The 57,671-nt window shown below is 41.2% G+C and carries 54 protein-coding genes and 3 pseudogenes (2 of these 57 running past the window's edge); 15 read left to right on the top strand and 42 right to left on the bottom strand.

All coding sequences use genetic code 11. The annotated features are described in order from the left end of the window. From ISX45_RS01215 to ISX45_RS01200, 4 genes are all read right to left on the bottom strand, one after another. A protein-coding gene (locus tag ISX45_RS01215; protein ID WP_194519793.1) for an alpha-amylase family glycosyl hydrolase crosses the window boundary here: on the bottom strand, positions 1 to 306 show its beginning. 1,227 nt of this gene lie to the left of the window's left edge; only the first 306 of its 1,533 coding nucleotides appear in the window; its start codon is at positions 304 to 306; its stop codon lies off the left edge, out of view. Between the two features lie 76 nt (positions 307 to 382). After that, positions 383 to 1,225, bottom strand: a complete 843-nt coding sequence (locus ISX45_RS01210; protein ID WP_181555728.1) for a sugar ABC transporter permease — start codon at positions 1,223 to 1,225, stop codon at positions 383 to 385. Beyond that, positions 1,225 to 2,505: a carbohydrate ABC transporter permease gene (locus tag ISX45_RS01205; RefSeq protein WP_194519792.1), complete on the bottom strand. Its 1,281-nt coding sequence runs from the start codon at positions 2,503 to 2,505 to the stop codon at positions 1,225 to 1,227. Before ISX45_RS01205 ends, ISX45_RS01210 begins: the two co-directional genes overlap by 1 nt. A gap of 65 nt (positions 2,506 to 2,570) precedes the next feature. Then, complete coding sequence (locus ISX45_RS01200; protein WP_181555726.1) at positions 2,571 to 3,845, bottom strand: sugar ABC transporter substrate-binding protein; 1,275 nt, start codon at positions 3,843 to 3,845, stop codon at positions 2,571 to 2,573. A gap of 260 nt (positions 3,846 to 4,105) precedes the next feature. On the opposite strand from ISX45_RS01200, the gene ISX45_RS01195 reads away from it, so the two are divergent. Then, positions 4,106 to 5,878, top strand: coding sequence for an alpha-glycosidase (locus tag ISX45_RS01195; protein ID WP_194519791.1), 1,773 nt, complete (start codon positions 4,106 to 4,108; stop codon positions 5,876 to 5,878). Positions 5,879 to 5,903: 25 nt separating this feature from the next. Here ISX45_RS01195 and ISX45_RS01190 read toward each other — a convergent pair. Continuing rightward, positions 5,904 to 6,745: pseudogene (locus tag ISX45_RS01190) on the bottom strand (helix-turn-helix transcriptional regulator). Between the two features lie 269 nt (positions 6,746 to 7,014). On the opposite strand from ISX45_RS01190, the pseudogene ISX45_RS01185 reads away from it, so the two are divergent. Then, positions 7,015 to 7,334, top strand: a pseudogene (locus tag ISX45_RS01185) (MATE family efflux transporter); the annotation flags it as partial. Between the two features lie 42 nt (positions 7,335 to 7,376). Here ISX45_RS01185 and asnB read toward each other — a convergent pair. Continuing rightward, a complete protein-coding gene (asnB, locus tag ISX45_RS01180; RefSeq protein WP_194519790.1) occupies positions 7,377 to 9,224 on the bottom strand; it encodes an asparagine synthase (glutamine-hydrolyzing) in 1,848 nt (615 codons plus the stop codon). A 201-nt stretch (positions 9,225 to 9,425) separates the two neighbouring features. Between asnB and ISX45_RS01175 the strand changes: the two genes are divergently transcribed. Continuing rightward, a complete protein-coding gene (locus ISX45_RS01175) occupies positions 9,426 to 9,974 on the top strand; it encodes a DUF2777 domain-containing protein (protein ID WP_194519789.1) in 549 nt (182 codons plus the stop codon). A gap of 48 nt (positions 9,975 to 10,022) precedes the next feature. Here ISX45_RS01175 and ISX45_RS01170 read toward each other — a convergent pair whose 3' ends face one another. After that, positions 10,023 to 12,893 carry an EAL domain-containing protein gene (locus ISX45_RS01170; protein ID WP_181555722.1) on the bottom strand — a complete coding sequence of 957 codons (2,871 nt, stop codon included), beginning with the start codon at positions 12,891 to 12,893 and terminating at the stop codon, positions 10,023 to 10,025. A 142-nt stretch (positions 12,894 to 13,035) separates the two neighbouring features. Continuing rightward, on the bottom strand, positions 13,036 to 13,389 hold the full coding sequence (locus ISX45_RS01165) for a YisL family protein (RefSeq protein WP_181555721.1): 354 nt from the start codon (positions 13,387 to 13,389) through the stop codon (positions 13,036 to 13,038). A gap of 220 nt (positions 13,390 to 13,609) precedes the next feature. On the opposite strand from ISX45_RS01165, the gene ISX45_RS01160 reads away from it, so the two are divergent. Further along, entirely contained in the window at positions 13,610 to 14,806 is a 1,197-nt protein-coding gene (locus ISX45_RS01160) for an ornithine--oxo-acid transaminase (RefSeq protein ID WP_194519788.1), read from the top strand. Positions 14,807 to 15,198: 392 nt separating this feature from the next. Here the strand turns inward: ISX45_RS01160 and ISX45_RS01155 are convergent, their stop codons facing one another. Next, the gene (locus ISX45_RS01155) at positions 15,199 to 16,101 is read right to left on the bottom strand and encodes a fumarylacetoacetate hydrolase family protein (RefSeq protein ID WP_194519787.1); all 903 of its coding nucleotides are present in this window, start codon (positions 16,099 to 16,101) and stop codon (positions 15,199 to 15,201) included. A gap of 217 nt (positions 16,102 to 16,318) precedes the next feature. Here ISX45_RS01155 and ISX45_RS01150 point away from each other — a divergent pair, with 217 nt between their 5' ends. Further along, complete coding sequence (locus tag ISX45_RS01150; protein WP_373367387.1) at positions 16,319 to 16,498, top strand: aspartyl-phosphate phosphatase Spo0E family protein; 180 nt, start codon at positions 16,319 to 16,321, stop codon at positions 16,496 to 16,498. Between the two features lie 7 nt (positions 16,499 to 16,505). Here ISX45_RS01150 and ISX45_RS01145 read toward each other — a convergent pair whose 3' ends face one another. The 3 genes from ISX45_RS01145 to ISX45_RS01135 form a co-directional block, all read right to left on the bottom strand. Further along, on the bottom strand, positions 16,506 to 17,705 hold the full coding sequence (locus ISX45_RS01145; protein ID WP_194519786.1) for a DUF418 domain-containing protein: 1,200 nt from the start codon (positions 17,703 to 17,705) through the stop codon (positions 16,506 to 16,508). Positions 17,706 to 17,807: 102 nt separating this feature from the next. Beyond that, a complete protein-coding gene (locus ISX45_RS01140; RefSeq protein WP_194519785.1) occupies positions 17,808 to 19,400 on the bottom strand; it encodes a long-chain-fatty-acid--CoA ligase in 1,593 nt (530 codons plus the stop codon). Between the two features lie 94 nt (positions 19,401 to 19,494). Continuing rightward, positions 19,495 to 19,719, bottom strand: coding sequence for a spore germination protein (locus tag ISX45_RS01135; protein ID WP_181555854.1), 225 nt, complete (start codon positions 19,717 to 19,719; stop codon positions 19,495 to 19,497). A gap of 155 nt (positions 19,720 to 19,874) precedes the next feature. On the opposite strand from ISX45_RS01135, the gene ISX45_RS01130 reads away from it, so the two are divergent. The 7 genes from ISX45_RS01130 (at position 19,875) to ISX45_RS01100 (ending at position 22,178) form a co-directional block, all read left to right on the top strand. Beyond that, positions 19,875 to 20,099, top strand: coding sequence for a spore germination protein (locus ISX45_RS01130; protein WP_181555715.1), 225 nt, complete (start codon positions 19,875 to 19,877; stop codon positions 20,097 to 20,099). A gap of 66 nt (positions 20,100 to 20,165) precedes the next feature. Next, positions 20,166 to 20,387 (top strand): spore germination protein, encoded by a 222-nt coding sequence (locus ISX45_RS01125; protein ID WP_194520590.1) that lies wholly within the window; start codon positions 20,166 to 20,168, stop codon positions 20,385 to 20,387. Between the two features lie 12 nt (positions 20,388 to 20,399). Beyond that, a complete protein-coding gene (locus ISX45_RS01120; protein ID WP_194519784.1) occupies positions 20,400 to 20,612 on the top strand; it encodes a spore germination protein GerPB in 213 nt (70 codons plus the stop codon). Positions 20,613 to 20,695: 83 nt separating this feature from the next. Beyond that, positions 20,696 to 21,304: a spore germination protein GerPC gene (gerPC, locus tag ISX45_RS01115; RefSeq protein ID WP_194519783.1), complete on the top strand. Its 609-nt coding sequence runs from the start codon at positions 20,696 to 20,698 to the stop codon at positions 21,302 to 21,304. Further along, on the top strand, positions 21,301 to 21,477 hold the full coding sequence (locus ISX45_RS01110) for a spore gernimation protein GerPD (RefSeq protein ID WP_194519782.1): 177 nt from the start codon (positions 21,301 to 21,303) through the stop codon (positions 21,475 to 21,477). Before gerPC ends, ISX45_RS01110 begins: the two co-directional genes overlap by 4 nt. A 48-nt stretch (positions 21,478 to 21,525) precedes the next feature. Further along, the gene (locus ISX45_RS01105; protein ID WP_181555711.1) at positions 21,526 to 21,954 is read left to right on the top strand and encodes a spore germination protein GerPE; all 429 of its coding nucleotides are present in this window, start codon (positions 21,526 to 21,528) and stop codon (positions 21,952 to 21,954) included. Positions 21,955 to 21,956: 2 nt separating this feature from the next. Next, positions 21,957 to 22,178, top strand: coding sequence for a spore germination protein (locus ISX45_RS01100; RefSeq protein WP_181555710.1), 222 nt, complete (start codon positions 21,957 to 21,959; stop codon positions 22,176 to 22,178). Between the two features lie 50 nt (positions 22,179 to 22,228). Here ISX45_RS01100 and ISX45_RS01095 read toward each other — a convergent pair whose 3' ends face one another. The 8 genes and pseudogenes from ISX45_RS01095 to ISX45_RS01060 form a co-directional block, all read right to left on the bottom strand. Continuing rightward, on the bottom strand, positions 22,229 to 25,591 hold the full coding sequence (locus tag ISX45_RS01095) for an AAA family ATPase (RefSeq protein ID WP_194519781.1): 3,363 nt from the start codon (positions 25,589 to 25,591) through the stop codon (positions 22,229 to 22,231). Continuing rightward, positions 25,591 to 26,766: an exonuclease SbcCD subunit D gene (locus ISX45_RS01090; RefSeq protein WP_181555708.1), complete on the bottom strand. Its 1,176-nt coding sequence runs from the start codon at positions 26,764 to 26,766 to the stop codon at positions 25,591 to 25,593. Before ISX45_RS01090 ends, ISX45_RS01095 begins: the two co-directional genes overlap by 1 nt. Positions 26,767 to 26,804: 38 nt before the next feature. Then, complete coding sequence (gene addA / locus ISX45_RS01085; protein ID WP_194519780.1) at positions 26,805 to 30,557, bottom strand: helicase-exonuclease AddAB subunit AddA; 3,753 nt, start codon at positions 30,555 to 30,557, stop codon at positions 26,805 to 26,807. Continuing rightward, entirely contained in the window at positions 30,550 to 34,059 is a 3,510-nt protein-coding gene (gene addB, locus ISX45_RS01080; RefSeq protein WP_194519779.1) for a helicase-exonuclease AddAB subunit AddB, read from the bottom strand. Before addB ends, addA begins: the two co-directional genes overlap by 8 nt. 211 nt (positions 34,060 to 34,270) lie before the next feature. Beyond that, a complete protein-coding gene (gene lepB / locus ISX45_RS01075) occupies positions 34,271 to 34,837 on the bottom strand; it encodes a signal peptidase I (RefSeq protein WP_407649687.1) in 567 nt (188 codons plus the stop codon). Continuing rightward, positions 34,838 to 35,458, bottom strand: coding sequence for a TVP38/TMEM64 family protein (locus ISX45_RS01070; RefSeq protein ID WP_194519778.1), 621 nt, complete (start codon positions 35,456 to 35,458; stop codon positions 34,838 to 34,840). A 90-nt stretch (positions 35,459 to 35,548) separates the two neighbouring features. After that, positions 35,549 to 35,911 (bottom strand): annotated as a pseudogene (locus ISX45_RS01065) (competence protein ComK); the annotation flags it as partial. A gap of 289 nt (positions 35,912 to 36,200) precedes the next feature. Next, on the bottom strand, positions 36,201 to 36,722 hold the full coding sequence (locus tag ISX45_RS01060) for a hypothetical protein (protein WP_194519777.1): 522 nt from the start codon (positions 36,720 to 36,722) through the stop codon (positions 36,201 to 36,203). A gap of 353 nt (positions 36,723 to 37,075) precedes the next feature. On the opposite strand from ISX45_RS01060, the gene ISX45_RS01055 reads away from it, so the two are divergent. Further along, a complete protein-coding gene (locus tag ISX45_RS01055) occupies positions 37,076 to 37,663 on the top strand; it encodes a hypothetical protein (protein ID WP_194519776.1) in 588 nt (195 codons plus the stop codon). Between the two features lie 169 nt (positions 37,664 to 37,832). Here the strand turns inward: ISX45_RS01055 and ISX45_RS01050 are convergent, their stop codons facing one another. Together ISX45_RS01050 and ISX45_RS01045 are read right to left on the bottom strand one after the other, a co-directional pair. Further along, positions 37,833 to 38,294: a hypothetical protein gene (locus ISX45_RS01050; RefSeq protein ID WP_194519775.1), complete on the bottom strand. Its 462-nt coding sequence runs from the start codon at positions 38,292 to 38,294 to the stop codon at positions 37,833 to 37,835. Continuing rightward, positions 38,291 to 38,974, bottom strand: a complete 684-nt coding sequence (locus ISX45_RS01045; RefSeq protein ID WP_194519774.1) for a DUF3800 domain-containing protein — start codon at positions 38,972 to 38,974, stop codon at positions 38,291 to 38,293. Before ISX45_RS01045 ends, ISX45_RS01050 begins: the two co-directional genes overlap by 4 nt. A 434-nt stretch (positions 38,975 to 39,408) precedes the next feature. Between ISX45_RS01045 and ISX45_RS01040 the strand changes: the two genes are divergently transcribed. Beyond that, positions 39,409 to 39,870, top strand: a complete 462-nt coding sequence (locus ISX45_RS01040) for a DUF4879 domain-containing protein (RefSeq protein ID WP_194519773.1) — start codon at positions 39,409 to 39,411, stop codon at positions 39,868 to 39,870. An 18-nt stretch (positions 39,871 to 39,888) separates the two neighbouring features. Beyond that, positions 39,889 to 40,233, top strand: a complete 345-nt coding sequence (locus tag ISX45_RS01035; RefSeq protein WP_011888040.1) for a hypothetical protein — start codon at positions 39,889 to 39,891, stop codon at positions 40,231 to 40,233. A gap of 276 nt (positions 40,234 to 40,509) precedes the next feature. Here ISX45_RS01035 and ISX45_RS01030 read toward each other — a convergent pair whose 3' ends face one another. The 20 genes from ISX45_RS01030 to ISX45_RS00935 all read right to left on the bottom strand — a co-directional run. Further along, positions 40,510 to 40,728 (bottom strand): hypothetical protein, encoded by a 219-nt coding sequence (locus ISX45_RS01030; protein WP_194519772.1) that lies wholly within the window; start codon positions 40,726 to 40,728, stop codon positions 40,510 to 40,512. A gap of 110 nt (positions 40,729 to 40,838) precedes the next feature. Then, positions 40,839 to 41,216, bottom strand: a complete 378-nt coding sequence (locus ISX45_RS01025) for a hypothetical protein (protein WP_194519771.1) — start codon at positions 41,214 to 41,216, stop codon at positions 40,839 to 40,841. A gap of 20 nt (positions 41,217 to 41,236) precedes the next feature. Then, positions 41,237 to 41,836, bottom strand: coding sequence for a DUF4879 domain-containing protein (locus ISX45_RS01020; RefSeq protein WP_194519770.1), 600 nt, complete (start codon positions 41,834 to 41,836; stop codon positions 41,237 to 41,239). Positions 41,837 to 42,031: 195 nt separating this feature from the next. Further along, a complete protein-coding gene (locus tag ISX45_RS01015; protein ID WP_407649686.1) occupies positions 42,032 to 42,682 on the bottom strand; it encodes a glucosaminidase domain-containing protein in 651 nt (216 codons plus the stop codon). Next, on the bottom strand, positions 42,679 to 43,104 hold the full coding sequence (locus ISX45_RS01010) for a phage holin family protein (RefSeq protein ID WP_194519769.1): 426 nt from the start codon (positions 43,102 to 43,104) through the stop codon (positions 42,679 to 42,681). Before ISX45_RS01010 ends, ISX45_RS01015 begins: the two co-directional genes overlap by 4 nt. A gap of 15 nt (positions 43,105 to 43,119) precedes the next feature. Then, a complete protein-coding gene (locus tag ISX45_RS01005; RefSeq protein ID WP_194519768.1) occupies positions 43,120 to 43,347 on the bottom strand; it encodes a hypothetical protein in 228 nt (75 codons plus the stop codon). Continuing rightward, on the bottom strand, positions 43,344 to 44,453 hold the full coding sequence (locus ISX45_RS01000) for a hypothetical protein (protein WP_194519767.1): 1,110 nt from the start codon (positions 44,451 to 44,453) through the stop codon (positions 43,344 to 43,346). The genes ISX45_RS01005 and ISX45_RS01000 overlap by 4 nt, the downstream gene beginning before the upstream one ends. 2 nt (positions 44,454 to 44,455) lie before the next feature. Next, on the bottom strand, positions 44,456 to 47,674 hold the full coding sequence (locus ISX45_RS00995) for a DNRLRE domain-containing protein (protein WP_194519766.1): 3,219 nt from the start codon (positions 47,672 to 47,674) through the stop codon (positions 44,456 to 44,458). Between the two features lie 15 nt (positions 47,675 to 47,689). Next, positions 47,690 to 50,977: a phage tail tape measure protein gene (locus ISX45_RS19340; RefSeq protein ID WP_228485601.1), complete on the bottom strand. Its 3,288-nt coding sequence runs from the start codon at positions 50,975 to 50,977 to the stop codon at positions 47,690 to 47,692. Between the two features lie 15 nt (positions 50,978 to 50,992). Next, positions 50,993 to 51,160: a hypothetical protein gene (locus tag ISX45_RS20150; protein WP_407649685.1), complete on the bottom strand. Its 168-nt coding sequence runs from the start codon at positions 51,158 to 51,160 to the stop codon at positions 50,993 to 50,995. Positions 51,161 to 51,204: 44 nt separating this feature from the next. Then, a complete protein-coding gene (locus ISX45_RS00980; protein ID WP_194519764.1) occupies positions 51,205 to 51,519 on the bottom strand; it encodes a hypothetical protein in 315 nt (104 codons plus the stop codon). Between the two features lie 62 nt (positions 51,520 to 51,581). Then, entirely contained in the window at positions 51,582 to 52,142 is a 561-nt protein-coding gene (locus ISX45_RS00975) for a major tail protein (RefSeq protein WP_194519763.1), read from the bottom strand. A gap of 3 nt (positions 52,143 to 52,145) precedes the next feature. Next, complete coding sequence (gene gp17 / locus ISX45_RS00970) at positions 52,146 to 52,481, bottom strand: tail completion protein gp17 (protein WP_194519762.1); 336 nt, start codon at positions 52,479 to 52,481, stop codon at positions 52,146 to 52,148. After that, positions 52,478 to 52,837 carry an HK97-gp10 family putative phage morphogenesis protein gene (locus ISX45_RS00965; protein WP_194519761.1) on the bottom strand — a complete coding sequence of 120 codons (360 nt, stop codon included), beginning with the start codon at positions 52,835 to 52,837 and terminating at the stop codon, positions 52,478 to 52,480. The genes gp17 and ISX45_RS00965 overlap by 4 nt, the downstream gene beginning before the upstream one ends. Further along, positions 52,837 to 53,175, bottom strand: a complete 339-nt coding sequence (locus ISX45_RS00960; RefSeq protein WP_194519760.1) for a phage head closure protein — start codon at positions 53,173 to 53,175, stop codon at positions 52,837 to 52,839. The genes ISX45_RS00965 and ISX45_RS00960 overlap by 1 nt, the downstream gene beginning before the upstream one ends. After that, entirely contained in the window at positions 53,147 to 53,416 is a 270-nt protein-coding gene (locus ISX45_RS00955) for a head-tail connector protein (protein ID WP_194519759.1), read from the bottom strand. The genes ISX45_RS00960 and ISX45_RS00955 overlap by 29 nt, the downstream gene beginning before the upstream one ends. Positions 53,417 to 53,433: 17 nt before the next feature. Continuing rightward, on the bottom strand, positions 53,434 to 54,759 hold the full coding sequence (locus tag ISX45_RS00950; RefSeq protein ID WP_194519758.1) for a phage major capsid protein: 1,326 nt from the start codon (positions 54,757 to 54,759) through the stop codon (positions 53,434 to 53,436). Further along, positions 54,756 to 55,331, bottom strand: coding sequence for an HK97 family phage prohead protease (locus ISX45_RS00945; protein ID WP_194519757.1), 576 nt, complete (start codon positions 55,329 to 55,331; stop codon positions 54,756 to 54,758). The genes ISX45_RS00950 and ISX45_RS00945 overlap by 4 nt, the downstream gene beginning before the upstream one ends. Continuing rightward, positions 55,331 to 56,500, bottom strand: coding sequence for a phage portal protein (locus ISX45_RS00940; protein ID WP_228485600.1), 1,170 nt, complete (start codon positions 56,498 to 56,500; stop codon positions 55,331 to 55,333). Before ISX45_RS00940 ends, ISX45_RS00945 begins: the two co-directional genes overlap by 1 nt. A gap of 14 nt (positions 56,501 to 56,514) precedes the next feature. After that, positions 56,515 to 57,671, bottom strand: partial view of a terminase large subunit gene (locus tag ISX45_RS00935; protein ID WP_194519756.1) — the 3' portion only. It continues 571 nt past the right edge of the window; 1,157 of the gene's 1,728 nt are visible here — the last part of the coding sequence; its start codon lies off the right edge, out of view — the gene reads right to left on this strand; its stop codon occupies positions 56,515 to 56,517.

Below are 57,671 nucleotides of genomic sequence, written 5' to 3'. Positions count from 1 at the left end.
GTAACCGTGATATCCGCCGGGTTCGTTTTGAAAAATCGGCGTCAGCCAAATTGCGGTAAAGCCCATGTCTTTAATGTAATCGAGCTTGTCGATCACCCCTTTTAAATCGCCGCCGTGATACGCTCTCGGATCGTTGACATTCACATCTTTGTCATTCGTCGGATCCATATTGTTAAATCTGTCGACCATCAAAAAATAAATCGCTTCATCTTGCCAAAGGCGTTCTTCTTTTTCGGCTGCCTGTACAGGTAGGGCATAAAAAAGAAGAAACGGAAGTACAAACAGAGCAAATGCTCGTTTCCCCATTTCCGCTTCCCCCCTTTATCTCTAGTATCGTTTGACTCATCGGAAAGGGGTAATACCAATTCTATCATAACGGTTATTACCCTTTTGTTCCACCTGCTGTTAAGCCGGAAATTAAATAACGCTGTAAGAACAAGAACACCACCGCAATCGGTGCGGCAATTAAAATTGAACCGGCGGCAAATCTCGTAAAGTTGTTGGCAAATTTATCGTTAATAAAGTTAAACAATCCTAACGCAAGCGTGTATTTGTCCGGATCGCGCAAAATAATGCTTGGCAGCAAGAAATCCGTAAACGGTGCCATAAAATTGAACAACGCCACAACCGCTAAAATCGGTTTCGCAAGTGGAAGCATAATTTTAAAGAAAACTCCTAAATGTCCTGCCCCATCGATGCGTGCCGCTTCATCCAGTTCTCTTGGAATCGTGTCAAAATACCCTTTCACAAGCCATGCGTTAAACGGAATTTGTCCCCCCACATAAATAAGAATGAGCCCCCACAATGAATCTAATAACCCAAGCATATTTAATAAAATATAGAGCGCGACCATCGCCATGAGGGACGGGAACATTTGTAATACTAAAAACGCATATAACCCATACTTCCGACCAGCAAATTGATAACGAGAAAACGCATACGCAATTAAAGCAGTAAAAAATACTGATAAAATCGAGTTTGCGGCTGCGACAAGTAAACTATTTTTATACCATGTTAAATAATCGCTTTGCGGGCTAGTAAAAAGCCATTTATAATGCTCAAGCGACGCATTTTCCGGAATTAATGTCGCTGAATAAAGGCTTGTGCCCGGATTTAACGACATACCAATCGTCCAAAGGAGCGGATAGGCAATCACAACAAACATAAAGGCAATAAACAAATAAATGAGTGTCACTTCGATGATCGATTTTGTTTTTCGGCTCATCAGATGTTCCCCTCCTCTTTAAAGGAACGTGTGCGGCGGAATTGATAGATCGCAAACCCACTTACGATTAAACCGATAATAATCGAAATCGCAGCTGCCATATTATAGTTATTCGTTGTAAACGTTAAGTCGTATACCCAAGAAATCAAAATGTCTGTTCCCCCTGCATTTTGTCCGCGTACCGCCGGGCCGCCGTCGTTAAATAAGTAAATAATATTAAAGTTATTAAAGTTGCCGGCATACTGCATAATCAATAGCGGAGCCGTCGCATAGAGCACATGCGGCAATGTAATCGAGCGAAACTTTTGCCAGCGAGAAGCTCCGTCGATGTCCGCCGCTTCGTACCAATCGCGGGAAATGCTTTGCAGCACGCCAGTAAATAAGGCAAATACAAACGGGAAGCCTAACCATGTTTGAATCAAAATTAAGGCGACTTTTGTCCAAAACGGGTCGTTCATCCATGGAATCATCACGCCAAATGCGCTTAAAATATCGCGGTTAATCGCTCCGAATTTATCGTTAAACATCGCTGCAAACACGAGAATCGTCACGAACGCTGGAACCGCCCACGGCAAAATTAATACAGTACGAATGAACCGTTTAAATTTAATGCGCGGGTCATTGACTAAAAGGGCTAAAAATAATCCTAGCGCAATTTGCGAAGTGGTAGCGACAATTGTCCACACAATCGTCCAAGAAAATACGCTGAAAAATGTATCTTGCCAAATTGGAATCGATACCAAGTTTTTAAAATTCGTAAATCCGACCCAATGCAAAAGCTTGCGCGGTGGTGAATTATATAAGTTGTAATCAGTAAAAGCGAGCGACACCATAAAAAGCAGCGGCAACACGACAATAAAAACAAGCATCACAAGCCCTGGTGTGACGAAAATATACGGGAATCCTTTATCCCAAGCGTTTTTGCAAGATTCGATCAGCGACGGAAACGGTTCTCCACGTTGAAGGCGAAGCGCATCTTTCCGTGCGTCCATAATATTAAAATAGTAAAGAGCGGCCGCAAATGCGATGATAATGACAGAAACTAGACCTTGAATTAACAAGAAAATCGAATGGTCGACTTTCGGAATTTCCCCTAATGTAATGAGTCCCCATAATCCAATGTTTAAAAAGTTATAAAACGTCATCAAAAAAGCTGCTTCAATGATAATAAATAAAATCCCTTTGACATAGCGCCGATTGTATAATTGCCCTAAGCCAGCAAAAAGGACCGATAACACAACGGCAACAACCGGATTATGCCGCACCCTTTTTTCAGGCATGTTGTATCCCCCCCTATACGTGATAAGAATGGTGGATAGAGAGCTCTATCCACCAAATTATTACGTCATTTCCCACCGCTTGCTGCGATTTTATCTTGAATCGTTTTTACTGCTTCCGTTAATACTGCTTTTGGATCATCACCTTTTGCGATGAATTGTAACGCATTGCCCATTGGATCCCATACTTGAGACATTTGTGGAACGTTCGGCATTGGTTCACCGTACTGGATTTGTTCCGCAAAGCCAGAGATTAATGGATCATTTGTAATTTTTTCATTTGTCAATGCTTTTTCGTTTGCCGGCATTTCTCCAGCTACTTCATAATAATGGAGCGAGTTTTCTTCGTTTGTAATAAATTTCATAAAATCAGTTGCCCATTCTTTATTTTTGGAATAAGCGGATAACATCCATGATTTTACACCAACAAATGATTTTGGATGTTCACCATTTTCCAAGACAGGTAGTGGTGCTGTTGCTAATTTATCTCCTAACGCATCGCGATATGTGGCAATATTCCAAGGACCAGTAATTACCGCTGCTACATTTCCTTTCGTAAATAATCCGTTCATGACATCGCCAGTAATTTCTTTTGGGATATAACCGTTTTCAAACCAAGATTGTACAAGTTGAGCCCCTTTTACTGCACCATCATTCGCCAAACCGACATCATTTGTATCATATTTTCCATCTTCGTTATGAAACACGTATCCACCGTAACCAGCAAAGAACGGATAAATGAAATAGAAGTTTGTTGCTTCCATTAAAAAGCCGTATTTATCTTGGGAAGCGTTCGTTTTTTCTTTCGCAATGTTCATAAGCTCATCCATCGTTTTTGGAGCTTGTGGAACTAAATCTTTATTATAGAAAAGTCCATACGTTTCAACGACCAATGGCGCGCCATAAATGTCGCCATCGTACGTCACAGCATCAATGGCTGTTTTACTATATTCTCCTTTGGCATCACCAAGATCAACAGGATCTGCCAATCCTTGAAGAACAATGTCACCGATGCGGTCATGCGGTTGATAAAACACGTCAGGACCTTTTCCAGCTGGACCGTCTAATGCTAATTTTTTTGCTTGGTCTAACATGCTAACAGCGACCATTTCAATTTTAATGCCTGTTTTTTCTGTATACTTTTTAAAAATGTCGCTTAACGCTTGCTTTTGCTTTTCCTCATCGTTCACCCAAACAACTAATTTTTCCGGTTTTTTGACATTTTCTGTTGCCGTGCCGCTGTTCTTTTCTTTTACTTGCTCGGCATCGCGCTTCGGTCCGCAAGCAGCTAACACACCAATAACAAGCATCATCACCATAAACACTGAAAAAAACTTCTTCATCATATCCCCCTCCTAATGTATAAACTAGCTCTCTGCACAATCGCTCATATAGGAAATCGTTTGCACAAATCTATAAAAAAAGAATCTTTATTTATCTATGAAAGCGATTGCACTTTTATTTTCATTATAGCTCCTATTTTTGATTTTACAAGTATTTTTTCCATAAAAGTTTGACTTTTTTCTTAACTTATCCTACTCTTTAAATAAGTATGCCGCTTCATGCAAACGATTGCGTTTATGTAAAGGAGTGAAGCAATGAAATGTTAAAGGAAGCGATCTACCACCGTCCGAAAGATAACTTTGCTTATGCGTATGATGAAAAAACCCTACATATTCGATTACGTACGAAAAAAAATGATGTGGAAAGCGTTCAGCTTATTTACGGTGATCCTTATGAATGGGCAGACGGACGATGGCAAATGAACCACTCTCCCATGAAAAAAAGCGGGTCTGACGAACTGTTTGATTATTGGTTTATCTCCATCGTTCCACCTCATCGCCGCCTTCGTTACGGATTTGAACTAACGGCAGGAGACGAACGAATCATTTACACAGAAAAAGGATTTTATCGTGAAGCACCTGATGATGATACTGCCTATTATTTTTGTTTTCCGTTTTTAAATAAAATCGACGTATTTCAAGCACCGGAATGGGTGAAAGACACGGTTTGGTATCAAATCTTTCCGGAACGGTTTGCCAATGGCAATGAATCCTTAAATCCAGAAGGAACTTTGCCATGGGGAAGCGAAGATCCAACGCCAATCAGCTTTTTTGGCGGCGATTTTGAAGGGATCATTCAACATATTGATCATCTCGTTGAACTAGGGATTAATGGAATTTATCTTACCCCGATTTTTAAAGCTCCATCCAACCATAAATATGATACAATTGACTATTTTGAAATCGACCCGCAGTTTGGGGACAAACAAACGTTTAAACGCCTTGTTGATCTTTGTCATGAAAAAGGAATCCGCGTCATGCTGGATGCGGTGTTCAATCACTGCGGTTATTACTTCCCGCCATTTCAAGATGTGCTGAAAAATGGCGAGAACTCTAAATATAAAGATTGGTTCCATATTCGAAAGTTTCCAATTCGAACAAAACCTCGTCCAAACTATGATACATTTGCTTTTACTGAACTGATGCCAAAGCTCAATACCGAAAACCCAGAAGTGAAACAATATTTATTAGATGTAGCAACCTATTGGATTCGCGAGTTTGATATTGACGGCTGGCGTTTAGATGTCGCCAATGAAGTCGATCACCAATTTTGGCGCGAATTCCGTCAAGCAGTGAAAGCGGTTAAACCGGATGTGTATATTCTCGGTGAAATTTGGCACGATTCGATGCCATGGTTGCGCGGTGACCAATTCGATGCAGTGATGAATTACCCATTCACCAATGGAGCGCTCCGCTTTTTTGCGAAGAATGAAGTACGTGCATCGCAGTTCGCTAACATCATCACGAATGTTCTCCATTCATACCCGATTAATGTGAACGAAGTATCCTTTAACTTGCTGGGCAGCCACGATACACCAAGAATGTTAACCGTTTGCGAGGGAAATAAACAAAAAGCGAAACTATTATTTTTGTTCCAGCTTTCATTCACGGGCACTCCGTGCATTTATTACGGAGATGAAATCGGCATGACTGGGGGACAAGATCCCGGTTGTCGAAAATGTATGATTTGGGACGAAAAACAACAAGACCGAAACTTATTTGAACATGTACAAAAACTCATTTTACTTCGGAAAACATATCGATCATTCGGAAGCCACGGTGAGCTAAAATTTATCGAAACAAATGATGACACGAATCATCTCGTTTATACGAAAACGTATGGTGATGAAACTATTTTATTTATCATCAACAACAGCGAGCGCGAAATCAACGTTACATTGCCGTTTTCATTCAAAGGAAAACGGTTGACCAACTTATGGACGAACGAACAATTTGCCGCCGAAGCCGATGAGCTCAACGCCAAACTCCCACCGTACGGCTTTCTTATTTATCGCGTTGAGCAATGGCAATAAAGCGAGGCTCTTATGACCTCGCTTTTCACATCCGATGAACCATACGGCGATACTCGGCCGATGTCACCCCTTCTACCTTTTTAAGCAGTCGGGAAAAATACGCCCCGTCTTCAATTCCTATCCGTTTGGCAATCGCCTCCACCGTTTCCTTTGTTTCGGCCAGCCATTTTTTGCTTTCGATAGACGATAGTGATTCAAATATTGAACGAAACTCATTCCCATCGTCTTTTGCATACAACGCGTAATGTAATCAGGATGGAAACGCAATGATCGTGCTAGCTGTTTCATATCGAGTGGCTTGCGATAATGTTCGTGGATATATTTGATCGCTTCGGCACACACTTTTCCGAAGCAATTGGAATGTGTAATGCCTGTTTTTGCAGCTGCAAGAGAAATTCCGTGAAATATATCTGCTGTTTCAGCGGGCTATCGGGAGCCCCACCTTCATTTACATCTACTAATTGCTGCAATAGTTGTTCGACCCGCTCTCTTTGTCTTACTTTTGCATATTGCGGCAACTAAAGTTAATATTGCGCCGCTTCGACATACGTCGCTTCTCGTTCAACGACATCATATCAATTGAGTTCCGTTTTCTTGACAATCTCATAGCTTCCTTCCACCGTAAAATGCAACCATATAAAATGCATATCTTCTGGGCAGGATTGATGTCCTTAATGTTCACGGTGAGGTGTATTCACCGGCTCCTATTGTAAATGTATGTTCTTCTTCGGTCATGTACAAACGCCTGCGTTTTACATACACCAAATCAAAAACGGAAAATATTCTCTTAAAATACTGTTTTCCCTTGACGAATACCGCTTCTCCCCCCTTAATAAGCGTCGGGAACGGCGGCAAGTAAAACGGAATGTTCTCATATAAAAATTCGTCTTTATGTCAGAAATATACAAATTGAATCGTGTTCCTCCCCTTTTATTATGAAATGAAATCGATCAACTGAATATAGCTTTTAAGTCGGAATGTTTAAAGGGGTTGTCTTGATGAAAAAAGAACGAACACTTTTTTATTCGCGCTGACATGACCACTCTTTATTGAAACGCTACTGGTATATGCTTATAGGCAATGCCGATACGCTCATGTTAAGCTAATATCCCGATGATTCCGTCACCGCCGTGGGTATTGTTTCAACTTTTACAACAAATGAACAATTTATTGAGCTTGACGGAACATTATTGTTGTTAACGGTCATCTTAGAACCGGGACGATCGTTTCATCTCGTCATTATCAGCTCACTCCGAGATGCCAGAGATGTCAAATGCCCTGTTTACTTGGACATTTTGTAGGAGTAACCATTTTTCAAGCTGATCTTGGGCTCGTTGGCGTATGGATTTCCTTTATTGCTGATGAATGGCTGCGCAGGTTGCTCATGTTATGGCGGTGGCGCTCAAAAGTGTGGCAGAAAAAATCATTTGTTCAACAAAGTGTAGAAACTGCCTGATGCTAATAAAAAATGAGAGGCTACACGAATGTAGCCTCTCACTTATTCTTTTATATGAATCCCATAGTTTTTAAACCAAACGTGAACTTGCCCGAGATAAGCTAAAAGCTGCGGCCCCGTCATTAACTGTCCGAACCAAGGTGCTTGGAATGATTTCCCCCCGGTTTCAACCATTTCTTCTAACTTTTGCGCATCAAAAAATTCGTATAACACCGATGTGCGGTCACTCAATATTTCTTTTAACCATTTTTTCACCAGCTCGGTATAAAGAGGGTGATGCGTTTTCGGGTATGGACTTTTTTTACGGTACAACACTTCCTCTGGCAAAATTCCTTCGAGCGCCCGACGCAAAATTCCTTTTTCGCGATTGCCATACATTTTCATCTCCCACGGAATATTCCATACATACTCGACTAAGCGATGATCAGCAAACGGCACGCGCACCTCAAGACTCGCTCCCATGCTCATTCGGTCTTTTCGGTCAAGAAGCGTCGTCATAAACCAAATCATATTGAGATAAAACAGCTCTCGCCGTTTTGCTTCTACGGCACTTTCTCCTTCCAATCTAGGAACTTCGGCAATCGTTTCTTGGAATCGTGTCTGTACATATTCATCTAACAGCAGATTGTTCCGCCAATGCTCTTTCAATAAACCGATACGCGCTTCGGTTGAACGCATCCATGGAAATCCGTCTCGTGCTAAATCATCAGGCCGATGAAACCATGGATACCCTCCAAAAATTTCATCCGCACATTCCCCGGATAAACTGACAACGAAGTCTTTTTTAATTTGCTGACAAAACCAAAGCAGTGAAGAATCAACATCAGCCATTCCCGGAAGATCGCGAACAATTACCGCTTCTGTTAAGTAGTCTGCCAAATCTTGCTGGGTAATGACACATCGATGATGGACTGTGCCAAACGTTTTCGACATTTTTTGAATCCATGGGCCATCTGCGTTCGGTTGAAAATCATTCGCTGTAAAATATTTCTCATTCTCCTCATAATCAATGGAATACGTATGAAGCGGGGCCTTTCCTTCTTTTTCAAACGCTGCTGCGGCGATCGCTGTAATTGCACTTGAATCAACACCACCGGATAAAAACGTGCAAATCGGCACATCAGAAACGAGTTGACGCGTGACAGCGTCGATAAGAAGAAACCGTAATTTTTCAGCCGTTTCTTCCAACGAATCACGGTGAATATCGCTTTCCACATTCCAATAACGCCATATTTTAAGCCGTTCACGCGAGTACGTTAAGGCATGGGCCGGGCGCAATTCGCAAATGCTTGAAAACACCCCGTGTCCGGGAGTGCGTGATGGGCCTAATCCGAAAATTTCTGCTAACCCTTCACGGTCGACTTCTGCCCTTACTTCCGGATGGGCTAAAATCGCTTTAATTTCCGAGCCGAATAGAAAACTTCCACTAACATGACGATAAAATAGCGGCTTTACCCCTAAACGGTCGCGCGCTAAAAACAGCTGCTGACGCCTTTCATCCCAAATCGCAAACGCAAAAATCCCATTTAAGTAGTCGACACATTGCTCCTGCCATTCGATATACGCTGTTAACAACACTTCCGTATCCGAATGACCTTGAAACGTGTATCCTCGTCTCAGCAGCTCTTTGCGAATATCCTCTGTATTATATAACTCTCCGTTATAACAAATCGTGTACGGATATCCGTGTTTCTCTCTTGTCATTGGCTGAACCCCTCCCGCTGGGTCAACAACAACAAGGCGCTTATGCCCGAACGCAACATGTTCACTAAACCAGTGATTCGTATCGTCAGGACCTCGTTTCGCCAATGTTTCAGTCATTTTGTCGATGATATCTTTGTCTATTTGTACATTCCGTCGAAAATCAACCCAACCGGTGATGCCACACATATGAATCAATCCTTTCTTTATTATCAGGGATAAAATTTTATCCCATTGTCCGATGTTATACGTTCGCCTCCGCTTTTCTTTTTGGCATGCTTCCATTTTATGCAGCGGTGATGATTTCGATGAATTGTCCAATGGCAAGAAACGAGAGAATAAATCAGCAACAATTTGGCAAAAAAGAAAACAGAGAAAGGAGGAAATGGATTGAATCTCGAACAGCGACTCACCTATATCAATGAACAAAAACGTTCCTATATACATGGAATGGTGGAACATGTCAATAATGAATGGGTATTTTTTGACGAGGAAGATGAAGAAGCAATACCAATTGAGGAGATGACAGAAGGTGTGATCGAAATTTTCCGCTTTGATCAATGGATTCGTGGACAGTTCCAAGAAAATGGAACCGTATATGTAGGCAGAGACCCCATTCTGCTACAACATGGAGAAATGGTTCGCTTCCGGAAACAGCTTCCTTACGCCTATCAGCAATGGCTTGAGGCACTTTCTGATAAAACATTCTTTCATTTTGTTGAATGGTTGAATGACCTTGACTTTTCTTTATACGATTGTCTTTATTGTTATAACGGACTTTTATTCGAAAAACATACGGGCGTGAATTTTATCATTTATGACAATACGGAAATGATTAGTAACGTTCAGCATTATTATGAGCGCGGCTCTCTATGCAAAGATCGCTTTGAAATGACGTTTCATACCGGAAAACGATTTGTCTGTGCACAAATTGGCTAACAAAGGGTGGAAGGAAAGAGCCCGGTTGCTCTCCTTCTGCCCATTTGATTAATGACTAACAGCAATATATTTAGTGAACTCTTCAGCAGTTACTGGTTGATAAAATACATACCCTTGTGCATAATGGCAACGAAGCGCTTTCAATAATTCAACTTGTTCCTCTGTTTCCACTCCTTCAGCGACAATTTTGATTCCTAATCCATATCCCATTGTGACAATGGCCTTGACAATGGCGATATCAGAAGCGTTTTTATGCAATTGTTCAATAAAAGAACGGTCAATTTTGAGCACATTAATCGGTAAATTCTTTAAATAACTAAACGACGAATACCCTGTTCCAAAATCGTCAATCGAAATACCGACCCCGAGTTGTTGTAGCTCTTTCATCACTTGCGTACTATAGTGAACGTTTCGCAACATGGAACTTTCCGTTAATTCTAAATTCAAATAGTGTGGTTCTAGCCCTGATTGAGATAACGCTCGCTTCACATCGTCAACAAAGTCGGGCTGTTGAAATTGACTAGCGGACACATTCACAGAAATGGTGAGCGGATGCAAACCGAATTGTTGCCATTGTTTCGTCTGCTTGCATGCGGTAACTAACACCCAACGCCCTACTTCATGGATAATTCCTGTTTCTTCGGCAAGAGGAATAAATTCATCTGGTTTTACAAGCCCGAGTTTCGGATGGCGCCAACGAAGAAGTGCTTCATTGCCAATGATGGTTCCCGTTTGGACATCAACAAGCGGCTGATAACATAAGAAAAATTCTCTTTTCTCCAACGCTTTTCGCAAATAGCCTTCAAGCTCTAAGCGATAGAGCGTCTGCTCATTCATTTCTGTGGAATAAAATTCAATCCGGTTTCCGCCTCCTTGTTTTGCACGATTCACAGCGGCATCAGCATTTTTTAATAATGAATGTTTATCGACACCATTAGTAGGATACAGACTAATGCCGATGCTTGCTGTGATAAACAATTCTTTGTTTTCATATACAATTGGCTTGGCAATGGCTTGCAAAATTCTCCGTGCTGTTTCCACCACTTTCTCCGGTTCGGCTTGTTTGGTGAGCAACATGCTGAACTTATCGCCGTGAAACCTTCCTAAATAAGCACCTGTCGGCAAGACAGTTTGGATTCGCTGCGCTAGCTGTTTTAAAATTTCATCTCCCGCATAATGTCCGATGCTGTCATTAATCATTTTAAATCGGTCCATATCAATAAACAGGACAGCAATCGGTTGTTTCTTCCGCTTTGCCCGCTCGATGTGCTCATCGATGAATTCCATAAACTTAACGCGGTTCGGCAAATTCGTATCTATGTCATAGTAAGCTAAATATGCGATTTTTTCTTCAGCCCTTTTTTGTTCGGTAATATCCCGGCCAATGCTGTAAACACCGATTTTTTCGCCGTTCACAATAATCGGGACATTTTTAATTTGAAACAATAACGTTTCTCCTGATTTCGTAGGAATCTCTAAATTATAGTATTGTACTTTGCCGCGAAGCGCTCGATAAAAGTGCATGCTCACGCGACGGACATCTTTAGGGTGAATATACTTTAACAAATTTGTATATAAAATCTCATCTTTTGTATAGCCGAGAATGGTTTCAAACGCTGGATTCACGCTTGTAAAATTCCCATGTAAGTCTGTCGAATACACAATATCTGTATTATGTTCAAAAAGTGATTGATAGCGTTGTTTTGCCATTTCGACACTCAAGTGAAGACGTTCGACATCACGAGATGAAGAATCCATTAAATCCGCTAATGTGATGAGACCTTGAAATACAGTTGGAATATGAAAATGAATTGGAACGATGGGGTTCTTCTCCGTTCGTTTTCCTTCAGATAACGTAAATAAGGCAAAAGCGGTCGAACTCGTATTGGCTCGTCCATATTTCACAGCGATCTCTTGAAATGGAAACAAAGTGAAAGTAGGGGCTATTTGTTCCATTGCTTGAACGGCTTGTTTCATTAGCGGCGATAAATACCCTTCTGCAACCGTACCGCTATATAAAAAAATGGATTCTGTTGGCTGCTTGGAGATCTTTCGTAAATCATGCGTTATTCTTTCTAACACTTCTTTTATATGAACATAGCTAAACTGGATATGTTCTCCCCCATGAAGATGACGATTCACTTGAATTGACCCATCTTCATACACATTGATGACTTGTAAACATTCTTTATAGCCATGGCGCTTTATAATAAATGGAAATTCCATAGCGGAATGAGGTATCCTCTCCATAAATTCTTTTCCCAAATATCGTTCAAGCACTGTGAGCGCTCTTTTTCCATTCAATTCGTATAGCCGGTCACCATTGCACTTCGTTACTGAAAACGAAATCCCAACTTCTTTCCAAGGAAAAGAGCTATATGTATGGACACGCAAATAAGAGCTATTGAAACCGACCGCGATGACTCCACGTGTAACAATACCTTGTTCGGAAAATAACGTTTCTCCTTCGTGTATCCCCCCACCAATTATTACCGTTTTTTCACTAACGGATTGTACCCCGCTCATCACGCTAGGAAGATCGTGCAAATGCTGGGCAAAAAGAAGAAGAAGTTTCGTTTCTTCCGTCACAAGCGTTTCAGCAATGTATTTTCCAAGCTCATACCCATTATCAAATTCCTCTTCATTTAATACTAGAGATTGGCATGTTGTTCTTTCAAAAACAGTAAACGAAATCATCCACTCTCTATGCGAATCCGCCCGTTCGTCCGTTGCCAGTCCGATTATCGTTGCTTGTGGCAGCTTTTTGTGAAGCTGCTGGAGCACGTCATGTATATAAAATGGAGGTGCCATGCTGATTGACAGTTGGACAAAAATATGGTCGTATTGTGAAAGATAGTGATGCTCTATAAAATGGGTAAGTTCGTGTGCATCATTGCATACAAGACGATATGCCTTCATTAGTTTCACCACGCTCTACAAAACCTTTTAAAAATTAAGAAATATCCTACTATTAACATATCATACTTTTTCCCGCTAAGAAAAGTAGGAAAATCATAGAAAAAGTGGCAATCCCATAGTAATAATAGGACTGCCACTTCTATTAAAACAAATGAAACCCTAAAGGGAGCTTTAACCCTAAGTAAAGAACTAGAATAAATGCAATGACAAGCTGAATCCAAGCAGGCTGTGTACGTGTTCCTTTTCGCGTACGAACCACGACCATCTCCATCGCTCCGATGACCCACAAGCCAACAAGTACTTTTACGATATACAATGGCGGAATTGACGCAAGCATATATAGTAAAATTGCGCCCGTGATAATGATTAGAACATAAAACAGACGTAACACCATATGCATCATTTTGGCCTTTGGGGAATTTGTCTTTTGTAACGAAAGAGTGACAAAAAACAAAATGAGCGCGATTACCCACGTAGTAATATGTGCATGTGTCATGATATTTCCTGATTACGCCAACCTGCCTTTGAAAACGTTATTCTCTTATATGACGTTTGGGCGAATCTTTCTCGTAACCAGGAATTGCACCTCCTCTCAACTACACTTCATTCCCATCATAGCATGTTCGTTTACAAAAAGACAAACATTCTAACAAGCCCATTCTCTTTTTGTTATAATGTAAATTAGGGCGAGAATACAAATATTAGGAGGAACTGGCATGAACAAAACAACGGAAATTATCGATTTAACCGAACAATACGGGGCAAATAACTATCACCCGCTTCCAGTTGTTCTTTCTAAAGGGGAAGGAGTATGGGTAGAAGATCCGGAAGGTAATCGTTACATGGACATGTTAAGCGCTTACTCCGCCGTTAACCAAGGTCACCGCCATCCAAAAATTATTCAGGCACTGAAAGAACAAGCCGACCGGATTACGTTAACATCAAGAGCATTCCACAATGATCAATTAGGTACGTGGTATGAAAAAGTAGCGAAATTAACTGGAAAAGACATGATTTTACCGATGAATACAGGAGCTGAGGCGGTAGAAACAGCCGTCAAAGCTGCTCGACGCTGGGCATATGACGTCAAAGGGGTCGAAAAAGACAAAGCAGAAATCATTGTTTGCGAAGATAACTTCCACGGTCGAACAATGACAGCAGTATCGATGTCCTCTAACGATGAATATAAACGCGGTTTTGGTCCGATGCTTCCAGGGATTAAAGTCATTCCATTTGGTGATGTCGAAGCATTAAAGAAAGCGATTACAAAAAATACAGCGGCGTTTATTTTTGAACCGATTCAAGGCGAAGCAGGTATCAACATTCCTCCTGAAGGCTTCTTAAAAGAAGCGTACGACGTATGTAAAGAAAACAACGTTCTATACATTGCTGATGAAATTCAAGCTGGCTTAGGTCGTTCCGGTAAAATGTTTGCTTGTGATTGGGAAGACGTTGTTCCGGATATGTACATTCTTGGTAAAGCATTAGGCGGCGGAGTATTTCCTATTTCTTGTGTGGCAGCCAATCGCGACATTCTTGGCGTATTTAATCCGGGTTCACACGGCTCCACATTTGGTGGAAATCCGCTTGCTTGCGCCGTTTCCATCGCTGCAATTGACGTGCTTGTGGAAGAAAAACTAGCAGAACGTTCCTTAGAACTAGGTAACTACTTCCAAGAAAAATTGCGTGAAATTCAACATCCTGATATTAAAGAAGTGCGCGGAAGAGGACTGTTCATCGGTGTTGAATTACACGGTCCAGCCCGTCCATATTGTGAAAAACTACAACAAGAAGGGCTGTTATGTAAAGAGACACACGATACAGTCATTCGTTTTGCGCCGCCGCTCATCATTACGAAAGAACAGCTTGACTGGGCGATTGAAAAAGTGAAAAAAGTGTTTAACGAACAATGAGAAAAGCACAAGCGGCTCAATTTCTCTATTCCGGATCCCGTGATGGGCGAATGTTCTTCGCTCACTAGACGGCTTGTCCCCCTTCCCGGAAAAAAAGATTATTTGACTCCGGAGCTGCTTAAAATATCCTTTTTCAAGTCATGTTTTAAGCAGGTTTTGCATAGATGCCCATTCAGGACTGGTCGCCGAGCTAGACAAAAAGAAAAAACGGAGGCGGCTCGATCAGATCTCAAATCCAATCGTTCTTCGCCCACAAAAATGCTTGCACTTCGAGGGAAAAGATTATTTGGCACAAGAGAGCTAACCGCTGAGCTAGACAGAGATTCAGATTTTATACTTTCTTATCCAATAAAAGGGATGGGGCTGTCTCCATAAAAAGACAGCCCTCCTTTTTATTCTCCAATATAGTTCCGCAGCGTTCCGATCCTTTCAATTGTCACTTCAACAACATCGCCCGCTTGCAAAAAGCGAGGTGGTTTCATGCCTTTTCCAACTCCTGCTGGCGTTCCAGTTGCAATGATATCGCCCGGCTCTAATGTCATTCCTTGAGAAATCGTTTCAATGATGGTTTCAACATTAAAAATAAATTGCTCTGTGCTCGCTTTTTGACGCGTTTCTCCATTTACTTTTGTCTCAATTTGTAAGCGGTTTGGATTTGGAATGAACGAGCGATGAACAATCCACGGTCCCATCGGACAGAACGTATCTAGACTTTTTCCAAGTAAATATTGCTGATGGCGCTCCTGTAAATCGCGCGCTGTCACATCGTTAATAATCGTATATCCGAACACATAATCAAGCGCTTCATCCTTTTTAATTGCTTTTCCCCTTTTACCGATAACAACCGCTAATTCTCCTTCATAATCGAGTTCGTTCGTCACTTGCTCATGACGCAAAATTGTCGCTTCATGTCCAATCACAGTCGTCGGTACTTTTGAAAATAGGATAAGATGCTTAGGAATATCATCGGCACTTCCTAGTTCAATCGCATGATCGACATAGTTTTTCCCGACACAAAAAATATTTTTCACCGGACGCGGAATCGGTGCTAACAGGCGCACATCCTGAAGCGGATACACGTATGGTTCAGATGGATTTTGTTCAATCCACTTCACGATATCCCTCACTTTGTCTGTGAATGCTTCTCCTAATGCAATACACTCTAATAAAGAGGAAGGAAGCGTGATATCACCATACATCACTTGTTCGGCTAACCGTACATCTATGACTTCCCTCTCTTGATGAATAACGCCAACGAATATTTCGCCGTTTCGCTCCGCTGTGACAAACTTCATCTGATTTTCCCTTCCTTTCTTATCTCGTCTCAAGGTTGTATATTCTTTCTTTTTTTCAAAAACCCTACTCATTGTAGAATTTTGTTTAAATATGTAGAGTTATAACTTATTTTAGCGAACACCTTTCTTTTTTCGTCGTTCCATGTATAATAGTTTTTAGCTTGTCCTCGTTTTTAAACGACAAAGTATTGTTAATAAAAAAATGTTGGTGAACGCTATGATGATTTTAATTGAAGAAAAACGACAACAGATGATTGAGTTAGCGTTAACATATGGATTTACCGCCAAAGAAACGATCCAATGTAGCCAGGAGTTAGATGAACTCATCAACCTCTATTTTCAAGAAACTCTTCCCATGTCTAAAAATCACGAGCGAACTCCGTCGCTTGTCCCTTGATATGGCGTTAAGAGTGGCTTTTTTGTTTTGAAACCCGACTCTTTAGCGGCTGCTTCTTTCCGTACGTTATCGTTCTCCACACCCATTCAAACGGCCCCATTCGGAACGACTGTAACCATCGTTGGCTTGCGATCACTTGAACAACATAGATAACGATCGCTATTAGTTCTCCGTAAAACGGGCGAACACTTCCATATAGTGCGAACCCATAGTGATAAAACAACATTGTACAAACTACGGACTGAAACAAATAGTTGGTTAAGGACATGCGGCCGACTGCAGCAAATGGCAATAACACCTTACGCCATCGTTCACGTTGAAAAAGAAGAACAATTGCTGCAGCATAAAATAAAGCAAGGGCTGTCCCGCCAAATATATCTTGTACATACTCAGTCAATAGATTTTTTTCTGTGAAATACGGCAACAGTTTCAGTAATATTCCCGTAATAAAAGCTATTAAACAGAGCCGCCGAATCGTGCCAACATGCTGTTCGATGCAAGTAAACCATTGCTTTTGCGCAACGTATCCTCCAAATAAACCAATTCCTAAAAGAGTAAGAATTGTAAACAATAATCCCCCTGCTCCGTTAATGTACATCCAATCGTGCCAACGCTGCCAAAAAATCTCCACGACGGTTCCGTCGCGATAGTGTTGGATCGCTTCATCGGCTAATCTTGCATGATTGCTAGAGAGCCCCCCATTTTCTCCTGAAAGTAGAGCAAGCCCTAAAAAGAGGCTAACAATAAGATGGGGAACAAAGAAACAAAGAATAGCCCCGATAAACCATACACGTGTGTGCACCCGGTAAAAAAGGAGCAACAAACATCCTGTCAACGCATACGCTATTAAAATATCACCATACCAAATGAAAAAAGCGTGAAAGGCGCCAATCATGAATAAAGCAAGCAAACGGCGGGAAAAAATGCGTGGAAATGAGACCCCTTTTTCACTCATTCGCTCGCGAAATAGAATCATGCTGAAACCAAATAGAAAAGCAAATAGTGGATAAAAACTTGCTTGGGCGATGAGGTCAACAACAGTTTCTGTCCAACGGTCTATCGCATGGGGCCACCACTGTTCCGTCTCTATGTACATCGCCGGCGAATGAAAATTGGGCATATTCACCACCAAAATCCCAAATATCGCAAAACCTCGCATCACATCGATCACGGTCAAGCGGCTATTCGATGTTGTTCGTTCATTCATCTGTTTCCCTCCATTCATATTGTGCATCCTCCTATTAAGGAAAAAGGCTCCGCTTGCTTGCGGAGACCTATGCTTATATCGAAATTGTCTGTGCTCTTTGCCTTAGTTCACATAGCGTCCGGTTTTTCCGAGAGTATTCCAATATTCTTTGCGCAAATGAACTTTTTGAATTTTACCTGAAGCAGTTTTTGGCAATTCATCAACAAACGTTACCCCGGTAATCGCTTTAAAATGCGCTAATTTCTCCCTAGAAAACGCAATTAGCTCTTGCTCGGTGACATGGTGTCCCGGTCGTGTCACGACAAAGGCATGAGGCGTTTCTCCCCACTTCTTGTGCGGCACAGCAATCACAGCGGCTTCTAATACCGCTGGATGATCGTAAAGAACTCCTTCCACTTCAATCGAAGAAATGTTTTCTCCGCCGCTAATAATAATATCTTTTTTCCGATCAACGATGTCAATGTTTCCATACTGATCGACCGTTGCCATGTCCCCTGTATACAACCAACCGTTCCGAATCGTTTCCATTGTTGCCTCTGGATTTTTCCAATATCCTTTCATGACGCCGTTGCTTCTAACAATGAGTTCGCCAATCGTTTTTCCGTCATGCGGCACTTCCTCTCCCTGTTCATTGACAACTTTTACTTCACAGCCGATCATCGCATGTCCTGCTTTGGCTTTCATGCGGTATTGTTCATGTAACGGCAAATCACCTAAATGAGAGCGAATCGTGGAAACAGTGCTAAGCGGAGAAGATTCTGTCATTCCATACACTTGAATGAACTCCCACCCAAGCTCTTTTTCTACGCGCGTCACAAATGCCGGCGGCGGTGCAGATCCAGCAATGACCACACGAACTGGATGACTAATCGACGGTTTATATTGCTCATAATACTGCAAAAGCAAGTTAAGCACGGTCGGAGCCATATGCATGACACTTACTTTATACTTTTCAATACAGTTAAAAATCCATTCAGGAACCGCCTTTCGCAAACAAATTTGTGTGGCACCATTGGCGGTGTAATAAAACGGCGCCCCCCATCCATTGACGTGGAACATTGGCAACACGTGCAAATAGTTATCGCGGTCCGAAACGCGAAGATGGTGCATCGTCACTAACGCATGCAAGTAGTTATTTCGATGTGTTAACATCACTCCTTTTGGTTTTCCCGTTGTTCCGCTTGTATAAAGAAGGCTGCATATATCGTTTTCGTCAATGTCCAGCCGTTCAAATGCTGTCGTCGGATACTGAGCCAACCACTCATCATAAGCGATTTCATTTGTATCTTCATCTTTATAATGAACGATAATGGTTTCCACCGTTTGCAGCTGATTTTTAATAGGGACAATGAGATGATACAATTCCTGATCGACAAACAGCACTTTACTTTCACTATGATTTAAAATAAACAAGTAATCATCCGGTTTTAGGCGAATATTGAGCGGTACCATGACAGCTCCAAGTTGAAATATACCGTAAAATCCCTCTAACATTTCGAGCGTATTCGGCGCTAAATAAGCGACGCGATCTCCTTTTGTTACCCCCAAGTCTTTCAAACCGTGCGAAAGTTGATTGACTCGTTCATAGAGCTGCTTATATGTAATTTCCTTGCCGTCACAAATGACACCCGTCTTGTCTCCGTATAATGACACCGCTCGATCTAAAAAATGTGTCAACACTAATGGTACATTCATGCCTCCATCCCCTTTGTTTATAATTCAGAAAATTCTTTCATTAATAAAATTATATCATATTATTCATGAAAAAAGCGCTACAAAACTGTAACGCTTACCTATTAGCGACATTGCTAGAATCTTTCAAATCAGAGTCAAGGGTATTTGTTACACTGCAGAATGTGTTCGTTAGCAAGAAATCTCCCGTGTTTCCGCCGCCTGCCCCAGAATATGCTTTAGTTGTACTTTTAGGAGCAATTTGTAAAACATCCCCCATATTGACCGTACCATTTCCCGCTACGCTTGTCACTTTTACTCCTCCAACAATCACTGCCGGCATGCGCATCATCCTTTTAACCTTTTATTAACTTATTGTATGAAATGAAAAAAGAACAGTATAGACGCACACCCCCGTTCAACACTTTCTTTACCCTTACATACACTAAATTAAACATTCCCTCATCACTTAACCTATTCAGAAAGGATGTGGAGCATATGCCATCATTTATTGGCGGCCCAGTAAAAATTACACACGTCAGCGGCGATGGAACGGTGAACTTTGGAGACGTGCTGCAAATTGCGCCAAAAAGTACAACGAAATCACACTCAGGATCAGGCGGAACAAATAATGGCGACTTTATGCAAACGAATACATTTGTTAGTTTCACGAATACGTCCGATCCGGATGCAGTGGATTCAAACACTGCAGCGAACAACTAAAACAATCACACTTTCCTGCATATGCCCATAAGATAAAAAGTAAGAATGAAGGAAAGGTGTATGAACATGCCAGCATTCGTTGGAGTAGTAAAGCTTAACAGCATCTCAAGCAGTGGAGTGTTTCATATCGGGGATGTTTTCGCGATCTCGCCATACAGTGTCGCAAAAACGTTTGCCGGTGCTGGCTCTTTTAATACAGGTGACGGTTTACACATTTATAACTATTACAGCAACACAAATACAAATGACGCAGACGTAGTGGATGAAAATATCGCGGGCAATGCATAAAGGAGTGAAAAAATGAATTTTTATATTAACCAAAGCATTTGGATTTATCAATTCAAAATTGGCTCTGTCACGAATTCATCTGTTTTACAAATCGGTAGCGCTGGTAGTATTCAAGCCCTTTCAACTTTAAGTAATACGGGGGGCTTTGCCCAACCTGCCCCTGAAGCAAAAGTCACTGCACCTCCCATCACTCCATTGGTGCCCCTTCACGGTTCGACTCGCTAAAAAATCCTCAAAAAAAGTGATGACAACTATTCGCAGCCAATATATTTGAAAGAGAAGGGACCTTTGAGAGGATGATCGATCATATGAGCACTTCGTTTCCACACGACTATTTCATCAAGTTACAGCAGTATTTATTATGGCAAACAAACAAAATCAAAAAGCTTGAGCAACAACTGACGCTTCTTGAAAAGGAGCTAAAAGAAATAAAACAACGTCCACAAACGACGATTGAAAGAATTGAATATAAATTTGACCAATTAAAAGTCGAAACGCTTGAAGGAACATTAAATATCGGGCTGACTCCAAACGGCACAGGCGCGATCGAAGACTTTGCCGTCAGTCCAGAAAAAATGATTGTTCCCCAGCCGGAACCTATCTTATTCCGCAACATTCAAACAAAAGTGAACAACTATTTAACGAATGAATGTCAAAAAACACTAAAGCAATTGGAAGAAAAGTATGCATATCAGCTCGATGAAACATATCGCCAGTTTATTCTTCAAGACATTAGCCGCCAAGTCGATGAACGAATTCGCTTTTACTTACAGCAAAAGATGAATAATGGGTATATCCCAGAAGCGAACTCTTCAGAAGCGGTCGAAAAAGAAATTTTTGAAAAAGTAAGAGAAGACATTGAGCAATCCCTTGAAAGCTTTATCAAACATTTACCGAAACAAGGAGGAGAAAAATGAATTATACCGTCATTAATCGCGATGTTCAAGTCGGAGACATTTACCTCACCGCTGTAACGAGTTCTTCCATTTTTTTAATTGGTGATGCTGACATTATTAATCTCGCCTCAGCCTTCGATACTCCGCCTGAATCATTATTCGTTGGCCCATTTGTTCCACTCACTCCAAAATGACCATAGCATGAATAATCATCATAAACGTATGAAAGGTTGTTCTTATTTATGAAACGATTATCTATTGTGCAACAATTGAATAGCAAAACGGTGATTATCAGTTCTGTTCTTCAAATCGGTGACTCTCGCGAAATCATTTCCCGCTCTAAGGTTTTAGCTGTACAACGACAATATGAACTTTTTTTAGGAAGCGAAGGAGAAGGGACATTCCCCATATTCACTAAACCTATTCAAAAGTTAGATATCAATGCAGAAGCTATACGAATTAATAGACTTAATGAATCACCAATTATTTCCGTTCGATCCATTTATGTGATAGCTGCCTCTACTTCAGCTGTTATTCATATTGGCTCGACATCAACCATTAACGGCGAAACGAGAATTAAGCATATTCGCCAATTAGCGGAAAACTATTCGCCCCCTTCTCCAGCACTTTCCGCTCCACAACCCACTATTCGTATCACAAAGGATGAGTAAGTATGCCTGCCGTTGTAGGTCCGATTAAAATTACTAATGTTAGTAGTGGTGCAGTGGTTCAAGTGGGCGATTCCCTATACATCTCTCCTAAAGTAGCGACAAAAACACAGATGGGTTCAGGTGGTTTTAATACGGGAGATTTTATTATGACGAATAACGGGATCAGCTTTACAAACACTTTTGATCCGGATGTGTTTGACAGTAACGTGGCGGCCAATAACTAACGGCTAATGAAAAAGGTTGAGAGAAATCACTATCTCTCAACCTTTTGCTGTTACATGATTTCTAATTTCACGCGAGTGCCTCGCCCAGAAGGTTCAGCCGGTTCCACAATAAGACGCTTCGGTAAGCGTTCACGAATTTCTTGAACATGACTAATGACACCGATGGAGAGACGTTTTGAATGAAGCTTTTCCAAGGCAGAAATGACCGTATCCAACAATTCGGAATCAAGCGTTCCGAATCCTTCATCGAGGAAGAAAAACTGCAATGGATATTCGCCGCGCAGTTGAATTTGTGCAGATAGTGCCAAGGCAAGCGACAATGATGTTAAAAAGGTCTCTCCTCCTGATAACGTTGTGACAGGCCTTCTGATACCTCCATTGGCATCATCACGAATGACAAATCCTCCTTGTGAATCCACTTCGATGGCATAACGCTGGCGGGTCAAGGATCCAAGCCGCTCGGAAGCCATGCGCGTCACTTGGATGAGCTGCTCCTCTGCCATAAATTCAACGAAACTATTTCCTTTTAAAATAGATTGTAAATGCTTATAACGTTCAACAAGAAGCGCTAATGTTTTTCGCTTTTCTTCTAATTCGACAAAACGTTTATGCTTTTTCATGAGCTCTTCTAGTTTGCTTTGGGCAGCTCCAAGCTGTTGAATCATCTCATCTACCCCTTGTTTCATTTCACGATAAAGGGATTGCGCTTCTTCCCATTTGTGTTTCTCAATCGTTTGTCCGTTCATAGCCTCTGTTACTTTTTTCAGCTGGGCTTGCACGTGTTGCACTTGTTGCCAGTAACCGGAAAGGTGCTCCTCCCACGATGCACGTACTTCTTGTGCGGTAAATGCTGCTTTGACTTCTTGCTCATGCTGAAACGGTGTTTTCCTCAGCTCTCTAAACCATTGTTCCTTTGCTGCCTCATATCGTTTTTTTCCGTCTTCTGCTGATTGCCGTGCTGCTTTCGCTTCACTGTCTAGCATCTGATAGTGTTTTTGCGCTTGTTGCCATTGTTCATAGGCGGATTCTTCCTGTTTTTTTAAGCGGACAAGTTGTTGTTCGGTATAGACAAGCTGCTGTTCAATATGTTCAATGCCGACTTGTTCCGATAATTTTGCTTTATATTCATTGATTAGCTCTTGTTTGGCTTGCTGTAAAGAAATGAGACGAATTTTTTCTTTTTCTAATTCCCGCTGTTGCTGCTGCAACTGTTCTTTTTCTTGTAATTTATTTTCTAAAAACGGAATGCTGTCATCGATTCGTTTTTGCAGTTGTTGAACAATTTTTTCTCGCTGCCGAATTTGTTCACGAAGTTGATCTACCTTCATAAAATCAAGGTCGTTGTACGTTTTACGCCATTTATTTTTAGCCTCGACATATTCCGCAGTTCTCTCTTTTTCCTGTTGCTGCAATTCTTTGACATCAGCTTCTAGCAATCTCATTTCATGTTCTAATTGTTGCTTTGCTTTTTCAACAAGGCGAAACTGTTGGATCGTGTTTTGTATCGCCTCTTTGAGCGCTAAATAGTCCTGTTGGAGCGCTTTCGTTTCCACAATGATATTTGTTTCTTCTACGACAAGCTGACTTACATCCAATGGTTGGAACACCCACTCATTTCCTGTCTCATCAATGATAGAATGGGCGAGGTGCTCCAATTGGGCTTTTAATGTATGTATTAATGGCATTTGTGATTGTTCTTGTTTTAAGCGCTGTTCTATGACGCGAACCGCTTCATGGTCATCTTGGCCACCTTCGACATGCTGGCGTGGATTTGGATGCTCTAACGACCCGCAAACCGGGCATGGCTCTCCTTGACGTAATTGTTCAGCGAGCAACGCGGCAAGTCTCTCGGTCTTTGCTTTTTCCAGCTTCTCTTGCACCGCTTGTAGCTGCCGTTCGTGCTTTTCCATGTTTTTGATCAGCTGCCACTCTCGCTCACATACGTAATGATATGTTTTTTCGATTTGTGCAAAAAGACGATGGAGTTTTTCTTGAATGATCTCGGCTTGTTGTTGTTTCTTTTCCTTTTCTGTCTGTTTTGTTCCCCATGCTTGCTCTTTTTTCACAAGCCGTTCCTTTATTTCTCGAATGGATTCCTCGATTCTTTTTATCTGTTGTGCTTCTTCATAGGCTCGGTCTAGCCGTTCTCTTTCTTCCATCGGAATGATCTGTTTTTGCAGCTCATGTTTGAGCATTTGTTGCTTTTCAAGTCCGCGGGCGTACAGTTGCTCAACGGCATGCAACTGTTTGTCATTGTTTTGTTCCTCTTCTTCGATCATTTTCAGCTGTTGAATAATGCGGTGCAGTTCCGCTTCAAATCCTTTCATTTCCACAATAAGGCGCTTTGCTTGCCCAAGCTGTTCCTTTTTTGACAACAATTGAGGTTCATTCGTCGCTTTTTCTTGACGTGCTCGCTCGTAATGGTTCAGCGCCTCTTTATACCGTTTTTCCGCTTCCATTCGTTTTTGTTCTAGCTCAGTTAGTTTTTCTTGTGCAGCAGTCAACAAATGAATGGAAGTTTCATACTGTTCAAGATACGGACGAAGTCGTTCGGCTTGTTCTGCTTTTTCTTTTTTCCTTTCTAGAGCGCGAATTTGTTCTTCTTCATCGGCAAGTTTAGCCAGTTCAGCCTCTAATGCTTCCTTTTCATTTTGCCAAGCCCATAACTGTTTTTGCTTTTCTAGTTCCGCTTCCATTTCCTGCAGCTCAGTCTTTCGTTTTTCCAGTAGCTGCCGGCATGCATGGAAGTCTTGCTCCGCCTGTTCAAGCGCCTCTTTTGAAGCATCTCCTAGCCCTGTTTGTTCTGCTATCACTTCGTTTAATTCATTGGAAACGAGAGCGAGTTTTTCTTTTAATTTTTTATTAAGGCGATCACCATACGGCTCGAGATGAAACAGTCGCTGTAGCATTTGACGACGCTCGGCCCCTTTTAACGATAAAAATTCAGCAAACTTTCCTTGCGGTAAAACGACGGCGCGCGTAAAATCTTTCATCTCAAGCCCGAGCAGCTGCTCAATTTTTTTATTGACATCCGTCAATTTATCGGCTAGAACAATTTTTTCTTCTCCGATCTCCATCAAACGGCTTGTTCCGCTTTTCAGCCGCCACTCATCTCCGCGCTTAAAACTTCGTTCAACGGTATAACGCTTCGTACCAGCAGCGTTTTCCAATTCAAAAGTAAACGAAACAAACAATTCGTTCTCAGCATGGTTCATAATGCCGTGTGTATGGTTCGTCGCTCGTTCAACACTGCCAAACAGCGCCAGCGTCATCGCGTCTAAAATCGTCGACTTCCCGCTTCCCGTCGGACCGAAAATCCCAAACACCCCACCTTCGCATAGCGCTTGAAAATCAATGATTTGTTTTTCACGAAAGCTATGTAATCCAGCAATGGCTAAAGAAATTGGTTTCATCACTCCATCTCCCCATCATCGTCTTCAGCAACTAATTCCAAAAATAGCTTGACCAGCTCGTCGTCCGCTTTTGCTCCACCTGTTTGCCGCTCGTAAAAGCGACGAAACATATCTTCAAGCGACACATGTTCTTGTGTTGCTTGTTCTATATCATTCTCTTGTTGCAGAAACACCGGACGAATATGGATAAGGCCGGAATGAAGTTTACGCAAATGATGAATCTCTTCCATCGATAACGATTGCTGAAGATGAATTTCAAGGTCAATCCAAGCTGTTTTGTCCCTTCCTTCCTCAATCCATTGATACACTTGGGCAAGTCCCTCTGTCGCTTTCCATCTCACCAGCGGTCTCCCGCTTGATAGCGGAATTTCTGAGACGAACGCTGGCTCGTTCGGTTTCACATCAATAATGGTTACCGATTTGGCATACCCCGCTTCGGAAAAACTATAGGCAAGCGGCGAACCGGAATAGCGCGCCACCGTTTCAGCCCGCTTGACGTATTGCGGGCGATGTAAATGCCCAAGCGCCACATACTGCGCCGCTTTTGGCAAGCTCTCGGCCGCTACCGTATAAGCACCACCAACTTCGATCGGCCGTTCTGAATCAGACGTGCTCCCTCCGGCAACATAAATGTGGCTCATTGCTATATTAACCGTATTCGGAGAAAACGAGCGGCTCATCGCTTCAAATAGTCCGCGAATTCTCTCATCATACTTGTCCCTTATGAGCAGCTGTTCATGGCTTTCCGAAAGCAATTCCGAAAGCCGAGACTCAGACGGATACGGAAGCGCTGCTAACATCATCGTTTCACCGCTCGTTGGCACATCTAGACGATAAACCGTCGAACTCGGCCGACCAAGCAAAAGAATGCCATAATCCACCACTAAATTCGAAGCAGCGGCAATTCGCTCCGGCTGATCATGATTTCCGGCAATAACGGCGACACGTCGCTTTCCTTTATCCGAAAGGCGCGCCAAACTTTCGTAAAATAACTGTTCCGCTGCCGCCGGTGGATTGACGGAGTCAAATACATCACCAGCCATTAAAACAACGTCGATGTTTTCTTTTTCTACGATCTCTACTAATTCATCGATAAACTGCTCTTGTTCCGGCAAGCGGTTTCGCCCTTCTAGAGTTCTTCCTAAATGCCAATCGGCCGTGTGTAACACGCGCATTCGTTTTCAACGCTCCTTTTTTCAACATTCTCTTAGAATCACATTGGAAGAAGATGTGAACCATCAAATACATATAAATAACATTCATGGACGTTCGTTTTCCAAATTTGTTCAACGGCGCGACGATATAGGTTCACTTGCGCTTCGTAGCGAGATTTCATCACTTGTTTTGCCTCTTCCCAACCGCCTTGAAAGCGCCCTGTCACCGTATCCGTTTTAAAATCGATTAATACAAGTCCGTCGTCGTCCTCGAATAAACAATCGATAACCCCTTGAACAAGGACGTACCCGTCTTCACTTGCGTATGATTGCCCGTACACGTCCTGCGCCGACATTGCTAAGCTAAACGGAACTTCGCGATAAATATTCCGAGCTTGGCATAAACGTTTTCCAACATCGGTAGTAAAAAAGGCAACCACACTCGAAACATCAATGGCATTTGCCTGTTCATGCGTTAACAATTCGATATGGACCATTTTTGCGACTTGCTCCCGAATCGTCTCTTCCGTAATCGGTCGGGTAACATCCACATGCTGCATGACCATATGCATGGCTGTACCGCGCTCCGCTGGTGTTAGCTTTTTCGCCTGCATAAACCGTGGCCGTTCAAAAATCGGATTGGAAAGTGAGCGAAGAAGCGTACGATCGGCATGTTCCGCAAAAATGTCTCGTTGCCGCTTTAATTCAGACACCGTCTGTTTCGCACGAACAATCGTTTCCTGTTTGTACTCGTACTCCCATGTAAGTTGACGATTCACTTGCTGCTTATAGTCACTCGTTTGTGAAACAGGCTTCATATTTTGAATCGCTCTCATGATTTCCGCATCAATCTGTTCTTTCGCTACATCAATTTCATATAATTGCTCTGCACCGACAATCTCGATATTCCATTTTGATGGATGATTCTTAATTTCTTCCGATACGACAAAGGAATGTTCCCATAAATGTTGAGCATCGCGATGGCGAATGAGCGCACGGCCTATCCAATCTAAATAGCAGCTTGCCGAGGCACGAACATCATCGGAAAGAAGCCATTGTTCCGCCGTAATGTCGTTTTTCCATTTCGCCATTTCTTTCTCGGCATTTTTTACCACGGCAACTAAGTATAACTTTTCTTTCGCACGCGTTAAGGCGACATAAAGGATTCTCATTTCTTCCGCCAATAAATCGAGACGCAATTTTTTCTTTAGGGCAATTTGCGGCAACGTCGGATAACTAATGCGCAACTTCGGATCAACAAATCGCGTCGCAAATCCTAGTTCTTTGTCCAGCAAATATGGCTTGTTCACATCTTGCATATTAAACGAACGCGCCAATCCGGCAACAAAGACAATCGGAAATTCGAGACCTTTGCTGCTGTGAATCGTCATCAACCGAACGACATCTTCTTGTTCACCGAGCGCACGCGCCGCTCCTAAATCGTCGCCGCGGTTTTGCATCCGTTCAATAAAGCGTAAGAATCGAAATAAGCCGCGAAAAGAGGTCGCTTCGTATTGCCGCGCCCGGTCATAAAGAGCGCGTAAATTCGCTTGGCGTTGTTTTCCGCCGGGCATACCGCCGACAAAATCGTAAAAATGTGTATCTCGATACAGCTGCCAAATTAAATCGGCTAACGAACCTTGTCGCGCTCTCGTTCGCCATTGTTGCAGGTGTTCGTAAAATTGCCGCAACGTCTTTTGCAGCGCTTTTTCCTCTGCATTATCAGCTGCTTTGTTAATAAACGAGAGAAGTGCTTCGTAATACGTTCCTTTTCTTTCATGAAGGCGGATGAGCGCCAATTCATTTTCATTCAAACCGACAATCGGCGAGCGCAGCACCGCTGCAAGCGGAATGTCTTGGTAAGGATTGTCAATAATTTTCAACAATGATAGCATCACCGATACTTCAGTCGCTTGAAAATATCCTGATGAAAGATCCGCATATACAGGAATTCCTTGGGCTCGAAACTCTTCAATCATCTGCGGTGCTGACGACATTGAGCGCAGTAAGATGACGATATCGCGATACATGACACGGCGCATTCGTTTTGCCTTGCGATCGTAGACTTCAAATGATCCGGCAATGAGCTCTTTAATTTTGTTGGCCATCATCCGTGCCTCTAGCTGTGCTGCAGCAAGTTCATTTCTGTTAAATCCCTCTTCTTCCGTTTCCGCTTCTTCGATTCCACCGCTGTTGCGATCAATGACAATGAGTTCTGTTGCAACATGTTCACTCTCTGGATAATCACTTGCACCTAATTTCAGTTCTGCCTCTTCGTCATAAACAATTTCGCCAACGGTTTCTCCCATAATTTGTTTAAAAATAAAGTTCGTTCCGTCAAGAATCCCGGCGCGACTTCGGAAGTTACGCGATAAATCAATTTTCATTCCCGCCGTTTCGCCATCAGCTGTAAACCGTTTATATTTGCTTAAAAATAAAAACGGCTCAGCTAAACGGAAACGGTAAATCGACTGTTTGACGTCACCGACCATAAATAAATTCCCGAACTGCTCATTCCCTTTAGTGACAAGCTGTAAAATTGCTTCTTGCACCATGTTCACATCTTGATACTCGTCAATAAGCACCTCGGCAAATTGCGCACGATAATCAAGCGCCGCCTCTGAAGGAATAAGTTGTTCTTCCGTAGAGTCAGGATGTCGTAAAATTTGTAAACAGTAGTGTTCTAAGTCAGAAAAATCCACCAATCCTCTTTCTCGCTTCGCCTGTTGAAATCGTTCCGTAAATTGCTTCACAAGTTGAACAACCGTTTCGACGATCGGCTTCATTTCGCATATGTGCCGAAGCCATGTATCTGGGCGAAGTGAAAAGATGTCATCACGAATATTTTCCAATTTTTTCTTCGCCTGTTCGCGCAAAGCAGCTGCTTCATCAATCAGTTCCTGTTTATACTCGTCGCCGCGACACGGCTTTGCACGCGAGAACGAAAACGCGTGCATTTGCTCATATAACTCATTCCAAGAGCGAGCCTTCGCTTCCTCTAATCTTGCAATAATTTGTAAATCGTCGCGGAAGTTTTCCACACGCGGCAGCGGTCCCCCTGGCAGCTGCGCCACCTCAAGCGCCCTTGTCAGCAACCGTTTTACCGCTGCCAGCTCCATATCGATATACCGTTGTAAATGCGCGATATATGGCAGCTGCTCAAGCTTCATTTCCGTACCAATATCATACATATCAACAAGCCGATCGAGCCAACGGAACGGATCGGGGTGAGAGCGAGAAAACTCGTAAATCGTTAAGATCATCTCCTGTAAATCCTCATCGCTCCGATCGCCTGTATAGCGGTCAACGACCTGAAAAAACTGTTCATTTTCCTCTTTTCCGTACTGTTCCTCTAACAGTTCTTCCATCACTTCATCTTTTAACAGTTCCACTTCCGTATCATCGGCAATGCGAAACACAGGATCAATGTCAATGAGGTAGTAATATTTGCGAATGACGTCCAAGCAAAATGCATGGATCGTCGAAATGGATGCACGATTTAACAGGCTGAGTTGTCGTCTTAAATGTAGAGAACTCGGATGTTTTTCGATTTCTCTTTCAATTGCCTCAGCAATTCGTGTCTTCATTTCCGCTGCTGAAGCGTTGGTAAACGTCACAACAAGCAGACGATCAACATCAATAGGGTCGTCTTCGGCAACAATTTTTTCGATAATCCGTTCGACTAGCACTGCCGTTTTTCCAGACCCAGCCGCAGCAGCAACTAAAATATGCCGTCCATCCTCTACGATCGCTTTCCATTGTTCATCGGTCCACTGGCTTCCTTCCGGTTTCGGACGGATTTGTCTATTCATCCTTCTCCTTCCCTTCCACTAGTTTTCTCACAATCTCACTTTTTGCTTGCGGTATTAACACGCGATATTGGTTGCTTGGAAATGATTCATCAAATTGACAAACGGATTTGAACGAACAAAACTCGCACGGTGTTTGCTCGCTTAGTTTGTAAGGTGATATATCAATGACCCCTTCAACAATACGGAGCCCAATCGTTTTGAACAAGTGGCGAACGTGCCGGCGAAGATGGTGGAAGTCATCTTCGCTTACGACAGAAGAGCTTGAATGAATTGCTCCCTTTTTCGTAATTTGTGCAGGAACAATGAGAGACCATTTTCCGTCTTCGAGCCGCTTGTCCATCAATCGAACGACTTCTTCATCTCCTAGCAATAAGCCGCGCATTTTAAATTGCTCTAACAGCTTTCGCTCGACTTCTTTTTCATCATTGAATAACTGATCGCTTTTAATGATCGGATTATGGATATGGAAATATAAAATTCCTGCCGGCCATGCTGCGCTTCCGACTAATTGTTCCGCGTAAGTAATGACAATGTCTAAATACGTCAACATTTGCAATGCGAGCCCATAATACACTTCTGTTAAATTTAATGATTTAGCACTTGATTTATAGTCAATGACGCGCAATAACACCCCTTTAGAGCTATCTGCTTTATCGACTCGGTCAATGCGTCCGACTAACTCCATTAATGTACCATCTTGAAGGCGAAACGTGAGCGGTGGCAACACGCCGTTCGGACCAAATTCTAGTTCAAGTCCAACCGGAACGAATCCGCTTGCTTTTGCATGTTCGCTTAATACCGCTGTCGTCCGTGAAATGATTTGTTGTAACTTTCGCTTCATATAGTGATAACGGTTCGAGCTTAACAAAATTTCTTGTTGAATGGTTGGTGCAATTCGTTCCACCGCTTCTACTGACAGTTGTTCGCATTGTTGTTTTGACAGTTGACCCCATTCTAGTTTCGCGTCATGAAGACGGTCGGAAATAAACTTTAACGCAGAATGAAACAGTTGCCCGATATCCGGTGCCTCTAGCCGGAAAATGTTCCGCTCTTTTAAGCGTAAACCATGCGATAGAAAATGAGAAAACGGGCATTTTTGAAATTGCTCCATTCGTGAGACGCTCGCTTGAATTTTTTTGCCGTACAGTTGTTTCGTAATATCTTTTTTCAACGGTTGTGCTACATTTTCATAAAATAAGCTAGCCAACACGTTTCGAGCTATTGAGCGCCACTTTTCGTCATCTGCGTAAAAGTTATACACATCCCACCAAATCGGGTGAATTGGATAATTTCGCTTCCATGCTTGCAATTGAGCAACAAGGTATGTAAGTGTTGCATGTGGATGCGTAACAAATTCACATTGTTCATCGTCCGTTGCTTCAAGCGGCTCGTTTCCGCGCGAACGTGGATGCAAAGATGGAAATAATGCGCAAAGACGCTTCAATAACATCGAAGGTGCTAACGCTTTTCCTTCTTCATTGGCTAACGGATACGTAATATACAACCGCTCACTTGGACTGGTCAGTGCTAAATAAATCGAAAATGATTCGTAGAACAGCTGCTCTCTTCCACCCGGAGCCACATTTAAACCGGACTCGTGCAAAATCTCCCGTTCATTTTCCGCCAAAAGACCGTCTTCTTTCATTTTAGCAGGAATGATCCCGTCATTTGCGCCGATGATGAACGCACACTTGATATCAACAAGGCGTGAACGGTCAAAATGCGCAATTAACACTTGATCGATGGCAGGTGGCACAAGAGAAAATTCAAGGCGGTCAAGTCCCGTTTCGATAATTTTGGCAAACTCACTCAGTGAAAGCGATTCTTCTCCTAACATTTCGACGTATTGGTCAAGCAAGTCAATGACAGCTTTCCATACTTGATCATGCTGCCTTGCTTTTATTAAATTTCCCCGCGCTTCTGCCTCTATCTGCAGCCGTTCTAGCTTTTTTGGAATCTCTAATTCTTCTAAATATCGATAAATCGCTTCACAGAAAGCGCGCCCATCCTTTGCCCGCTGCAAGCGGCGTTGCAATGTCACAAGTGGCGTCGCCACCAACTCCCGCCACTTGTTGATTTGATCTTCGCGTTGTTTTTCTTCATCCGTTTGCGGTAACGATAGCCCTTCCACCGCTTGATAACGCCGGTATGTCCAACGCTCTCCGTTCGTCCATTTCGCTCCTTTGATTCCATAGGCAAGCACGTAATTTTCCAGCTCGTCCATCGCTTCACGCATCTTCGCTATGTTCGCATCACTCGGAAACAGCAAGTCCGTTTTTACAGCGCGAAACACCGCCTCATAACGCCAATGCGATGTAACAACTTCTAAACTGGAACGAAGCAATTCGATGAGCGGATGATGAAGCATCGGTTCCTTTTCATCCATAAAATACGGAATGTGAAAATCTTGAAAAATCGTTTTCAATATATCGCGATAATCATTGGTGTTTCGAACTAAGACAGCAATATCTTTATAACGATACCCTTGATCGCGAACAAGACGAACGATTTCGCGTGCGACTGCTTCAATTTCCGCACGGCGATTTGAAGCTTCATAGATTTGAATCGCTTCCGTTTCTTCTAAAAAAGAAACAGCCGGTCGAGAATCATAGTGCGCTTCTAAATGAGCAAGCGCAGCTTCACGATGACGAACGTTTTGCTGTAACAATTCTACATCGTCGATAGCGACATTGTTTAGCAACGCCATTTCACGAATGTCATGGTACGTTTGGCCTGTCAGGCGAAATAAATGAAGTTCATTTGGGAGATGATCGTTGTAAGGAGCATCCACTGTTAACGCAATTGTTACGCGCTTACAATGAAGCAATAACTGTTCAAGTACCATATATTCTTGTGGAGTAAAATGATGGAACCCATCTACATAAATTTCAGCATTGGCAAGATAGCGCGATTGTGGAATTTTCTCAGCTAATAGACGCAAATAATCTTCTGAATCAATATAATGATGCATCAATTGCTTTTCTAATTGTTCATAAATGAGGTGTAAATCGCTTAATTTATCGGCTAATACTTTTGCCGTTGCCTTCGCCTGTTGTTCGCGCAGTACGTTAGCTTTTTCTAAAAGCTGTTCAGGTGTAATACAATAGCGCTTGCATTCGACAATCATGTCCCCAAGCTGTGTCATGAATCCCGCTTTATCGGCAGCGCGACCAAACAGCTTAAATTCCGGCTTGTGCCGCTCAATAATTTTTCGTAACAACATTTGAATCCCAACATCGTTCAAGTGGTATCGGCTCATGCCTCCTGTCTCCTGCAAAACACGCCAAGCCAGCCGGGTAAAGCTGAATACTTGAGCGCGAATCATCCCCCCTAATCCCGGTGTATGTATAAGCTTATATTCCGATTGAAACGTCATTTGTTCAGGAACAAGATAAACAATGGAAGGCCCATTTGGTTCTTCTCTCAACATTTCGCGAATTTCATTTAAACATTTTGTCGTTTTCCCGCTTCCGGATCGTCCTAAAATAAAGCGAAGCGACATGACATCATCACCTTCATTTTCCAGCATTTCTTTTATTATAGCACATATGTTCGATACTTAAAAGGAATGTGTAGCAGTTTTTTGTCGCGAAATAAGTATATCTGTTTTTTCTTGTTAGTTCTATATAAGTTTTTGATACAATTTTTCCATATATTCCTCATAAAAAAACAAGATATTCATCAAGCATACAAGCTATGATGAACATCTTGTTCTAAAATCTCACTGCCATCTTATTAAACGGCCAATACCGAAGATTTACTTTGCCAACAACTCGACTTATTTTCACAAATCCAAAATGCCGGCTATCCCAACTACTTAATCGGTTATCGCCGAGCACAAAAATATATCCTTTCGGCACCGTTTTTTGCCCAGTCAACTCTTCAAGTGTAAAATCGCCAGTTAATTTACCGTCAATTAACTTCTGTTTATACGGTTGCAAATACGGTTCTTCGATTCGCTTCCCGTTAATATACAATACATCATTTTTATATTCTACTCGGTCTCCCGGCAAACCAATGACCCGCTTTACATAGTCTTCTTTCGCATTCGCATGAAACACAACGATATCAAAACGACGAATGTTTCCCATTTGATAGCTTAACTTGTTAACAATAAGCAAATTTCCTTCTTGTAGCGTCGGCATCATCGACTTACCTTCCACCATATAATTGGTGAAACAAAGAAAGCGAACCGTGAAAAGAAGGGATAATCCAAGTCCCCAGACAATCGGCTTTCGAAAACGTTGTTGTTTTTCCGTCATACAATCGCCACCTGTCATTTATGAATCTTCCTTGCTTGGCTCTTTGTCCGTCAAAGAAAATCGCGCTTCCACTCGTTTTCCTGCATACCATAACAAAATAATCACAATCGCCACTGCCACAGTACGAAGCGGCTGTTTCACAAGCGCAGCAAGATCATAGCCAATAAAGCTAATCATAAAAATCATCACCATCTTACCAAATAAAACGGCAAGAATAAATTGCTGCCTGCTAATACGCGATAAGCCTGCGACCACATTAATAATCGCCGATGGGGTAAACGGAAAACAATATAACAAAAATAAAGGCCCAAATCCATGCCGCTCTACCCAATTCATTAATCGTCTCACTTTTTGATGGCGGCTTAAAAAGCGGAAAAACTGTTTTTGTCCTACTTTTCGCGCTATCCAAAATACAAAAATCGAACCAAGACAAGTACCAATCCAAGAAATGAGAAATCCTTCCCATAACCCGAAAGCAGCGGCGTTCGCCATCACAAATATAAAGAGCGGCAACACCGGGAAAAATGACTCCAGCAGCGTAAACACAATACCTGGTATCATTCCAAACGAGCGATAATGTTCCAGTAAGTCTAATACATTTTTTAGTGTAAACCATTGTTTTAATGTTTCTAAGTCCATGAATACTCCCCATTCACATCGAAGTAACATTTATATTTTACACGCTTCTATGGGGAATATAAATAGAGAGAATTTCGACTGTTATAAATTTTATTGCTGCAGCCATTCTTTTGAGCGATCCATACGAAATAAATATTGCATTTTTCGCTCGCGCGCTTCTATTCGCTCTGATAATTTCGTTCGCAGCTGTGCCGTTCGATATAATTGGTTAACAAACGAATGATAGGAAACTTCAAGGAGAATACTTTTTTCATTTTTAAAATAAACGACCGTTTGTTCTTCTTTCGAAGGTTCATATTGAAACACGTGAATATGTGATAGCCATACACAGCGAGGAGCATTAGGAGAAGTAGTTGGGAATACATAAATTTCATTGAGTGGCTCAACGGCAATCGGGGCTTTATGGGTAATTCCTATGATGGCCCTTGTTCCTTCTTTCCTTCCATCGAAAGTTATGGTACTACATAAATTTTCTTCCCCTAATAAATATTATGCTACTCAACAAGCATATTAGAAGTCCTACTTACATAACATTTCATACGAAAATTCACATTCCTTGCACACTTCTCCAGCTTTTCTTGTCTCTGATACTGTGTACTAAAAAAGAGCCTACTCAAAGCGAGTAGGCTTACGGATTATTGCCAACACCTATTGTAAGTCCAAATACTTCATTTTCCTTGCCAGCTTCGCCATAACTAGCGATTACAATAAATGTCCTAGGTGGATTAGAATCAGGAAAACGTTATTTTAGCAATTCACTTTTATACTCGATTACCTTCCTACCCATTTCAGGTTGGTCGTATTCTTTTACCTTTTGCGCATCCTTCGGAATAAATCCTTGAGCTACAGTTAGTGCTTCCTTCATGCTTCTTGCCTTCTGGTTTGTTGCCTCGAATTGAATTTTGATATTCCAGGCTTTGCCGTCAAGGAACATCGGTAATATATAATCGTTTTGAAAGCGTCCCATCTCTTGATCGCCAGCGTTTTCTCCGTATTGTTTTTCAAATACATCCAATGTATCTCCTAATCCACCCTTTGGAGTAATTTGTTCACTTGTGATATTTTTGGGTTGTTCTTCTTTTTTAACTCGATCCTCTTTCTTCTCCTCTGGCTTTTTTGGTTCTTCTTTTTTCTCTTTCGGTTGAGCTACAGCAGGCTTGGCTTCTTGCTTATTAGATGTCTTTTCAGATTTTTGTTCTTTTTGCTGCTCTTGCTTTGGTTCCTTCGCTGTTTGCTTTGGCGGCTCTGTCGTCATTCCGACCACAATAAATCCTACGAGAGATACTGCCAAAGCAATAAGCGAGCGTTTAAATAGCGTTTTTGTTCCTTCTCTTTTTTTCGCAACCCCCGCGATGCCACGAACCTAATAAACAAGAAAAGCAACCATCGCAATAAGGCTAATAACTAAAGCAATATTGTCCACGGTATCCTCCTCTTTGTATTTTTTCCTTTTTAAAGATAACATAACTGTATTATAAATTTTTGTCGAATTATGTAAAAAATTAATAGAAAAACGGATATTTCAGGAGTATTTTCTGAAAGGATCCTTTGTCTCGGATAGAGAATTGTTTATAAGATGGGAATTTATAGTAGCACTTTTGAAGGAGGAATGTTACTATGAGTGTTTTAAGTCCGAATTTAAAATTAACCATTCAAACCCGATTGCCTACATATGTACAACACAAAAGCTTGCGGTCAGTCATTCCCGGTAGCCTATGGGATAAAATCAGAAAAAAAGTCTACGAAGTGGCCAATTTTCAATGTAGCATATGCGAATATAGTGAAGGATCATTAGAAGCTCATGAAGTTTGGGACTTTGACGAAGAAAAGTGTTTATTAATATTGACGGATATAAAAGCACTTTGCTATTTATGTCACTGCACAAAACATTATCACCATGCTGCACGTAGATCAGCTGAATTAGCCAAGAAGCTGAAACAACACTTTATAAAAGTAAATGAATGTTCAATAGAAACTTGGAAAAACCATCTTCTAGAAGTAAGAAAAAAGGAAAATGACTTATATCGATTACTATACGAACCCTCATTAGACGGTTCTGAATTTGTGAAACACTTAAAGGATTTCCAGGAGAAAGAGCAGTATTTGTCTAAACAAAAATGGTTATATGCCATTCCAAAACATATTCCTTATTATAAAGAAGTTACACAACATCTAAAAGAAAAAGCATTATTATTTGTTCAATAAGCTATGCTTTTAATAAACAAAAATCCCTTCTCATATGAGAAGGGATTTTATATCCTAAAAATAAGATGGACGCTGATTACGGGTTCAGCGACCGAAACCTTTGCAGATCCCAATACTATAAGTACAGGACAATTAAAATATAACATATAATTTTTAAAAGTCAATACCTTTAACTAAATGACGGATTCCATATAGGGCTTGCTTTAATTTTGGCCAGGTTATCATCATTATCAATTACATAAGCAGTTACAAAAGAAGCTAATCTAGGATTTATCATACGTAGTATAACCACATATCTGTCTGGAGTAACCAAACAAACTCTTCTTGTGTGGTCATATCTTCTTTTCTTTGAATCCCAACCAGCATAAAGTTGTAGAGATGGATCGTTTAAAACTTTTTTAATCCAAGATAGCCTTTCGGCTCTTTCTCTCGAAAAAATGCTTTTATCTTTTTGTCTTCGATTTGCACTCTCAAAAAATGAATGTTCGAATTGATTAGGAGGGAATTTTACCTTAATTCCATCATGGGTATAAATATCTTTATTACAGTATTCTTCAATATAGTATTGTTTATAATCGGCCTCACTATCCAAAATTAAAAGATCTGAATAAAGCGTGTTTACCTTACTCATCGATTTAAATCAATCTCAAAAACATTAAATTTTTTTGCAGATTTAAAAGTACTTTGGATAGGATGGCCAAGTCGCTTTTCAATTGTTTCAACTAATTTCAATTTTGCATCGCTAGTTTGATAATTGTGGTATTTGTAACCCACAGCTCCGATTAATACATCTGTTAGTTGAATAAGTAATGAATGCTTAGACTCTATTGCCTGAACATCTTCAATAAAGCTAAACGATGCATTATTTAAAACTTTTTCTAGTGTATGGAGCCTATCACTTTGTTTATTTTTCTTAAAATCTAGAAAAATTCTGTAATGGTTCATCGGTTCTAACCAATGAACCAATAATTGATAATAAAATTTATAAAAACCTAATTCATTATCTGAGTTATGATATTGATTTATATCAACTTTATTACCATCTACAACTATACATCGAAATCTAAGACTTTGGGATTCAAAAAAAAGATCAACGAGTTCTAAAAAGAATTCTAACTTAGAAGGGGCAACGTTTTTCCATTTAATTTCACCAAATAGTTGATGCTTTTGTTTCAAGTATCTAATTTTTTGTTTAATTTCATCTCTCTCAACTTTTGGTATCCAAATACCACCAATTACCATATAATTATCTATTTTTTTCATTCCATACAAAGCTTCTGGTCGACTTTCATCGCAATAAACCTCAATCATTTTCCCCACCTCAATACTTTCAGATGGAAAAACAGTTCCTGTAGATAAAACTCCAGACTTTATGGATAATTCCGATTATATCACGATTTTTTTCTACAATAAATACCAATAATCGATATAAAAAATTTGTTGATATTTCTTGACAAATAAAAAATCCCCCGCCAAACGGCAGGGTTCTAGCTTGTCGATAAAATTGACAAGATGGGCTCAGATCTGATTTAGATCCATTGATTAGGAGCTTTGTCATACATTTTCTCTAAATAAAAACCTCTTCAAAGAAATTTTTGTAATTTTTAACATATAATATAATTTTTGTTTTAAAATTACTTATTTCTATTACTAATTAACTAAATTTAAAAAAACTGCTTAATTTTTCCGAATCGTTTCCGATATAACTATTGAAATTAAATTAAATTCTAAAAGGAGGATGTATAATGAAAAAAGTATTTGGATTTTTGTTTGCTATAGCTTTTGTGTTTACTCTTAATCATAATGAAGCAAAGGCTGCTCCTGCACCTCCTTTAACCGATCTACAAATTATTGGTGTTACTTCGGATGGTGCAAATTATGAATGGGAATACATTTCATTTGATCAAACAAGTGCATCCTATCCTATGTCAGGGGAAACTGGATATATAGCAGTTTATGTAGAAGGTACTGAATTAAATGGGTGGTTTAGAATATATAATAAGGGACAAGACATAACAAGTATTGCAAAAGAAATTATTGATATGAGAGAACCAGTAACAGATTCAAGCGGAATGGTTATTGGATGGATTAAATATTATGAAATACCACTAGATAAAGTAGAAAGTGGACAATTTACTGTATCTGCAAGAGACTATTATCCACCTAATAATACTTTTTACGATAATCTTTATATAAATGTAGAGTAAAAGCAGAGGAGGAGGATTATGAATATCAATAAAGCTGCATTTGCCGCTTATACACAATTAACTTTAGGAGCTAAGTTTAGAAATCATATTCGAAACGGTGAGCCCTTTGGAGGAAGAGAAGGCCAAAATAAATCGATGGATTTCATAGAGTTTCAAAAAGCGCTTGAAGAGGATAAAGTTGTTAACAAAAATTTATCTAGAGAAACTTCAAAATACCATAAACAAATACTTGAAGACAAATTGAAGTACGGTACAAATGTCTTTTTCTCAACAGAGGTAGCTGAAATTGTCAATAAAGCGTTTAAGCTAGGACTAGTTGGAAACGATGAATATCTAATTTCAAAATATGAAGAAAGGGTGTAATACAACAAAATATCATAGAAGGTTCTGCTTGTCGGCTTTGTCGACAAACTGAACCCCTCTCGAATGAGAGGGGCTTTTTGCGTATTCTCCATTAAACATCCCCGCATATTGACTAAATTTTCTAAACGATGTATACTGAATGTAGCCATTTCAGAAAAACGTTGATACATCAACGCTTTTTGAGGTTTGTATCTTAACTATGAGGAATTAAAACACTACTACATATACGATATTACCTATAAGGAATCAACGCCCTTCTTAAATGAGAAGGGCTTTTCACATGGAATCATCTTCATCGTCCTCGTAGAAAAACGGATATTTCAATAGCATCTTTTTGAAGGGGCCTTCATCCTTGAATGGGAGTTTACGCTGCGGAGATTTATAGTAGCATTTCTGATGAATGACGGTGTTGATAATGTCAAGGAAGACCTTCTCGTCTGGTCGAACCACCTCTGAACAAATGGGACAGCGCAGTCGGCCGACAATCTCGAACATGGAATCACCTCCTCGATAGGTAAGATACAACCCCTGATTATTGAAAAAACCAATAAAAAAAGAAGGCGTTCATGCATTACTAAATGAACGCCTTTTCCAGTTTTTCTTGATTATAATCCGTAAGCTTTATATCCTAAACTTTGATTGATGTTTCGATTAATTCGTTGTACAACAGGTGATTTTTGATGCCCATTTGGATCTAGTATTCCTAATTCACCAGCTCTTTTTAATGCTTGAATAAGAAGTTCACTGTTTCCGTTACTGCGAAGTCGACGTTCTTCTTCTGCTGACATGTGTATCACATTATCTGGATTAATGGGTTCAGTTGCATTTTCCATCATATTTCTAAAATCTTTACCATCTAAAGTAACAATATTATTTTTTTCCTCTAATACATGTCCTTTATATCCATAAAGAGATCGAAGCATCCAAAGTTGACAATTAGAATTAAAATTTGCAATCTGTTCTTGGTTTAATCCACTCAACATTATTCTCACTCCTTTTCTATTTATTGATGTGGAATGTTAATAAAAGCAGTCATAGTATTCCAAGGATAATTCATTGAAGTAGATTGACAACGATATTCAACAGAAGAACCACTAGGGATTTTCACATCAGAATCAAAATATACAACATGGTAAAAACCATCTACAATAGTATCACCTTCAAAATCAATAGTTGATGTTTCTATAAGATAAGTTGGATCGTTATAAGTTATTTGTTCTGCACCTAACCATTGGAAATAATGCCCATATCCTATTTCTACAACTCCAACTCCAGTGATTCCTCTAACAGGTGCAGAGGTTAATTCATTATTAATATATTGGATTTGTGGCGTTGTAGTTTCAAGATCCCATCCTACTTGATCAATATATAATGCTGTAACCGGTGGCGCAGATCCTGTTATTGAATTTGTTGTAGCCATCTCTTTACGAATTTCAGAGACTTCTTCTTGGGTTACAGGATTTATTACCCAATCAGGATGTTCTTTTTTGAGATTTTCAATAAAAATAGAAGAGTTTTCTTCAATTGGAGTTGCTGCTTCAGTAGTATTAACAACTACCAAGCTCAAACATAAAGTAAAGAATGTCAGTATAAATTTTTTCATCTTTTACTCCTCCTTCTTTTTTAAGAAATAAAGTGGAATAAACTCCCATATTATTTATCGACTTCATTATGCAAATCTTTATAATTTTAACCAAAAAATTCAACATATTTTAAAATTTTCCCGATTGCAGGATATAAAAATAGGAACAAATGTACGGTTTTTATACAAAATAAAAAACCCTGCCAAACGGCAGGGTCACTTTAATTTCAGTTTCTGACCTACAAGAATCAAGTCAGGATTTTTAATTTTGTTCAGCTTCACCAAATTTTGCACCGTTGTATTGTATCGTTTCGCAATTGCGGTGAGTGTATCACCTTTTTTTACGACGTAAATTTGAGGTTCTTCTTTTTTGGTCGCAGCTTGCACTTTCACTGGTTTCTTATTTCCGACTTTATCGTATTTATGCAACTCGTACTTTTCGATGATATTAATTAGCTTTGTAGCATAATTCGGATCAGTGCAATAACCACATTCTTGAACCTTTTTGCAAGCCAGAATATAGTTTGTTTCGCCGACGATCGGCTTGTACTTATTCCGATCCCAGCTGACGCCATTCACGTACAACTTTGCTAAATCTTCAAGACTCTCCAACCAAGAAGGATACTTCCGGAATGCTGCGTCTGTTTGATACTCTTTGCCATTGCGAAACTCTGTTGTTTTCATTTTGATTGACTGTCCGTTGTAGCTTCCTTTAATCCCGAAAAGGTTTTTCCCTTTTTGAGCTAGTCCACTTTGTCCAAAGTTAGACTCGAGGCACGCTTGCGCGATCACAAGAGAAGCAAGAATTTTGTACTTTTCCTGAATCCGTTGCGCGTAAGACGCGATTTCTTGAATGAAATTACTCATCTTGATTCCTCCCTTATCTTTTTCTCCTCATTTTTCCCTTTCAAAACTTCAATTGCCGAACGAAGCTGTTCTGGATAAGGTAAACCAATACGTCCTGCATTTTCTAAAATGGACAAAATCTCATTGCCCATATAAAAGAAAATAACCGCATCCCTAAAAACATGCCCCTTTCCAATTGCAATATCAACAAGATTTCCAGTCGCTACAAGAGCAAACATCATCACCTTTTTAGCAATACCCCTGAACCCCACTTTGCTACTAAGATTCTTTTCTACCCCTCCTGCTATTAATCCCGTTGAATAGTCAACGAGCGAAAGGGAAACCAAAATTTTCAAAGGAACTGTCCAGCCACCGAAGAAAAAACCGACAATACCGCCGATGGCTGACACTAAGATTTTATAAATCGCACTTAATCTCTCCAAAATCATCCCTCTTCTCTATATGATCTTCCCTACAACAACACCTTTAATCACCATCACCCGATCGTTTGCCGCCGGGGTATAGCTAGCCAAATACGGGTATGCTTTACCGCTTACGACCGTTTCCCCGTCAAAAATCAAACGAGGGCGCCCCTCTGTGTAGTTCGGGTCCACCCTCGCAAATTGAATTATTTTTTCTTTTTTGGGGTTTTTGAAGTTCTGAATAAAAAAATCGTGGTCTATCATATCGACACCACCTTCCGGACTTCATGCTTCATCCTTGCACCGGCTTTCAACGGCATGGTCCAACTGGTTTCAGAATACTTGCCGCTAATTCCAAGTGGTGAATATTCAATCTGCAGCACATCTGCATAATCATGGAGTGGGTTCAAGGCTGTTTCAAACGTCAGCTTTCCATATACTTGGCTTGCTTCAAATGCTATGCGTTGCACATATGCATCTAAAGATTGCTGGTCGGCAATGTCCGTGACTTCTCGGTAGTCAACGATGGTACGACCGCGATTCACCGTGCTTGTAGGGCTGTCTGGATTGCTGTTGGTATACGAAGACATTAGCGACTGTTCAGCACTCGAACAAACAACTACCCACTTGTTCGGTACACTGAAAAGATCAAGTTCTTCTTCTATGCCGGGATAAATGATGGACAATTCATCATCTTTATATGTGTATTCTGCCGCACGGATGGAAGGACTCCTGTACGTCATGCTCGTAAAATATCCGTACACATCGACATACAACGGCGTATAGTTGATCGCTTGCAAGAGTGCGTTGACTGCTTCCAACTTTTCCTTTCCCGGCTCAAATTCCATATCGACAGGCAGCACCTTGTCGGTTTGCTCGATGTTGTGCTTTGTTATGCCGGCAGAAGTCAAAATATCAATGACTGCTTGCCGATAATTCGTACCTGCCGTAACGGTATAACGAGTGTCAAATTTATCATCTCGCAAAATCAGTAGACCGTCGTATGCTTCTACATCACGATACACCGATTTGTTTTCGTCCTTCCTCGTTGGACTCGACAAAAGAAAAATACCGAGTGGAAACTCGATATATTTCCCGTCTCTCATCCTCAAAAGGGCAAAAGGTTGAATACGATCGCTCAACCAATTGATTTCCCCGCGGTCTTTCAAACGAAACTTCGCAGTCCGTTTAATTGAATCGAGGGAAGCCATTGAGACTTCCCCATCTACAACTGAATCTAATTCACCTATTTTCTTGTCGTCCTTATCAAGTAAATCATAACGGAATTTAAAATGACGTTGACCATACTTCCCGTGAAGTGCGTCAATAATTTCTTGCTTTGAATATAGATAGTTGACTAGCGAAAGCATGATTACACTTCCTCCGTGTACGATACTTCTTCAAATGTGAGGCTGACTGTATTGCCATAAACCTCGTCATCGACTGGTAATTGAAACACATGACAGAACATTTTTCTACCACGAGCATCACGATAACAAAGTGTATTTTTCGAACGAATCAGCTTTTCTAGTGCTTCTAAGTCGCCACTATCTTTTAATAAGCTGAACTTCACACTGACAGAATGTTGCTCGGTATCATCGTATTCCGCGACTGGCAAACGTCGCCCCGCAAATTGCATCATGGTCGCGGTCGGTTGCCAATTTCCGCTGCGATCACTCACGAGTTTGAATTGGTGCAGTGTTTCTAACGGATTGGCTGCTTCGTGAAGCCATACTCCAATGAAAGAGATAGACTCACTTACTACAGGGCTATCCGAATAGGTTCCGTTATCTCCCCAAGCACGGACGAGATATTGATACACTTGCCCGGACGCAGGCGTGTAATCGACAAAGGAAGCATCAGCCGGTATATTCTTTGCAATTCGTGTCCAAGTTGATTCGCCTTGTTTTCGGCGATATAAATCGTTGTAAGACACATTCGGTTGCGTACCGGATGGAATTGGATTGTCGATAGAAATCGTAATAATTCCCTCTCCTTTTGTTGTTGTAACAATCGGTACTGCTGGTGGCGTATAAGAAACATGAATGTTAACTGTAACAAAATCCGACCACAAATTGTCCGCATTTTTAATCGCAAGTTGAATCTTGTAATCTGTGTTATTTTGAAGCCCGTAAAGAATCGTTTGTGCTTTATTGGCGCTGTTCGCTTGAATTTCCCACAATAAATCATCATTACTGTCCAGCAATTTCACATGATATCCAGTTTGACCAACAGAACTCCATTGAATCACCGGATTCGCAACAGGAACAATTGAACCATCCGTAATATTGGTGATTGTCGGATTCGCTGGCTTGTCCCCTGCAAAAAAGGTTTGTATATCGGAATACGGACTTGATAATCCTGCTTGGTCATACGTTCGAACACGCCATTCGATTGTTCCTTTCGGGAATGTACCCTCCGGAGCATCCCAATACTGATTCGTCGTTACTTGGCTAACATCATTCCACGTTGCATCGCCTTGTTTTCGCCATTGCAGATCAAATTGCGATTGTGGGTCATTTGAGTTCGGGTCATTATGTTGCCATGATAAACGGACCACACTTGCGCGGTCTACCGATGCGCCGCCGCTTGGTGAAAGATTCGTTGGTACAGTCGGCGCTTGGTTGTGCTGTATCGTGAAAACACCATCTGATTCGTCCCATGATCCGTATGATGTTCCATCGTAGGCACGGATTCGAATTTTTGCAAGCGACGTTTCCGGCTCGTTGGAAAAGTCGTATGTGTACGATGTTGCGCCCAGCGAAGTTAATGGAACGATGTCTTTCCAAGTTTGTCCGTTGTTAATTGATAGTTGTATTTGGTATGACAATAACATTGATACATAACCGACTATTAAATATAAAGTCTTTGATGGATCTTTTACATATGCGCTGCCGTTACGGTAGACAAATCCGCCGTCAGTTTTTCCTGTTGATCCATGACCATAGGTAATACCATTTAAAAATAAAACCACCACATATTTTTGACCTGGTGTGACGTTCAAATTAGGATATATAGCTATTTGTATCTCCCTTGGATTCGTATCAAGCGTTGTAGAAGCGTTGGTGTAAAATAATTGATTCGTAGGTAGCCCATTTACATCGGCGCTATATATCCCTACGCCAAAACTTACAGAACCTGACGAAGTTACTGAAAGATTAAATTTTAATTTGTTAATGACACTTCCTTGTGCAGTAAATAATTGTCCAATAGTACCTTCCCGTAGTTTTGTTTGTCCTGTGTCTATTATTTGTTCATTATCGCCATCTGTTGCCGCATTCCATGTAATCGTATGCTGCGCATTCCACGTTTCCCCGCCGTTTGGGCTTGTGACGGTTGGGGCAGTTGGTGGTACGTTATAGTTAATACTCACATAAGGTCGATTATCTGATGCTCTGGGGCTTCTATAGCTTTTGTTCGTATTGGTTCCTTCATCAAACTGTTGTATCATTACACCATAATTTGTTTGTCCATTAACCCATTTTTGTACAATTTTTGTAATCTCAAATGCATCATATTGATTTATATTAATTCCTACATTCAAAGAATGGTCGGGTTGCCCGCTTTGTGTATAAGTTGTTTTCGGTAAATTATTCCACGAAACGTATGTGTTCCAGTTCTCCAAAATTGCATTTATATAAGCTAAAAAACTTCCGTTACTACCATATGAATACAAATTTAAATAAGCCGACAATATGATAGCTCCTGCTGGAATACTAGAAACGTCGAAATGATATAAAATTCTATTAGGATTATTGTTAACAGTTCCTAATGTGTAATTTTGAGATGTGGAATTAGTACCTGTGGGAGATACTAGTACATCTTTTATAGTGCTATCAATCGTCACCGTCGGGTCAATCCCAATCGGATAAACAAGCCCCGTCACATCAGCAACTAAATCAACGTACGTTTTCCCGTTTTCTCTCCGTATGGTCTGTGAAACATCACGTTTGGTTCCATTCGCATCCACAAGCCATGCTGAGTGCAGTCGCATTTCTCCTGCTGTTAAATCATCCGCTAAAGGACCATCCACCTCAAATGAAAAAGAAAAAGGAGCGCGGTCACTTTTCAAAATGATTGTCTCTTTCACACCGTTTGGCATGACTTCGAGACAAACATCTGTGTCGTTCCATACATCCTGATAGTGTACACAATTCTTTTTGTCTTTTTCGATATATCCCTTTGATGGGCTTGCTCCGACAGGAATAAAACGCAATCTATTTTGTCCTTTTCCGATCACATAACCCCGTTTGAAATTCTTCGGGATCCGGCAGTCAAAAGGCACCTTCAATCCTTGGAAATCTAGTGAATCCCGGTCAAGGATGTTTTTCTTTTTCAAATTTATACATGCCGATTTCATCATGCGGAATTCTTCTATTCCTTCTTTTGCGACCGGAAAATCTACATGATCCAAGTCTGCTTCATCGTACAAGTCAGTGTTAATATTGTGCAAATTTCCGTTTTCATCTTCATAGTGAACAGGTGCATTGTAAATTTCCGTTGTATATGATCCGTCAAAGTTGATCCATGTTTTAGAAAAAGGGGTACGCTTATTAAGCATCTCCCCCACTTTAAAATTTTGCGTTGGCATACCGCACCTCCCTCCTTACGCTTGTCTAACTTTCATTCCTAGACGGTTGAAGAAGTCATTCACCGTTTGAATCTGTTGTAAATCGCTCACTGGAATCGTGACGTTTATATTGACGTTACCGTATTTAGCGATGTTATTGGTTTGCATGCTTCCATAACCAATGACCCCTGCTGATGCTCCGTTCAGTTTAGGAACAGCCGGAATAGCCGCCTGTGCCATTCGGTTAGTTGCTGACACAACCGCATTGATGTTTCGATTGATACCTTCCGCCAATCCAAGTGGAATCCATTTCCCGATCTCGTCGCGCATGACACGGGATGGAGAATTGATGTCGAGCGCATTTTTGATGGTTGATTTGATAGAGTCAGCGATACTCCTTGCTTTTTCAAACAACGCACTAGCCATTGAAGATATACCGTCTATAAGACCTTGAATGATGTCTTTTCCGATTTGTTTGAGGTCGATATTTGAAAAAAACGATTGCGCTTCATTCCAGATTTCTGTGATTTTATTTTTAGCTTCTGACATTTTCGTCTGAACAGAGACCTTCAATTCTTCGAACTTATTGCGGACGGAATTTTTCATTTCTTCTACTTTGTTTTGAGCAGACGTTTTCGCTTCTTCAAATTTATTTTTAATATTTGTCCCTATTTCATTGAGCTTAGTAGATGTATTACTTTGAATCTCTTCCCACTTGATTTTCAAATTGTTTTTGAATACTTCCCATTTAGAAAGAACCTCGCCTGTTTCCCAATTCACCTTATCGACGTGTTCATTTGCTTGTTTTTGAGCTTCTGAAACCACTTGATTGTGCATGTCTGTTGCTTTTTTTACAGCTTCGTCCCGTTGCCTTGTTGCTTCTTGAATCAATTTATCTGCTTGTTCTCTGGAGATACTTCCTACTTCATCACGTTGACGGATGATTTCTTGCACGACCTTATCATATTGCTCATTCGCCGCCTTAATAGCTTCTTCTTTTTGTTTATTTGAATTTTTCACGACTTCAGCAGCTTGTTGTGCGGTAAGTTCCCCAGCTTGTGCTTTCATTCGTTCAAGAATAGACTTAGCTTCAAGCTCATTTTGCGATAGATGTTGAATCCCTGTTTCAACCATTTGTTGTTGAATTTGGTTGATTTCTTGCCGCTCTGCATCCGTAATGGCGCGTTTTTGCTCTTTCGCTGTATTCAAGATTTCTGCTATTCTCTGTTGTCCTTGTTGAATAGTGTTTTGTTGTTCTTGTTGATGTTGTTGGAGCTTTTCAATTGCTTTCTTTTCTTCTTCCTCAGTCAAAGCACTACTTTGAGCAAAAAAGTTTTGCATTTGCGTCAGTTGAGATTGATGGTCTTTTTGCATCTCTGTCAGTACTTGATCGCCCATCTGATTGAACTTTGAAACAATGTTATCAACAATGCTCTGCGTAACCACTTGACCTGACCAATCAAGTTGATTAAGTGCTTGAGTCGCTTGGTCGTTCAGTTTGAGAAAGCCACCAACTGCTTTTTGTGTTGCTTCGGATACTTTGTTTCCGAACAAATCAACTTCTATGGACGGTTTTTTCAGATGATTCGCTAACGCGACTGCTCCGGCGCCGAGACCGGCAAGTGCCGCAACCGTAATACCAATCGGTCCAGTAATAGCACCTATTGCAGCAGAAAACAAACCCGCTGCTCCGCCAGCGATTCCAAGAGCTGAAGCAATTGCTCCTAATCCTGAAACAGCCCCACCAATCACCGCTAATACCACACCAATTGCCGCAACTATTCCTGTTAATACAGCAGTTACAGCTGCTCCGATAGCGATAAATTTTTGTGTTGCTGGAGAAAGCTGATTGAACCAATTAATCAATCCCTGTAACACTTCCGCGACTTTCTGGATAGCTGGAGCCAATGCATTCCCTATCGTGATTTGCGCTGTTTCAAACGCCCCTTGCAGTTCTTCCAGCGAGCCTTTCAAGTTGTCCTTCATTTTCTTTGCGGCCTCTTGAGATGCGCCACCGGAGTTTTGAAGCGATTTTGTGAGTGCATCTAGTTTTTGCGGTCCGGCTTCAATCACTGTTAGCATCCCACTTGCCGCTTCTGTGCCAAAAATAGTAGATAACGCAGCAAGTTTTTGGGCATTGCTCATGTTCTTTGTCTTTTCGGATAGCTGGGCAATGATGTCGCCAAACGGACGCATTTTCCCTTGTGAATCGGTGATTTTGACCCCCAACTCCGCAAGAGCCCCCGCAGCCTCTTTAGGAGGGTCAGACAAGCGAATCAAAGCAGCGCGCAAGGTTGTTCCGGCCTGCTCGCCACGGATACCAGAGTTGGACATGATTTCCGTTGCAGCCGCGAGTTGTTCCAAGGAGATACCAAGGGATTTTGCAACCGGCGCCGCATACTTGAACGTGTATTGCATGTCCTGAATGCCAGCCGCTGAATCGTTCGCCGCTTGTGCGAGAACATCGGCTACCCTGCTCGCTTCGCTTGCTTCTAATCCGAATGCGTTCAACGCTGACGACACAGTATCCGTAACAAGTGCCATATCCTCGCCACTAGCCTCTGCAGCCGCAATGATACCTGGCATTGCCGCAAGGATTTGGTTTGTGTTGTATCCCATTGCGGCCATAATTTCCATTCCTTGCGCGACTTCTGTTGCAGATTTCGATGTAGATGCACCTAAATCAAGTGCGGCTTTCTCTAGCTTTTTTATTTCCGCTGGAGTAGCACCCGCGACGGCCCCAACGCGGTCAAGCTGTGCTTCAAAATCCATTGATTTTTTGACTGCGAAACCAAGCGCTCCGCCAATTGCCGCACTCGCAGCACCAAACGTCATGGCAATTCCTTGGCCAACTGATTGCATTCGACTGCCGACGTCTTGCAAACGTTGCCCTACTTCGTTAAGTTTTGCACGCATTTTATCCCAAACTGTAGTGTTTTGGTTAACATCCTGGGACAATTTATCAAGCTTGGCGCTAGTTTGTTGAAGTTCATTTTCTAATTTTTTGAGATCACCAACTGCTTTGTTATAAGCGATCAATAATTTTTCAGTTTCAGCCGCTTCTTTTCCTTTTGTTGCTGCCGATTCTTCGTATCTACGCTTCAACTCCTGCACTTTAGCGCTTTGCAAGTCGATTTTTCTTGTCAACATCTCTGACTTGGCCTGCAAACCTTCCATCGTGTTTTCAAATCCCTTGATGGAACCGCCTGCCGCTTTAAATTCACTTTCAACAGCTTTTAGTTTCCGATTTATTTCTGCAAGACTACGCGTAAAATCCGCGCTGTCCAATCCCAAGCTGACACGTAAAACGCCGACTTCTGCCATGTTCTCACCTCCTTGCTAAAAGAGAACTTGGTCGATATACCCCGTTTGCGTTTCCTCCTGCCCATTGTTGACGCCGTTTATTTTTCTATGGACATCGCAAAGCGCAAAAAATTTCCGTGGTGTACAACGCCAAAAATTCTTCTCATCCATGCCTAAAACCACGGTTCCAACGTATAAAAGCAAAGGCCAATCCCAACCTTTTTCCTCAGCAAGATCGGGATTGGCCTCTAGTTTTTTGGTTCAGGAAGAGCGTTATTCACTGCCTCGGTGATTGCATTAGCTAATTCGGAAATGTTCGCAATATCAATCATTTTTCCGACTTCTTTTTCTGTCAGACTCTCATCTTCATGAACCAAGCCAGCCCACAAAAATGTACGGATTGCTTTAAATGATCCTGATCCAAGAGCATTCAACGCTTCTTCTTGACTGCCATATTTATCTTCGAGTTCACAAAAAGCGTTTAAATCAAAAACAAGATGACGTTCTTTATCCAACTGAACAGGAATTTTCTTTACTTTCACATCAAGGCTTTTAACTGGCATACTTTTTCCTCCTATCTTTTTATTGCATAAAAAAGAGAGAGGAGTATCCTCTCTCTCGCTCATTAAGCAACAGGTGGTTCGTAAACAGATGTGAACCAAGATGCCGCTTTTTCAGATGTAAAGTTTGGTGAATCTTCATCCGCAATAGCTTGCCATAATCCGTCTTTATCACGTTTCACAAATGTTCCTGAAACCTTCGGAGTTTGGAAAGCTGGCTTATCCTCCATTGTTTTATATTCTTGTTCCGGAAGTTCAAACTTTCCTTTGTAAAGCCAAACGTAGCGATATTTGCCGTTGCTCTTTTTGGATTTAAAACCGATAGCTACATACGGAGCTGTATCACTTGCTTGTTTTATCAAAACACCATCAGAATTGACGGTATGCCCAAGCAACTTCGCCTGAATATCCAGTGGAATGTCTTTCACTTCAAATTCCACTTTAATTTCCCCTAAGCTAGTAACCGTCTCAGATGGACCATCATCCGCGTAAAGTGTTTCGGTATTGGACGAAGGCGAAATTTTTGCTGTAATGGCACCTGCAATTTTCTCTGGTGTTTCATATGTTTCGTCATCCTTCATAATGGCAAAATGTAAATCTTTTAAACCAACTTGTACTCCTGCCATTTTCTATTCCTCCCTTTCTTCTACATAAGAAAACCGGAGCACCTTGTGATAGATTTTGGTGTCCGGTTCATATAGATCGGTTTCAGTTGTCCGGCGAAAGCCAGCTTCTTTCAATAAGTCTTTGACTTGTTGAACTATTGATGTATAGTCTCCCTTCGACCACACATCGACTTGTATGAAATGCGCTGTCCATTGTTCCTCGTCATCTGCATTCAAAGCAGAAAACTGATTGTACTCGAAAAAAGTGATATATGTTGTCGCTGTTCCGCTGTAAGTTTGGAAAGCAACAGGAACACCGACGGGTTTCAATGTATCGATAATCAGTTTGTTCAGACTCATAGCCCCATCTCCCTGCGTATCACGTCAGCCATTTTCTGCTGTACCTGCTCTTTGTTTTCTTCAAAAGCCGGCTGGAGAAACGGTCTGGCAGCCATTTTTGATGTTCCGAATTCAAGAAAAAGACCGTAGAAACGGTCACGATCTGGACCGATATCTACGGTTCCATCTTCTTTTATGTCAGAAATCACGATGTTTTCGGCTAGCTTCCCCGTATCGCGTGGCGCTTTCTCTGATGCCGCTTGTTGAACGACTTCAGCACCAGCAAGCAGAGCGTCTTTTTTGACACGCTCAGCTTCGCTACCGACTTGCTCAAGCTGACGTAATAGTTCTTGCATTCCGTGAAGTTCGAGGCCCATCACATCACCTCTTTCGCGATGATGGTCAGCGTGATGTTGCGCTCATCATCGTTTATTACAGACAAAATTTCAAATGTCCTGTCCTTGTATTTGATACGCATGTCTGGATTGATACCAGTTGTGTAGCGAACGACAAAACGAACCGTATTTTCGTTTTGTGTTGTGGCGGCTTCGTAGTATTCGCGGCCTCGAAGCGTCTTTATCATCGCCCAGACAGTTTTTACGTCTTTCCATCGCTGATCCTCTTCAAGAGGAAAGCCGTTTTCATTTGTAGCGTTCTCATCGTATTCCTGAAAGGTGATACGATGTCTAAACTGATTCGTTAACGGCCGCGCCATTCGTCATCGCCTCCTGTACCAAAAGTGGAGTGAGCGCATCAAACGCTTTTCTCATCTCATCCTCACTCACCCGATATTCGTAAAAAATCGAGGCGACAATCAATACCAAATGATCCGATTCAGTTCCCGTTGCGTTTTTGACATATTTTTTTGCTGTATCCAAATAAAAAGAGAGCATGGAATCTTCCATACCCTCATCGATTCGGAGATGTTCTTTTAACATCTCAAGAGTAACCGCCATGCTCTTTCATCCTTCCATTACGGTGTAGCTGGCGCATTCAATTCAAGCTTAAATACAGACGGCTCAAACGGACCATACACAAGTTGACCATCGTTTAAGTGCCAAATTTTGAAGCCGACATGGTTTGTATCCGCATATTTTTCAACCAACTTCGTGACTTCCATTGTGCCGATAACGTCTTGAATGTGGAAAGTAGAGAAGTCACCGAAGTACAAGCGTTGAATGTCTGGTGTATCTGCATCGACAAAATCGGTTACATCGACTGGAAAGCCTAATAATCGATAGCCAAATGACCCAGAAATGCCTACATCAGTGCGTAATAACGGGAAGCCATCAGCTGTTTTTAACGTTTCGATAGCCGTTAATGCCGCACGGTTAATCATCCAACGGGCATTCGCAAGCATAGACGTTGGTAGGCTGTTTTTGAGCTGTACGAATTTGTCGTAAATATCTGTTACTGTTGGTGTGAACTCTACTGCTTTCGTAATTAGAGCGCCAGGATTATCAGCACTGTTGAAGAAAAATTCTGCTTCTTCACGAACATATGCTTTTTTAAGTTCATCGACAACAAGACGTTCGATATTCATATCAGACATCGCAAGAAGTTTCTTGGTCACAAGAACAAGAGCATCTGTTTCTGTCGGATTTAAGTAATATTCATCAAAGTCGATGTCTGTCTCTGGAATCGGTTGATTAAGCGCACGTTCTGTTAAAACTTTGTTTGCTTTCGCCTTCTTAATCAGAATCGGGAATCCTTGAGTTCCTTTTGTTTGGTGTACTGTACCGTATTTACGTAATAAGTTTTGTTCTTGCGCATAAGAAATAATTTCTTGTGCAAGAGATTCCGGTACAAGCACGTTACCGCCATGTGTTTGAACACCCATCGCACGAGCTTCGCTTTCGCTAATTTGACCAACAAGGTATCGGCAGAAAGCATTTCGAGTTTTCATTTCATTCGTTTTTACCTGTACACGTGAAGAAAGGGACTTGTTAATGATGTTTGTTAGGCCGTCACGCTGTTCTTGTGTTAAGCCCGCAGAACGTTTTTCACCAGTGTTTTTGTTACCTTCTTGACCTTCATTGTCGTTGTCATTCTCATCGCCTTCCTCATCGTTTTCGTCATCTTCTAAACCTTCACCTGATTCATCATTACTAGCCCCACCATTAGCACCATCAATTTCTGCAAGTGCTTCATTAACAGCTTCTAAATCTGCTGTCAATTCATCGACTTCCGCTTGCACTTCTTCCATTGAACGAGTTTCAGAACCTTTTTCCAATAATTCTTTTAGTTGTTTTAATCGTTTTTCTAATTGTGCTTTTCGACGTAATAAATATTTTTTCATCGCTTCAACGCCTCCTCAATCTTTCTAATTAACTTTTGTCTTTCGTAGTGCAATTCACGCTGTTCCGTGAACTTATCACGGACATAAGCTTCTGTATCCTCATAAGCCGGAAGACTTACAATGCTAATTTCATAGAGTTTGACCTCCTGAACAGTTCGCTGCGCTGGTTCTACATCCCAATTCCAACTATCTTTCACAACCTGAAAGCCAAACGAGCATTGGTTGATATCCCCGCGCTGCATAGAAATCATTAAATCCTTTGCCCAACTGGTGTCTGGAGGTGTAACCCGGAATTTCAAACCCTTGTCATCTTCTTCAAGAGTGAGCGTACCGCTTCGTGTTCGGCCAAGAACATAATCCCAATTGTGATTAAAAAGCGCCCGAATGTCTGCCTGTTCTGCAAGTGATTTTGCAAAAGCGCCGGGGGCAATTGTTTCTTGAAACATATCTCCAATCATGGTTGGAGAATTAAAAATACTCGCATATCCTTCAATGACTTGCGAGTTCCCTTCGGTTCCAGCACGTATTTCGATATTCGATAAGGTAAAAATACGCTTTTCCTTCTCGTCCATCACGTCTCACCTCCTTTAAGTGTCTTTTTAAGAGTAGACTCAAGGTTATCAAGACCAACTAAATCTTTTGAAATATATAGTTTTTTAGCTTCGTCTTGATCCAACTTATCAAAACCCAGCATTACACGCGCATCGTTTGGTGTAGCAATGGACGTGCGTACCAAATTGTAAGCAATATCCGTCTTTGTCTTCATCGTTACATAATCCAATGTATTGATTTTAAAACGAATTCGTCTGCCACCATTCGGGAAGAAAAGTTTTGTCAAATGTTGTTCAAGGTTTCGGATAATCGGCTTCAATACGGTGGTATGAAGCATCATCATGAATTGCTCCATATCCGTCTTTTGTAGCTCTAACAATTGTTCCAAGTCCACGCCGAAAAATTTCCCCAAATCCTTCTTGTAGATAGAGAGATATTGAAGAATTTTTTCGTCATCAACCGGGCTTTGCAAAGCTTCAATCTCGTATCCTTTCCCAAGTGGAATGAGCTGAATTTTGTTACCTTGCCCGGTCTGCTCCAGCTTATCTAAAATAGCCGTAATCATGGCGTTTTGTGCTGTGTTATTTGGAGCAATATGCGTATCCAATTTCAGCAAATACGCTAATAAGCCACCTTTTCTATACTTATCTGTTAAGCTATTTTCAGCGTTCATCACGCCTTCAAGTGTCTGTTTCGCCAAATCAATCAGACCAACACCATCTAAATGATTCGTGCCGATGTTTTTCACATGAACAATCATGTCAGACGGAATTTCTACCCCGCCAACTTTGTAAACCTTGCTGCCGTCCTCTAATAGTTCTGAATAAACACCGTTTAGCACGTGCCATTCGTCATCATTCTTAAAAATGTAGACTTTCCCACGTATCAAAAGAGTATTGACAATGAGCTTTTTCATCTCAAATTCTGTTAAATATCGATTCGGATTCTGTAAGATGCGTAAAGTCATAGAGTCTCGTATGTCTTTTCCATTTTCATCCTCAATAAAAAAATCAGTGAGCGCTATCTGATCACTGATTAATTTCATGAGATTATAAATATCAGACGATTGAAGAATATTTTCATCGGTCACGTAACCGCCATAATTCCAGTAAAAATTATCAAAAATACTAAAGCTGGCACGTTTGAGAAATCTACTGATACGTGAAGTTATGAGTTGCCACAATCCCAAGTGTCTCACCTCCTTTACCTCTTATAAAGAGCCTCAATCATGGCCATATACTCTTCTTCATTTACATCTATCATCATGTTCATCGTTTCTTTATGAGCAGTAAGCATCGCCACAAATCCATCAATTTTGTGTTGGCTTTGTTTTTTAGATGGTGCCTTCAACCCCTGTGTATTGATAAATGCTACGACGTTTTCTGTACAATAAATCAACAATGGATTGTCTGTTTCAACACGACCTTCATACATTAAAATTTCGATATCATCAAACGGCGCATTGAGCGTAGAAGGATATTGCCGCACCTCTACACAATCGAATCCTTCCATTTCTAACTTTTCAACCAGTTTCACAGCATGGGCAGGGTCATAGTTAATTTGCTTAATATCATAAACCTGAGCCTGCTCCTTGATGTACTCTAGCACCATGTCATGATCAATAGTTTTTCCTTCACACAAGGTGACAAATCCACGTTCAACCAAGTGACGATATGGAATATTCTCCATTTTCTCACGAGCCTCAAGACCTTCTGACGGAATAAAATACATCTGTTTCACTTTCAACTTCGATTTTCCGCTTTCATCGACAACCGGAAAGTTCAAACTTACGCACGTTAAGTCGGTTGTTTTCGATAAGTCTAGGCCAACAACACACATCATGCCTGTTAAGTCGCCTAAATCATCAACTAGGCACTTCTCGACGATATCACGTTCAAAATAAGTGCCGGTCGAACGAACGAAAATGTTTAAATGCTTTGCCAAAAATTCATCTTTTCGTTCCGCAGACACTTGAGCCTCTTTAAATTGGTTCATGAGATAATCTTTTTTAACGGAAATACCATAGTTCGGATTCACTTTTGCCCAAACAGCAGGATCATCCCATCTATCACCCTTGTCTGGTTCATAGATGAGAACAAACCAGGAATCATCATCGACTTCGCCATTCAAGATTTTCTTGCAATAATCATAGATTTGTAGACCAACAGACGTTGTTCCTTTACCAGCAGTAGAAACAATCATCATCAATGGTTGTCGTCTTGCGCCCATACCAGACTTTAAGACATCATACATGTCTGCGTTACCTTGAGCATGTACTTCGTCAAGAAGAACAAAGTGAGGGTTTTTTCCATCGAGTCCTTTTGTCTCACGAGACAACGGCTGCAACGTGTTCTTAAACT

The organism is Thermaerobacillus caldiproteolyticus (assembly GCF_015326725.1).
GTDB classification, from domain to species: domain Bacteria; phylum Bacillota; class Bacilli; order Bacillales; family Anoxybacillaceae; genus Thermaerobacillus; species Thermaerobacillus caldiproteolyticus.
Note: the sequence above shows the minus strand (reverse complement) of the source record. Positions and strands in the feature narration are given on the sequence as shown.

What these genes read in the sequence shown, in the direction of transcription:
- ISX45_RS01210 (WP_181555728.1), bottom strand. Translation starts at nt 1,225, where the DNA reads ATGAGCCGAAAAACAAAATCGATCATCGAAGTGACACTCATTTATTTG.
- ISX45_RS01205 (WP_194519792.1), bottom strand. Translation starts at nt 2,505, where the DNA reads ATGCCTGAAAAAAGGGTGCGGCATAATCCGGTTGTTGCCGTTGTGTTA.
- ISX45_RS01200 (WP_181555726.1), bottom strand. Translation starts at nt 3,845, where the DNA reads ATGAAGAAGTTTTTTTCAGTGTTTATGGTGATGATGCTTGTTATTGGT.
- ISX45_RS01195 (WP_194519791.1), top strand. Translation starts at nt 4,106, where the DNA reads ATGTTAAAGGAAGCGATCTACCACCGTCCGAAAGATAACTTTGCTTAT.
- asnB (WP_194519790.1), bottom strand. Translation starts at nt 9,224, where the DNA reads ATGTGTGGCATCACCGGTTGGGTTGATTTTCGACGGAATGTACAAATA.
- ISX45_RS01170 (WP_181555722.1), bottom strand. Translation starts at nt 12,893, where the DNA reads ATGAAGGCATATCGTCTTGTATGCAATGATGCACACGAACTTACCCAT.
- ISX45_RS01165 (WP_181555721.1), bottom strand. Translation starts at nt 13,389, where the DNA reads ATGACACATGCACATATTACTACGTGGGTAATCGCGCTCATTTTGTTT.
- ISX45_RS01160 (WP_194519788.1), top strand. Translation starts at nt 13,610, where the DNA reads ATGAACAAAACAACGGAAATTATCGATTTAACCGAACAATACGGGGCA.
- ISX45_RS01155 (WP_194519787.1), bottom strand. Translation starts at nt 16,101, where the DNA reads ATGAAGTTTGTCACAGCGGAGCGAAACGGCGAAATATTCGTTGGCGTT.
- ISX45_RS01150 (WP_373367387.1), top strand. Translation starts at nt 16,319, where the DNA reads ATGATGATTTTAATTGAAGAAAAACGACAACAGATGATTGAGTTAGCG.
- ISX45_RS01145 (WP_194519786.1), bottom strand. Translation starts at nt 17,705, where the DNA reads ATGAATGAACGAACAACATCGAATAGCCGCTTGACCGTGATCGATGTG.
- ISX45_RS01140 (WP_194519785.1), bottom strand. Translation starts at nt 19,400, where the DNA reads ATGAATGTACCATTAGTGTTGACACATTTTTTAGATCGAGCGGTGTCA.
- ISX45_RS01135 (WP_181555854.1), bottom strand. Translation starts at nt 19,719, where the DNA reads ATGCCGGCAGTGATTGTTGGAGGAGTAAAAGTGACAAGCGTAGCGGGA.
- ISX45_RS01130 (WP_181555715.1), top strand. Translation starts at nt 19,875, where the DNA reads ATGCCATCATTTATTGGCGGCCCAGTAAAAATTACACACGTCAGCGGC.
- ISX45_RS01125 (WP_194520590.1), top strand. Translation starts at nt 20,166, where the DNA reads ATGCCAGCATTCGTTGGAGTAGTAAAGCTTAACAGCATCTCAAGCAGT.
- ISX45_RS01120 (WP_194519784.1), top strand. Translation starts at nt 20,400, where the DNA reads ATGAATTTTTATATTAACCAAAGCATTTGGATTTATCAATTCAAAATT.
- gerPC (WP_194519783.1), top strand. Translation starts at nt 20,696, where the DNA reads ATGAGCACTTCGTTTCCACACGACTATTTCATCAAGTTACAGCAGTAT.
- ISX45_RS01110 (WP_194519782.1), top strand. Translation starts at nt 21,301, where the DNA reads ATGAATTATACCGTCATTAATCGCGATGTTCAAGTCGGAGACATTTAC.
- ISX45_RS01105 (WP_181555711.1), top strand. Translation starts at nt 21,526, where the DNA reads ATGAAACGATTATCTATTGTGCAACAATTGAATAGCAAAACGGTGATT.
- ISX45_RS01100 (WP_181555710.1), top strand. Translation starts at nt 21,957, where the DNA reads ATGCCTGCCGTTGTAGGTCCGATTAAAATTACTAATGTTAGTAGTGGT.
- ISX45_RS01095 (WP_194519781.1), bottom strand. Translation starts at nt 25,591, where the DNA reads ATGAAACCAATTTCTTTAGCCATTGCTGGATTACATAGCTTTCGTGAA.
- ISX45_RS01090 (WP_181555708.1), bottom strand. Translation starts at nt 26,766, where the DNA reads ATGCGCGTGTTACACACGGCCGATTGGCATTTAGGAAGAACTCTAGAA.
- addA (WP_194519780.1), bottom strand. Translation starts at nt 30,557, where the DNA reads ATGAATAGACAAATCCGTCCGAAACCGGAAGGAAGCCAGTGGACCGAT.
- addB (WP_194519779.1), bottom strand. Translation starts at nt 34,059, where the DNA reads ATGTCGCTTCGCTTTATTTTAGGACGATCCGGAAGCGGGAAAACGACA.
- lepB (WP_407649687.1), bottom strand. Translation starts at nt 34,837, where the DNA reads ATGACAGGTGGCGATTGTATGACGGAAAAACAACAACGTTTTCGAAAG.
- ISX45_RS01070 (WP_194519778.1), bottom strand. Translation starts at nt 35,458, where the DNA reads ATGGACTTAGAAACATTAAAACAATGGTTTACACTAAAAAATGTATTA.
- ISX45_RS01055 (WP_194519776.1), top strand. Translation starts at nt 37,076, where the DNA reads ATGAGTGTTTTAAGTCCGAATTTAAAATTAACCATTCAAACCCGATTG.
- ISX45_RS01050 (WP_194519775.1), bottom strand. Translation starts at nt 38,294, where the DNA reads ATGAGTAAGGTAAACACGCTTTATTCAGATCTTTTAATTTTGGATAGT.
- ISX45_RS01045 (WP_194519774.1), bottom strand. Translation starts at nt 38,974, where the DNA reads ATGATTGAGGTTTATTGCGATGAAAGTCGACCAGAAGCTTTGTATGGA.
- ISX45_RS01040 (WP_194519773.1), top strand. Translation starts at nt 39,409, where the DNA reads ATGAAAAAAGTATTTGGATTTTTGTTTGCTATAGCTTTTGTGTTTACT.
- ISX45_RS01035 (WP_011888040.1), top strand. Translation starts at nt 39,889, where the DNA reads ATGAATATCAATAAAGCTGCATTTGCCGCTTATACACAATTAACTTTA.
- ISX45_RS01030 (WP_194519772.1), bottom strand. Translation starts at nt 40,728, where the DNA reads ATGTTCGAGATTGTCGGCCGACTGCGCTGTCCCATTTGTTCAGAGGTG.
- ISX45_RS01025 (WP_194519771.1), bottom strand. Translation starts at nt 41,216, where the DNA reads ATGTTGAGTGGATTAAACCAAGAACAGATTGCAAATTTTAATTCTAAT.
- ISX45_RS01020 (WP_194519770.1), bottom strand. Translation starts at nt 41,836, where the DNA reads ATGAAAAAATTTATACTGACATTCTTTACTTTATGTTTGAGCTTGGTA.
- ISX45_RS01015 (WP_407649686.1), bottom strand. Translation starts at nt 42,682, where the DNA reads ATGAGTAATTTCATTCAAGAAATCGCGTCTTACGCGCAACGGATTCAG.
- ISX45_RS01005 (WP_194519768.1), bottom strand. Translation starts at nt 43,347, where the DNA reads ATGATAGACCACGATTTTTTTATTCAGAACTTCAAAAACCCCAAAAAA.
- ISX45_RS01000 (WP_194519767.1), bottom strand. Translation starts at nt 44,453, where the DNA reads ATGCTTTCGCTAGTCAACTATCTATATTCAAAGCAAGAAATTATTGAC.
- ISX45_RS00995 (WP_194519766.1), bottom strand. Translation starts at nt 47,674, where the DNA reads ATGCCAACGCAAAATTTTAAAGTGGGGGAGATGCTTAATAAGCGTACC.
- ISX45_RS19340 (WP_228485601.1), bottom strand. Translation starts at nt 50,977, where the DNA reads ATGGCAGAAGTCGGCGTTTTACGTGTCAGCTTGGGATTGGACAGCGCG.
- ISX45_RS00980 (WP_194519764.1), bottom strand. Translation starts at nt 51,519, where the DNA reads ATGCCAGTTAAAAGCCTTGATGTGAAAGTAAAGAAAATTCCTGTTCAG.
- ISX45_RS00975 (WP_194519763.1), bottom strand. Translation starts at nt 52,142, where the DNA reads ATGGCAGGAGTACAAGTTGGTTTAAAAGATTTACATTTTGCCATTATG.
- gp17 (WP_194519762.1), bottom strand. Translation starts at nt 52,481, where the DNA reads ATGAGTCTGAACAAACTGATTATCGATACATTGAAACCCGTCGGTGTT.
- ISX45_RS00965 (WP_194519761.1), bottom strand. Translation starts at nt 52,837, where the DNA reads ATGGGCCTCGAACTTCACGGAATGCAAGAACTATTACGTCAGCTTGAG.
- ISX45_RS00960 (WP_194519760.1), bottom strand. Translation starts at nt 53,175, where the DNA reads ATGGCGCGGCCGTTAACGAATCAGTTTAGACATCGTATCACCTTTCAG.
- ISX45_RS00955 (WP_194519759.1), bottom strand. Translation starts at nt 53,416, where the DNA reads ATGGCGGTTACTCTTGAGATGTTAAAAGAACATCTCCGAATCGATGAG.
- ISX45_RS00950 (WP_194519758.1), bottom strand. Translation starts at nt 54,759, where the DNA reads ATGAAAAAATATTTATTACGTCGAAAAGCACAATTAGAAAAACGATTA.
- ISX45_RS00945 (WP_194519757.1), bottom strand. Translation starts at nt 55,331, where the DNA reads ATGGACGAGAAGGAAAAGCGTATTTTTACCTTATCGAATATCGAAATA.